Annotated in this window: 54 protein-coding genes and 1 riboswitch (1 of these 55 running past the window's edge); of the genes, 13 read left to right on the forward strand and 41 right to left on the reverse strand. The window is 46.3% G+C overall.

The genetic code is table 11. The features are described from left to right. Positions 1–122: 122 nt before the first annotated feature. The 6 genes from brnQ to ABID29_RS06240 all read right to left on the reverse strand — a co-directional run bounded on the left by brnQ (position 123) and on the right by ABID29_RS06240 (position 6403). Positions 123–1469 carry a branched-chain amino acid transport system II carrier protein gene (brnQ, locus tag ABID29_RS06215; RefSeq protein ID WP_354365172.1) on the reverse strand — a complete coding sequence of 449 codons (1347 nt, stop codon included), beginning with the start codon at positions 1467–1469 and terminating at the stop codon, positions 123–125. Between the two features lie 310 nt (positions 1470–1779). Continuing rightward, positions 1780–2352, reverse strand: coding sequence for a hypothetical protein (locus ABID29_RS06220; protein WP_354365173.1), 573 nt, complete (start codon positions 2350–2352; stop codon positions 1780–1782). Positions 2353–2713: 361 nt separating this feature from the next. Next, the gene (locus ABID29_RS06225) at positions 2714–3400 is read right to left on the reverse strand and encodes a gamma-glutamyl-gamma-aminobutyrate hydrolase family protein (RefSeq protein WP_354365174.1); all 687 of its coding nucleotides are present in this window, start codon (positions 3398–3400) and stop codon (positions 2714–2716) included. 91 nt (positions 3401–3491) lie between these two features. Beyond that, positions 3492–4055, reverse strand: a complete 564-nt coding sequence (locus tag ABID29_RS06230) for a uracil-DNA glycosylase family protein (RefSeq protein ID WP_435533155.1) — start codon at positions 4053–4055, stop codon at positions 3492–3494. A gap of 266 nt (positions 4056–4321) precedes the next feature. Continuing rightward, positions 4322–5725 carry a dipeptidase PepV gene (pepV, locus tag ABID29_RS06235; RefSeq protein WP_354365176.1) on the reverse strand — a complete coding sequence of 468 codons (1404 nt, stop codon included), beginning with the start codon at positions 5723–5725 and terminating at the stop codon, positions 4322–4324. A gap of 75 nt (positions 5726–5800) precedes the next feature. Continuing rightward, entirely contained in the window at positions 5801–6403 is a 603-nt protein-coding gene (locus ABID29_RS06240) for a nitroreductase family protein (RefSeq protein WP_354365178.1), read from the reverse strand. A 141-nt stretch (positions 6404–6544) separates the two neighbouring features. Here ABID29_RS06240 and ABID29_RS06245 point away from each other — a divergent pair, with 141 nt between their 5' ends. The 4 genes from ABID29_RS06245 to ABID29_RS06260 all read left to right on the forward strand — a co-directional run bounded on the left by ABID29_RS06245 (position 6545) and on the right by ABID29_RS06260 (position 11757). After that, on the forward strand, positions 6545–7432 hold the full coding sequence (locus ABID29_RS06245) for a MurR/RpiR family transcriptional regulator (protein ID WP_354365180.1): 888 nt from the start codon (positions 6545–6547) through the stop codon (positions 7430–7432). A gap of 141 nt (positions 7433–7573) precedes the next feature. Beyond that, the gene (locus ABID29_RS06250) at positions 7574–9412 is read left to right on the forward strand and encodes a beta-glucoside-specific PTS transporter subunit IIABC (protein ID WP_354365181.1); all 1839 of its coding nucleotides are present in this window, start codon (positions 7574–7576) and stop codon (positions 9410–9412) included. Between the two features lie 78 nt (positions 9413–9490). Continuing rightward, on the forward strand, positions 9491–10951 hold the full coding sequence (locus ABID29_RS06255; RefSeq protein WP_354365182.1) for a glycoside hydrolase family 1 protein: 1461 nt from the start codon (positions 9491–9493) through the stop codon (positions 10949–10951). A 26-nt stretch (positions 10952–10977) separates the two neighbouring features. Further along, on the forward strand, positions 10978–11757 hold the full coding sequence (locus ABID29_RS06260) for a sulfite exporter TauE/SafE family protein (protein WP_354365184.1): 780 nt from the start codon (positions 10978–10980) through the stop codon (positions 11755–11757). An 89-nt stretch (positions 11758–11846) separates the two neighbouring features. On the opposite strand, the gene ABID29_RS06265 is transcribed toward ABID29_RS06260, so the two are convergent. The 6 genes from ABID29_RS06265 to ABID29_RS06290 form a co-directional block, all read right to left on the reverse strand. Then, positions 11847–12894 (reverse strand): IS630 family transposase gene (locus ABID29_RS06265; protein ID WP_354365185.1). Its coding sequence is split into 2 segments (ribosomal slippage): positions 11847–12455 and positions 12457–12894, totalling 1047 coding nucleotides; the frame shifts between segments, so codons are not numbered across the junction. A gap of 75 nt (positions 12895–12969) precedes the next feature. Then, complete coding sequence (gene nspC / locus ABID29_RS06270) at positions 12970–14121, reverse strand: carboxynorspermidine decarboxylase (RefSeq protein WP_354365187.1); 1152 nt, start codon at positions 14119–14121, stop codon at positions 12970–12972. Continuing rightward, positions 14122–15321 (reverse strand): saccharopine dehydrogenase family protein, encoded by a 1200-nt coding sequence (locus ABID29_RS06275; protein WP_354365189.1) that lies wholly within the window; start codon positions 15319–15321, stop codon positions 14122–14124. Positions 15322–15342: 21 nt separating this feature from the next. Next, positions 15343–16191, reverse strand: coding sequence for an agmatinase (gene speB, locus ABID29_RS06280; protein ID WP_354365190.1), 849 nt, complete (start codon positions 16189–16191; stop codon positions 15343–15345). After that, on the reverse strand, positions 16181–17026 hold the full coding sequence (gene speE, locus ABID29_RS06285) for a polyamine aminopropyltransferase (protein ID WP_354365191.1): 846 nt from the start codon (positions 17024–17026) through the stop codon (positions 16181–16183). The genes speB and speE overlap by 11 nt, the downstream gene beginning before the upstream one ends. Before the next feature lie 12 nt (positions 17027–17038). Continuing rightward, positions 17039–18490, reverse strand: a complete 1452-nt coding sequence (locus tag ABID29_RS06290) for an aminotransferase class I/II-fold pyridoxal phosphate-dependent enzyme (protein WP_354365193.1) — start codon at positions 18488–18490, stop codon at positions 17039–17041. Between the two features lie 580 nt (positions 18491–19070). Between ABID29_RS06290 and ABID29_RS06295 the strand changes: the two genes are divergently transcribed. The 5 genes from ABID29_RS06295 (at position 19071) to ABID29_RS06315 (ending at position 23526) form a co-directional block, all read left to right on the forward strand. Then, entirely contained in the window at positions 19071–19829 is a 759-nt protein-coding gene (locus ABID29_RS06295) for an amino acid ABC transporter ATP-binding protein (RefSeq protein ID WP_354365195.1), read from the forward strand. Positions 19830–20245: 416 nt separating this feature from the next. Then, positions 20246–21250, forward strand: coding sequence for a uroporphyrinogen decarboxylase family protein (locus ABID29_RS06300; RefSeq protein ID WP_354365267.1), 1005 nt, complete (start codon positions 20246–20248; stop codon positions 21248–21250). Between the two features lie 20 nt (positions 21251–21270). Continuing rightward, positions 21271–22131, forward strand: coding sequence for a transporter substrate-binding domain-containing protein (locus ABID29_RS06305; protein ID WP_354365196.1), 861 nt, complete (start codon positions 21271–21273; stop codon positions 22129–22131). 11 nt (positions 22132–22142) lie between these two features. After that, the gene (locus ABID29_RS06310) at positions 22143–22832 is read left to right on the forward strand and encodes an amino acid ABC transporter permease (RefSeq protein ID WP_354365197.1); all 690 of its coding nucleotides are present in this window, start codon (positions 22143–22145) and stop codon (positions 22830–22832) included. A gap of 4 nt (positions 22833–22836) precedes the next feature. Beyond that, positions 22837–23526: an amino acid ABC transporter permease gene (locus ABID29_RS06315; RefSeq protein WP_354365199.1), complete on the forward strand. Its 690-nt coding sequence runs from the start codon at positions 22837–22839 to the stop codon at positions 23524–23526. Between the two features lie 190 nt (positions 23527–23716). Here the strand turns inward: ABID29_RS06315 and tpiA are convergent, their stop codons facing one another. The 3 genes from tpiA to ABID29_RS06330 all read right to left on the reverse strand — a co-directional run bounded on the left by tpiA (position 23717) and on the right by ABID29_RS06330 (position 26765). Next, a complete protein-coding gene (tpiA, locus tag ABID29_RS06320; RefSeq protein ID WP_354365200.1) occupies positions 23717–24481 on the reverse strand; it encodes a triose-phosphate isomerase in 765 nt (254 codons plus the stop codon). Positions 24482–24663: 182 nt separating this feature from the next. Beyond that, positions 24664–25875: an ABC transporter permease gene (locus ABID29_RS06325; RefSeq protein ID WP_354365201.1), complete on the reverse strand. Its 1212-nt coding sequence runs from the start codon at positions 25873–25875 to the stop codon at positions 24664–24666. Continuing rightward, positions 25872–26765, reverse strand: a complete 894-nt coding sequence (locus ABID29_RS06330) for an ABC transporter ATP-binding protein (protein ID WP_354365203.1) — start codon at positions 26763–26765, stop codon at positions 25872–25874. Before ABID29_RS06330 ends, ABID29_RS06325 begins: the two co-directional genes overlap by 4 nt. 124 nt (positions 26766–26889) lie before the next feature. Between ABID29_RS06330 and birA the strand changes: the two genes are divergently transcribed. Further along, positions 26890–27849, forward strand: a complete 960-nt coding sequence (gene birA / locus ABID29_RS06335; protein ID WP_354365205.1) for a bifunctional biotin--[acetyl-CoA-carboxylase] ligase/biotin operon repressor BirA — start codon at positions 26890–26892, stop codon at positions 27847–27849. A 102-nt stretch (positions 27850–27951) separates the two neighbouring features. Here birA and ABID29_RS06340 read toward each other — a convergent pair whose 3' ends face one another. The 10 genes from ABID29_RS06340 to ABID29_RS06385 form a co-directional block, all read right to left on the reverse strand. Beyond that, positions 27952–28152 (reverse strand): DUF3272 family protein, encoded by a 201-nt coding sequence (locus ABID29_RS06340; RefSeq protein WP_354365206.1) that lies wholly within the window; start codon positions 28150–28152, stop codon positions 27952–27954. Positions 28153–28350: 198 nt separating this feature from the next. Continuing rightward, positions 28351–30759, reverse strand: a complete 2409-nt coding sequence (gene pheT, locus ABID29_RS06345; protein ID WP_354365208.1) for a phenylalanine--tRNA ligase subunit beta — start codon at positions 30757–30759, stop codon at positions 28351–28353. A gap of 248 nt (positions 30760–31007) precedes the next feature. Then, positions 31008–31454: an ASCH domain-containing protein gene (locus ABID29_RS06350; protein ID WP_354365210.1), complete on the reverse strand. Its 447-nt coding sequence runs from the start codon at positions 31452–31454 to the stop codon at positions 31008–31010. Next, positions 31451–31975 (reverse strand): GNAT family N-acetyltransferase, encoded by a 525-nt coding sequence (locus tag ABID29_RS06355; protein WP_354365212.1) that lies wholly within the window; start codon positions 31973–31975, stop codon positions 31451–31453. The genes ABID29_RS06350 and ABID29_RS06355 overlap by 4 nt, the downstream gene beginning before the upstream one ends. 12 nt (positions 31976–31987) lie before the next feature. After that, positions 31988–33031, reverse strand: coding sequence for a phenylalanine--tRNA ligase subunit alpha (gene pheS / locus ABID29_RS06360; protein WP_354365213.1), 1044 nt, complete (start codon positions 33029–33031; stop codon positions 31988–31990). A 381-nt stretch (positions 33032–33412) separates the two neighbouring features. After that, positions 33413–34255, reverse strand: coding sequence for a DNA/RNA non-specific endonuclease (locus ABID29_RS06365; protein WP_435533156.1), 843 nt, complete (start codon positions 34253–34255; stop codon positions 33413–33415). A 30-nt stretch (positions 34256–34285) separates the two neighbouring features. After that, on the reverse strand, positions 34286–34483 hold the full coding sequence (locus tag ABID29_RS06370; RefSeq protein ID WP_354365216.1) for a DNA-directed RNA polymerase subunit beta: 198 nt from the start codon (positions 34481–34483) through the stop codon (positions 34286–34288). Further along, positions 34473–35759: a UDP-N-acetylglucosamine 1-carboxyvinyltransferase gene (gene murA / locus ABID29_RS06375; RefSeq protein ID WP_354365218.1), complete on the reverse strand. Its 1287-nt coding sequence runs from the start codon at positions 35757–35759 to the stop codon at positions 34473–34475. The genes ABID29_RS06370 and murA overlap by 11 nt, the downstream gene beginning before the upstream one ends. Before the next feature lie 72 nt (positions 35760–35831). After that, entirely contained in the window at positions 35832–36062 is a 231-nt protein-coding gene (locus ABID29_RS06380) for a DUF1146 family protein (RefSeq protein ID WP_354365219.1), read from the reverse strand. 90 nt (positions 36063–36152) lie between these two features. Further along, the gene (locus tag ABID29_RS06385; protein ID WP_354365220.1) at positions 36153–36662 is read right to left on the reverse strand and encodes a QueT transporter family protein; all 510 of its coding nucleotides are present in this window, start codon (positions 36660–36662) and stop codon (positions 36153–36155) included. Then, a riboswitch (PreQ1 riboswitch) is annotated at positions 36660–36759 on the reverse strand. (Overlaps the previous gene by 3 nt.) Positions 36760–36811: 52 nt before the next feature. On the opposite strand from ABID29_RS06385, the gene ABID29_RS06390 reads away from it, so the two are divergent. Continuing rightward, entirely contained in the window at positions 36812–37249 is a 438-nt protein-coding gene (locus tag ABID29_RS06390) for a GtrA family protein (RefSeq protein WP_435533157.1), read from the forward strand. Between the two features lie 222 nt (positions 37250–37471). Here the strand turns inward: ABID29_RS06390 and ABID29_RS06395 are convergent, their stop codons facing one another. The 14 genes from ABID29_RS06395 to ABID29_RS06460 form a co-directional block, all read right to left on the reverse strand. Then, a complete protein-coding gene (locus ABID29_RS06395; protein WP_354365221.1) occupies positions 37472–38233 on the reverse strand; it encodes an SDR family oxidoreductase in 762 nt (253 codons plus the stop codon). Between the two features lie 24 nt (positions 38234–38257). Beyond that, the gene (locus ABID29_RS06400; protein ID WP_354365222.1) at positions 38258–39634 is read right to left on the reverse strand and encodes an MATE family efflux transporter; all 1377 of its coding nucleotides are present in this window, start codon (positions 39632–39634) and stop codon (positions 38258–38260) included. A gap of 180 nt (positions 39635–39814) precedes the next feature. Beyond that, positions 39815–40741 carry a dihydroorotate oxidase gene (locus ABID29_RS06405; protein WP_354365223.1) on the reverse strand — a complete coding sequence of 309 codons (927 nt, stop codon included), beginning with the start codon at positions 40739–40741 and terminating at the stop codon, positions 39815–39817. Then, a complete protein-coding gene (locus tag ABID29_RS06410) occupies positions 40713–42005 on the reverse strand; it encodes a dihydroorotase (RefSeq protein WP_354365225.1) in 1293 nt (430 codons plus the stop codon). Before ABID29_RS06410 ends, ABID29_RS06405 begins: the two co-directional genes overlap by 29 nt. An 8-nt stretch (positions 42006–42013) precedes the next feature. Continuing rightward, positions 42014–42898 (reverse strand): aspartate carbamoyltransferase catalytic subunit, encoded by an 885-nt coding sequence (locus tag ABID29_RS06415; RefSeq protein WP_354365226.1) that lies wholly within the window; start codon positions 42896–42898, stop codon positions 42014–42016. A gap of 608 nt (positions 42899–43506) precedes the next feature. Beyond that, positions 43507–44013, reverse strand: a complete 507-nt coding sequence (locus tag ABID29_RS06420; protein ID WP_354365227.1) for a GNAT family N-acetyltransferase — start codon at positions 44011–44013, stop codon at positions 43507–43509. A 10-nt stretch (positions 44014–44023) separates the two neighbouring features. Then, positions 44024–44659, reverse strand: a complete 636-nt coding sequence (locus ABID29_RS06425; protein ID WP_435533158.1) for an ABC transporter permease — start codon at positions 44657–44659, stop codon at positions 44024–44026. Beyond that, the gene (locus tag ABID29_RS06430; RefSeq protein ID WP_354365230.1) at positions 44656–45426 is read right to left on the reverse strand and encodes an ABC transporter ATP-binding protein; all 771 of its coding nucleotides are present in this window, start codon (positions 45424–45426) and stop codon (positions 44656–44658) included. Before ABID29_RS06430 ends, ABID29_RS06425 begins: the two co-directional genes overlap by 4 nt. 9 nt (positions 45427–45435) lie before the next feature. After that, positions 45436–46353: a glycine betaine ABC transporter substrate-binding protein gene (locus tag ABID29_RS06435; protein ID WP_354365231.1), complete on the reverse strand. Its 918-nt coding sequence runs from the start codon at positions 46351–46353 to the stop codon at positions 45436–45438. Positions 46354–46366: 13 nt separating this feature from the next. Continuing rightward, entirely contained in the window at positions 46367–46999 is a 633-nt protein-coding gene (locus ABID29_RS06440; RefSeq protein ID WP_354365233.1) for an ABC transporter permease, read from the reverse strand. Then, entirely contained in the window at positions 46980–47975 is a 996-nt protein-coding gene (locus ABID29_RS06445; protein ID WP_354365271.1) for a zinc-binding dehydrogenase, read from the reverse strand. The genes ABID29_RS06440 and ABID29_RS06445 overlap by 20 nt, the downstream gene beginning before the upstream one ends. Then, on the reverse strand, positions 47956–48435 hold the full coding sequence (locus ABID29_RS06450; protein ID WP_354365234.1) for a MarR family winged helix-turn-helix transcriptional regulator: 480 nt from the start codon (positions 48433–48435) through the stop codon (positions 47956–47958). Before ABID29_RS06450 ends, ABID29_RS06445 begins: the two co-directional genes overlap by 20 nt. Before the next feature lie 144 nt (positions 48436–48579). Then, a complete protein-coding gene (dapA, locus tag ABID29_RS06455) occupies positions 48580–49515 on the reverse strand; it encodes a 4-hydroxy-tetrahydrodipicolinate synthase (RefSeq protein ID WP_354365236.1) in 936 nt (311 codons plus the stop codon). A gap of 68 nt (positions 49516–49583) precedes the next feature. Next, positions 49584–50660 (reverse strand): aspartate-semialdehyde dehydrogenase, encoded by a 1077-nt coding sequence (locus ABID29_RS06460; RefSeq protein ID WP_354365273.1) that lies wholly within the window; start codon positions 50658–50660, stop codon positions 49584–49586. 320 nt (positions 50661–50980) lie between these two features. Here ABID29_RS06460 and ABID29_RS06465 point away from each other — a divergent pair, with 320 nt between their 5' ends. Further along, entirely contained in the window at positions 50981–53149 is a 2169-nt protein-coding gene (locus ABID29_RS06465) for a 5'-nucleotidase C-terminal domain-containing protein (protein ID WP_354365237.1), read from the forward strand. Between the two features lie 286 nt (positions 53150–53435). Beyond that, the gene (locus ABID29_RS06470) at positions 53436–54920 is read left to right on the forward strand and encodes a DUF1846 domain-containing protein (RefSeq protein ID WP_354365239.1); all 1485 of its coding nucleotides are present in this window, start codon (positions 53436–53438) and stop codon (positions 54918–54920) included. A 131-nt stretch (positions 54921–55051) separates the two neighbouring features. Here ABID29_RS06470 and ABID29_RS06475 read toward each other — a convergent pair whose 3' ends face one another. Both ABID29_RS06475 and ABID29_RS06480 read right to left on the reverse strand, forming a co-directional pair. Further along, positions 55052–55627 carry an MptD family putative ECF transporter S component gene (locus ABID29_RS06475; RefSeq protein WP_354365240.1) on the reverse strand — a complete coding sequence of 192 codons (576 nt, stop codon included), beginning with the start codon at positions 55625–55627 and terminating at the stop codon, positions 55052–55054. 1141 nt (positions 55628–56768) lie between these two features. Then, on the reverse strand, positions 56769–57671 hold the 3' portion of the coding sequence (locus ABID29_RS06480) for an iron-containing alcohol dehydrogenase (protein WP_354365242.1). The gene runs 249 nt beyond the window's last position; the window shows 903 of its 1152 coding nt (coding positions 250–1152); its start codon lies off the right edge, out of view; its stop codon occupies positions 56769–56771.

Genomic DNA, 57671 nt, shown 5'->3' on the forward strand with positions numbered 1-57671 from the left:
ATTCAAAAACCACACAGTGATTCTTTCATCTTGATTGTTTTCAAGACAGAAATCACTGCGTGGTTTTATTTTGAAACTAGTTTTTGCCCGGCCTCCTTTTAAAGTCTTTTTCAAAAATTAAGTTACACACTGGCCTTTTTAATTTGTTGATGGTGGAACAAAACGCCCAGAGCCAACCCCAACAAGGCAGGAAGAACCCAACCCATTCCAATCGTATAAAATGGTAGTTTAGCTGCTGCTAGACTTGAGAGTTGCTCGATCCAACTGGCTGAATTCCAAGGCGAAGCTGCTAAGCCATCTAGAATAGCTGGCAAAAGCGTAAAACCAACGGTCCAACGGTAAACACCCGAGTTTCCTTTGAGCCATTTTTCCAGCAGCGCTAACATCACCAAGACAATAGCTAAGGGGTAGAGAAACATTAGAACTGGAATTGAATAGGCAATGATATTAGTCAGGCCAACATTAGCAAAAATCGCAGGGAAAATGGTCGTCACAATGAGAAAACTCTGGTAGGAGATGGAGGGAAACATCTCAGCAAAGGTCTCTGAGAAGGCAGTCAATAGGCCAACTGCTGTTTTTAAACATCCAAAGAAGACAATCAAGGCCAGCAAGACATTGCCAATGGTCCCCAAATAATGGGCTGCAATCTGTGCCAAAGCATCACCACCATTAGCAGCCAGTGGAAATTGTCCCAAACTGGTGGCCCCTGCATAGGCCAAAAGGGCATAGATGACAGCCATCAACACCATGCTAATTGAGCCAGATTTAACCATATCAGAAGCTAGTTGTTTCGGTTCTGTGACTCCCAAACGCTTAAGTGCTGAAATAACCACAATCGCAAAGGCCAAAGCTGCTAAAACATCGAGAGTATTGTACCCATCCAAAAATCCTTTAGCCAAGGGGCTGATCCTATAAGCTTCTTGAATGGCCATCTGACTACTGCTCCCCATAGGTGAAAGAACTACCATCGTCAACAGGACTCCCAGAACGATTAGGAAAATAGGATTGAGCCATTTACCGACATAGGCCAGCAACTGACCAGATTGCCTAGAGAGCAAGAAGGCCAGACCAAAGAAAAAGATCGAGTAGATTGCTAAGGCTAGCTGATGATGCTCTTGACTAACAAAAGGAACCAGACCAATCTGAAAAGAAGTGCTCGCTAAGCGTGGAATGGCAAAAAAGGGCCCAATCACAAGGTAAAGCAAAATGGTAAAGAAACGGCCATATCCCTTACTAACCCTCGAAGCAAGCTCGTAAACACTGTTGCTCCTGGTCAAAGCCATGCCGACAATAGCTAAAAACGGAAACCCAATAGCAGAGAGAAGAAAGCCGATCACAGCAGGCCAAACCGCTGCCCCTGCTTCCTGTCCCATAAAGACCGGAAAAATCAAATTCCCCGCCCCAAACATAATCCCAAATAGCATAGAACCTATAAATAGGTAATCTTTTTTGGTTAATTTTGCCGTCATACCGACTGCCTCCTCTATTTAATACGGATAGCTCATAAAAGCAAACTTGAAAACCACGGTCGTACCTTGGAGCAACTGACTGGCTCTTTATCATGTTCTTTTTAATAAATGGTCAATGTGGCTGCCAATAGATTCTCCATTGTGCCGAACCAGTTGATGCCTGTCTTTTCAAGCCTATTGAGCACGAATAGACTCTATTATATCCTAATCATATCTTATAAGCAAGAAATCTAGTTTCGAATTTTTCCAGGGGGGATTAGTCTCAAAATTAAAAAGGCCAGCCGAAGCTGAGACCTTGTTGGACAATTTTTTAGTACAAATGGATAGAACCGTTTTGACTGACAGGGATTCGGTAATAGGCATACCCTTCTGACTCGTGACTAAATTTAAAACCAGCCTCTAGGACTTGGGTCATGAGCCCTGCATCGCTCTGGGCGACCTTGGTCATTAAGGTCCCATTGACAGCATAAAGAATTCGTGTGGTCGGCAATTGGTCCCCTACTGGCCAGACACTAACCGTCTGACTTTCAAACCAGGCCTCACTAGGAGCTTCTTTTACCACCAAGTGCCAGGATTGGATGGTGTTAATTTGCCTAAATGAACCATCCTGATAGAGTTGAACAGGAATAGCCAGCTGTAAGTCGACATCACCAAGGGGCATCTTCTGCCGCAAGGTGTGCAAGCTAACCTGTTTGGAAATACTTTGATCCAGCATGGCCATATCGACCGCTCCGCTATAGTCCGAAGTTGTCCCAGATACTGTCGTTACTAAATTGACGGTTGAGGACTCTGCCTTAACTCCCTCTGGCTGTTGATAAGTAACCAAGATCAAGATACCTGCTGTCAGGCTAAGTACCAGTATCCTTTTTAGAATTGTTTTCATCGGTATCACCTCCTTAGTTCACCACCATTGAAAACAAGAAAAGCTACCTTCTTCTTAAATCTCCATTCCTTATGTCAAATATGTTTGATCTCTTTAAACCCATTATAGCACAAATTAACAATAGTGACAACTTTTTTCAAAAAAAGAAGGGTCTATTATCTGTTTACTTCTATTCAAAGAAAATCAATCTAGCCTAGAAAAGGAAGCTGATGATAGCACCGGGGTTCATCGAAGCGAGTTGACAACGGCTATCTGTGATTTTCAAAGAGTATTAGCGCTAAAAATCCACTTCACGACATCGGATAGTTCGATTACCATGAAAAAAGACCTGACCATAAAGCCAAGCCTGACATTCTATTAATTACATACTGTGGACCAGGTAGTGAAAGAGGCGGCTGTGATGGCCATCTTCCAGCAAAAATTCTGGATGCCACTGCAAACCAATCACTGGTGAGCCAATCGTACCTTCGTAGGCCTCGATAGTCCCATCTCTAGGGTCTCTAGCGGTTAATGTCAAACCAGGAGCCAGCTGTTTAATGCTCTGGCTGTGGATCGAATTGATCTGAAGTCCCGACTGCAAAAGGGTTGAAAACTTGGTATTAGGCACCACATCAATCTGATGGTGGGTACCAAGTAACTTGTCCTGTAAATGTCCCTTCGTTTCTTGATGCAGGCTACCGCCAAGGGCAACATTTAGGAGTTGCATGCCTCGGCAAACCGCAAAAATGGGTTTCTTCTGCTTCAGGGCTTCCTTGATCAAGGCCAATTCAAAGTCATCTCGCTCTGGGGAATAATCTTCACTATCCACTAATTTTTCTTCCCCATAATAGCGCGGATCGACATGCTGGCCACCTGACAGGACCAACTTATCAATCATAGAAATATAGGCAGGGGCCAAGTCAGGTGTCCCCAAAGGCAAAACAATGGGAACTCCACCAGCTGTCTTCACTGCCTCCGACAAAGAACGCGGGACAGCATCATAAGTGATCCCTGACATAGCTGGGATTTCCTTCTCATTTCCTGTAATTCCAACAATAACGGGCTTCATGGCTGTCTCCTCCTCTTTGATGATAGTCCTATCTTATCATAGAGAAAAAGAAGCGTCCAATAGAGATTTTTTATGGTGGCCTTTAAAATTCTTAAAGGCTAGGACACGTGCTTAATATCTTCTTAACGCGCTCTTTTAGAGCTGGCAAAACATCTGTTTCAAACCAAGGATTTTTGGCCATCCAAATCTGATTACGCGGAGATGGATGCACCAAGGGAAAATAAAGTGGTCCAAATGCTTGGTAGGCTTGAACTGTCTGGGTCAGACTGGCCTTTAATGGCAAGTCCAGGTAGGCTTTTTGAGCATAGATTCCCACTAGGCAAATGAGTTCTACCTGGGGCATGAGAGCTAGTAGTTTAGGATGCCATTTGGCCGCAAAATCAGGCCTAGGCGGTAAATCTCCAGACGTTCCCTTACCTGGAAAATAAAAATCCATGGGTAAGATCCCAAAATGCCCCGACCGATAAAAAGTCCCTTCATCGACACCCAGCCAGTTTCTCAAGCGGTCTCCTGAACGATCCTTGAAACAGACACCTGCTTCTTGAGTCTTTTGCCCTGGCGCTTGTCCAATGATTAAAATTTTAGCTGTTTCTGGTGCCTCAAACAAGGGAGTAATCCCAAGGTCTGTATAAGACCTGTTTGCAGGATCAGCCATAATCTCTTTTTTTAACATGTCTTGGTTAATCAAAGTATCCACCTCTTTAGTTAAAGAGGTTGAGAAACACCCTCAACCTCAGGATACATTCATTTCGTCTGCTTAATAGTGGTTCACTGAGGGTTCCGCTACCTGTTTGCACCAACCTAACAACTATCTTCTAAATACTGATATAAAAGTGCTTTACGCAATGATTTTGATGACTCACCGTTTTAGCACAATTTTCCACATTCGGGCCAAGATGAACCACTTTTTAAAACACAGGTCTACTTAATCAACTCATAAATAGCTTCTGCGTAGATGGCTGCTGAGCGGAAAATATCATCCAGTGCCATAAACTCGTTCGCTTGGTGCATGGTGTTGATGGAATTTGGGAACATGGCGCCATAAGCGACCCCACGCTTGAGCAGACGACCAAAAGTTCCGCCTCCGATAACCATTTCATGCCCCTTGAGACCGGTTTGCTTCTCGTAAACAGACAGCAGCGTCTGCACCAGCGGGTCTTCCAGCGGGGTGTAGTGTGGCACGTGACCGTGGTCTGACAAGGTCACTTTCTGAACAGTTGCCAGCTGTTCCAGTTGCGCTTTGATGGTTTCTGGGTCAGTTCCTTTTGGATAGCGGAAGTTGAGGGCGATGGTGTTGTCTGCTTGGTCAGCTTCAAAGCTAAAGACCCCAGCGTTCATGGTCAAATCACCCATGCGCTCATCAGTGTAAGCAACACCCAGGTTGACCGCTAAGAAATCTTGATGGAGTTTATCCGCAATGATAGTGATGTAGTCTTTAGCGGCACCTGCCAAGTCAAACTGGGTCAGGAATTTAGCCAGATAGGTCGCACCGTTAACACCCTCTTCTGGGGTTGAGCCATGGGCTGATTTGCCATGGATAGTGATGGTCAGCTGATCATCACCTGTGACCTCACCACGCACCTCTGGGTGGGCAGAGAGGAAGTCAGCAAGGGCTGCCTGAGCTGTTGCCAAGTCAAGACCTGTCAGCTCTGCGGTGGCTGACTCAGGCACCATGTTCTCCCTTAGACCGCCTTGGAAACTGAGCAAGATCACTGCTCCGCCATTGCTCCCAGCGTAGTGCAGATAGGCTGTGATGTTGCCCTTCTCACCGTTGATAATCGGGAACTCCGCGTCAGGCGAGAAGCCGAAATCAGGCAGGGGTAGCCCCACATGCTCGAAGTAGTAATCCATGTCCGCCCAGCCAGACTCTTCATCAGTGCCGACAATGAAGCGGACTTTTTTGGAGGTTGGCAAGCCAAGTTCCTTGATGATTTTGAGACCGTAATAGCAGGCCATGGTTGGGCCCTTGTCGTCAGACGAGCCACGAGCGTAGAGGCGATCGTCTTTAATCACTGGAGTGTAGGGGTCAGTGTCCCAACCCGAACCAGCAGGCACCACGTCCAAGTGCCCAAAAATCCCCAACACCTCATCCCCCTCGCCAAACTCAAAGTGCCCAGCGTAGTTGTCAATATTTGTCGTGGTGTAGCCGTCACGCTCCGCCATGGCGAGGAAATGCTCCAGGGCACGAACTGGACCAGGTCCAAAAGGGTGCTGGTCATCGGCTTTGTCGTCCTCACGCTCAGACTTGATGCTGAGAATGGCAGTCAAATCCGCCAATAGGTCGTCTTTTCGTTTCTCTACTTCTGCTTGAAAGTTAATGGTCATGTGTTCTCCTTTGTTTTTTGATGATAAGGGGTAGCAACTTTTTACTGATTTTTTTGGAAATGGCAGAGCTGCCTCCTAGCGGTGCTCAATCACCTCGTCCACCGGTAGGCGATAAGTCGGTTCAGGTCTGTCGTCGCTGTAACCAACCGTAATCAAGAGTTCTGGACGGAAACGGCTGTCGATATCTAGCACCTCGTTGACCTTGGTCTTATCAAATCCTAGAATAATATTGCTAGCTATTTTCTGATCCGTCAAAGCCAAAACAAAATTCATGGCCACAAGCCCAGCATTCAAGGCAAGATAATCACTCTTTGTTTGCTCGTCATATTGGCTGAAGCGAGCTGGCAAGGTGCGCATAAAATGCTCCAAAAACTCTTCTGGCAAGTCCTTGATCCCAACCCTTGCAATCTTGCGTGAACGTTTGGCCAAGTCCGTATCTGTAAAGAGAGCTACCACGTACTGAGCGCTCTCTGCTTGCGTAGCATTGGCACCAAACATGTGTTCAGCCAACTGGTCCTTACGCTCCTTGACAATGACAAACTTCCAAGGCTGGATATTATTAGCACTGGGCGCCAAAGTTGCCACTTCAATCGCCGTTCGAATATCTTTAAGATTGACAGGCATGTCGTTAAATGTTTTGTAAGCATGTCGCTTTTTATTCAATTCTAAAAATTTCATAGACACTATCCTCAAAGTTTTCTTTTTCCTATTCTATCATTTTTTGAGAGGAATTTCAGCTTTTTACTAAGAAACACTCCTCTTATCTGCTTAATGGTATAATATAATAGATCGAAAAGTTGGTAGCAAAAAGGAGGCGCTATGTTAATACTAGAAAAACTAACTCAAAAAGAGAGGATGACGGCCACTGAAGCCAGTTTATCCGATTATTTTATCAACGCTGGTCGAGAGTTAAAGCATAAGAGCTCACGAGCGATAGCCAATGAACTTTACATAGCCCCTTCTACCGTTAGCCGCTTTTGCCAACAGATTGGCTATGCAGGCTTCAATGCTTTTAAGGAAGCCTATCTAAAAGAATTAGATTATTTAGAACGCACGTCTCAACAGGTCGATCCCAATCGGCCTTTCACAGCCAAGGATAGGAACAAGGCTTTGGCCAATAAATTAGCCACTCTCTACAAGGACACCGTAGAGGATAGTTTGGACTTATTAGAACACGATAGCCTTCAAAAAGCAACCTGTCTCTTGTTGGAGCCTCAACATATCATCATTGGTGCAGCGGGCGATCCACTTGAGATGGCAGAAACCTTTAAAAATCGGATGTTGAAAATTGGCAAGTCCGTCCAGGTAGAGCGACGAGGTGATAATTTGTTCTTTCAGGCTAAAACAGCTCCAAAAACCACTTGTTTTATCCTCCTATCCTACTCTGGAGAGCTTGAACAACTGCTCAAAACGGCAGATGTCCTTAGACGGCGCAAGCTGCCATTTTTTGCCTTGACGTCCTACGGAGATAATCAACTGACTCGGTTAGCGGATTTGACCCTCCACCTCTCTACTCGAGAGAAGCTAGTAGACAACCTCGGGAATTTCTCCTCTCTCTTATCCCTATCTTTTGTTCTTGATGTGCTCTATGCCAACGTCTTTGCCCACCAGTACGACAGTCATTATAGTAACCGTATGGAACTCTCCCGAGGCTATGAAAAGAAACGTAAGTCCGATAATCCTATTATCAATGCTTTTTTAAAATAGCAGAGCGCCGCAACAGTGTTGCGGTTTTTTGATGCACCTGACAACCATTTACGCAACACTGATAAGAGATGGCTAAAAAGCCTTGTCTCCTAAAAAGAAAGCCATTACAATAACACTATCAACACTAAAGGAGTTTCGGTCATGGCTAAAGATTATAGAGCATTGGCACAAACGATTATCGAAAAAGTGGGTGGCGAGGATAATGTCAATTCCCTCATCCACTGCGCAACCCGTCTGCGTTTCAACCTCAAAGACGACGATAAAGCACAGACAGATCAGCTAAAGGACACAGCTGGTATCCTCAATATTGTCCAAAGTGGAGGACAATATCAGATCGTTATCGGGCCAGAGGTGGCAGATGTCTTCAAGGCCATCAAGTCTAAGGCAAATTTTAGCACAGGCAAGGATAGCGCGCATGTAGATGATGGCAAGCGTGGTATCGCTAAAGTATTAGACACCATCGCCGGAATGTTTGTCCCAATCGTCCCTGTCATGGCTGGCGCTGGAATGATCAAGGTTATTGTCTCCTTGTCAACCATGTTTGGTTGGTTACAACCAGCGGATACGACTTACCAGTTTCTCTCTATTTTCGGTGATACCATTTTCTACTTTATGCCAGTTATTTTAGCTGCATCTGCTGCTAAAAAATTCAAAACTAACCAATACCTAGCCATGGCTGTTGGGGCCAGCTTAATCAGTCCGACGTTTGTGTCTATGGTTGCTGCAGCGCGTGAAGCTGGGACGGGACTTGATTTTCTAAGCTTGCCCGTCACACTGGCCAACTATAGCTCATCTGTTATTCCTATTATTCTAGCTGTCTGGTTCTTATCCTATATTGAGCCAGTCGTCACTAAATACACACCAGCTGTCTTACGGATTTTCTTGGCGCCGATGGTGACCTTGTTGATTGTCATGCCAGCAACCTTCCTCTTGATCGGTCCTTTAGGAACTTGGATGGGGGACGGTCTCAACACTGTTGTATCTGCCATGAACACTACTCTTCCATGGTTAGTTCCGACCGTGATCGGTGCAATGACACCCCTCCTTGTTATGACGGGGATGCACTACGGCGTTATTCCAATTGGCATCAACATGCTGGCGACCAAGGGGATTGACACTGTTGCAGGGCCCGGCATGATGGTGTCCAATATCGCCCAAGGTGGAGCAGCACTAGCTTTAGTTCTTAAAGCTAAGGATAAAGAGCTCAAGGCACTGTCTATCTCTACTGGGATATCTGCCATTTTGGGAATTACCGAGCCTGTGCTTTACGGGATTAACCTCAAGTATAAACGCCCGCTTTACGCAGCTATGATTGGAGGCGGGATTGCTGGTCTTTATCTGGGCATCATGGGTGTTGGACGATTTGCTCAAGTGCCGCCAGGTCTGCTTTCTTTACCAAGTTACTTTAGTGCGGATGCGCCCCATGTCATTATGCATGCTGGTATCGGTTGTGCCATTGCTTTTGCGGTATCCTTCATCGCCTCCTTCGTCTTAGGCTTGCCAAAGGAGAATACTTCATCTTCTACTCCTGCCACAACTGTCTCAGACGATACTGTCGTGGCAACTGTCGATGGGGAATTAATGGCCCTCGAACATGTCAACGATCCGGTTTTTGCTAGCAAGGCTATGGGAGATGGTGTAGCTGTCGTACCAAGATCTGGAACAATTGTTGCACCAGTCAATGGTGACGTGATGACAGTCTTTCCAACAGGGCATGCCTACGGTATTGTCCGTCCTGACGGCGTCGAAGTTTTGATCCATATCGGAATTAATACGGTTGAGCTAGACGGTCAAGGATTCAAAGCTCTAGTCCAACGAGGCCAGGAAGTAAAGGCTGGCCAAGCCCTGGCTCAGGTTGACCTCGATCTCTTGAAAGCAAAAGGCTATGATCCAACGACCATGACCATTATCACAGATAGCAAGGGCAAAACCATTCCACTGAAAACGAGTGGCACAGTCTATTCAGGTGACATTTTATAAGCTAAAATAATTGAGCTAAGACAGTACCGTTGAGACTGTCTTGGCTCTTCCTTAAAGATAAGGTAAGGAGGAAGGACTATGGGATTCAAAACAGATTTTCTTTGGGGCGGTGCAACAGCTGCTAATCAAATCGAAGGAGCCTACCAAGAGGACGGACGTGGGCTAACGACAATGGATACCCTGACCGTCGGCGATCGTAACAAGCCTCGCCAAATCACTTATCAAACAGTAGACGGTCGAGTCTGCAAGGCGGAACGGTTGGCAAAGGTGCCTGAAGGGGCGGTAGGCTACATCGATCCTGATGACTTTTACCCGTCACACACAGCTATTGACTTTTACCACCATTACAAGGAAGACATTGCCCTATTGGCAGAAATGGGGTTTAAGGCCTATCGGATGTCCATCGCTTGGACACGGATTTTTCCAACAGGTACAGAAACAGAACCTAATGAAGCCGGTTTGGCCTTTTATGATGCGGTTTTTGATGAATGCCTGAAGTACGGTATTGAACCTCTTGTGACCCTCTGTCACTTTGATATTCCGCTTTATTTGGCTGATCATTACAATGGTTTTTCGAGTCGTGAGACGGTGGATTTCTTTGTTCACTATGCTGAGACTGTTTTTAAACGCTATCGAAAAAAGGTCAAGTATTGGTTGACCTTTAATGAAATCAATGTCTTACGATCTTGGCTACAATTAGGGATTCATCCCAATGATGAACAGACCAAGTTTCAGGCAGTTCACCACCTCTTTATCGCTTCGGCCAGAGCTGTTCAACTTTGTCACGACTTGATTCCAGACGCAAAAATTGGTAATATGGTCATGTACGCCCCCAGCTATGCCATGACTGCCAAGCCAGAGGACGTTTTGGCAAATATTTACTATAAACGGCAGGTTGAGTTCTATCTAGATGTCATGGTTAAAGGCTACTATCCAGCCTACAAGCTCAAGGAGTTTGAACGTAAAGGTATCCGCATTACCATGGAAGCAGACGACTTGGACTGCCTGGCTAAGGGGACCGTAGACTTCATCAGTTTTAGCTACTACATGTCGACCATGTCTACGACGGATACAACCGTCCCTAAGACACCCGGTAACAATATTCTCAGCTACAAGAACCCTTATCTGGAAGTTTCAGAGTGGGGTTGGACCTTGGATCCATTAGGTTTACGCATAGCCCTCTCTGAGATGTATGACCGCTACCACGTGCCACTTTTTATCGTGGAAAATGGCTTAGGTGCTATGGATGTGATTGAAGAAGATGGCGCCATCAACGATGATTACCGCATCGACTATTTAGCCACCCATATTCGTGCGATGCGGGATGCGGTGGTTTTGGACGGGGTTGACCTTATGGGCTACACCCCCTGGGGGTGTATTGACCTAGTTGCTTGGTCTACTGGTGAAATGAAAAAACGCTATGGCTTCATTTATGTAGATGTTGATGATCGTGGTCAAGGCACCTTTAAGCGGCTCAAGAAAAAATCCTTCTACTGGTACAGGGAAGTCATCGCTACTAATGGTGAAAGCATCTCCTAAGAAATGTTAATTTAGAAAGGAAAGCTATGACCGCACTTCTTTATGGCCTCATTATCCTTTTAGCCACCTGTCTCGGCGCTATCACGGGTGCTGGAGGCGGTGCTATTATCAAACCTGTTTTCGACCTGATTGGCATGGACAATGCCAGTACTATCGGTGTATATTCCACCATTGCTGTCTTTTCCATGTGTTTGTCCTCTCTCTACAAGCACAGCAAGAGCGGCCAAGGCTTCAACAAGATTACCATGCTCCTACTAGCTGGTGGGTCTCTTATAGGCGGTTACTTTGGAGATCGGATATTTAAAGCACTGACCCAGTCTTTCCCCAACAATAGAGTAACTATGATTCAAGCCATATTGCTCTTTTTGGTCTTGCTAGCGGTCCTTCTCTTCACCATCTTTAAAGAGTATCTTCCAAGCTTGGCCATCAAAGCTAAACCTGCTATCTTTGGTTTTGGTTTGGCTGTTGGAACCCTCTCTGTTTTCCTTGGCATCGGTGGCGGTCCCCTGAATGTCATTGTCCTTCTGGGTTTCATGTCAATGACTGTCAAAGAGTCCACCCCCTACTCCATCGGCATGATCTTTTTTGCTCAAATTCCAAAATTGCTAGCCATTTTTGCAACAAGATCTGAAACGATTTTTGACCTATCCTTGTTTCCAATTATTGCGATTACCGCTGTTTTGGGTGGCTACCTCGGCACCCAGATCAATCACTTGCTGAGTGAAAAACAAGTGACCTTCATGTATCGCCTCATGATTCTGGGATTGCTCTCCATCTGCTTCTTTAATATCATCACTAATATTTAACAACGAAAACCCACCTAGCTATCCATCAGCAGCATTGATGATGAAAAGCCGGTGGGTATTTGTTTATAGAAATGTTAACAGACTTATACTCATTTAACATCAAAATCTGAAAAGACCCAATTTCTATGAACAATGGGTTTCAACACAGACCAATGCAGACTTTGAATCACTTCCTGTAGCTTGTCAATGACATCCTCAAGCGTCTTAAAGGCCTTATTCTTAAACCCTCTCTTACGAATCTCAGCCCAGACTTGCTCAATCGGATTCATCTCAGGCGTATAAGGTGGGATGAACTCAAAACCAATATTGGCAGGTTTCTCTAAGGTGCTGGATTTATGCCATACGGCATTATCCATGACTAGTAAAATGTAATCATTAGGATAGGCTTCCGATAATTGCTTGAGAAATGCGTTCATCCAGTCTGTATTACAGCCACCAGCAATGATGAAGAAGGATTCTCCTGTATGCGCATCAACAGCCCCATAGCAGTATCGGTATTCTCGGATATAGTGGCTGTGAACATGAGGGCGTACACCTTTTGGTGCCCAAGCCTTCCCAATTTTACCGATCCGACCGAACCCCGCTTCATCTTGGTACATAAGTCTGACTTTATGGTAACGACGGCTATGCTTAAAGCGCTTTCTTGTCTTCTCTAATGTAGATTTTATTTTTAGACGCCAAGATCGTTTTGGCATCTGCCTTTTTAGGGTGTTCGGATCTTGGTGTCACTTTGCGCCACCCGTGACGCTTCAGCAGCGCATAGAATCCTTCTCGGGTTGTCTGCTTCCCGATTTTATTTTGATAAGCCTCATGCATCTCTGCAATGGTGACAAATTGTCCTGAAGCACTACCAACAAACTGTTCTTTTAAGAAGGCTTTTTCTTCTTCGTAAGTGAGATAAGAACGATGACGTCCCCCTCGTGCATCATGGGTTAGAGCAGAGAGACCTTCTTGTTCATATTTTTTCACCAAACGCCAAATGGTATCATGCGATAAACCGATTAAGTCAGAAATAGTTTTGTAAGTCAACTTTTGTGAGCGCAAATAGACTGCTTGAATCCGTTTGTGATAGGAAGAGAGCTGTTTATCCTTGAGGGCTGATTTGAGTTCTGTGATTTGTTCTTGTGTAAATGTCATATAACTATTATACTTCAGATTTTGATTTTTATTAAGTATTAAATGACCTTCCTTAATTCCGATTGACTGTAGCTCTTAGGAAAGCCGCCTCTTAAACTCCTCATAACCAAAAGATTTGACCAAGCTCACTTGGTTGTGGGCATCTACTGCCATGATGGAAGCCAAGGGCATGCCATTAAAGGTATTGGTCTTGACCATGGAGTAGATGGCCATATCACAGAAAATAAGGCGGCTACCAATTTCCAAAGGCTGGGCAAAGCTGTACTCCCCGATGTGGTCTCCCGCTAAACAGGTCGGGCCTCCCAGGCGATAGGTATAGGGTTGCTCATGAGGTTCTCCAGAGCCGATGATATGCGGACGGTAAGGCATCTCAAGGACATCTGGCATGTGGCAGGTCGCTGATGTGTCAAGGATGGCATTGAAAACACCACGGTTTTCTGTGATGTCCAAGACTTGAGCAACCAGATAGCCAGCATTTAAAGCAATAGCTTCTCCCGGCTCCAGATAGACTTCGACACCATAGGTTTCTTTGATACGTTTGACTTCTGCAATCAAGAGGTCCACATCATACTCTTCACGGCTAATGTGGTGGCCTCCTCCAAAGTTAAGCCATTTCATCTGCGACAAGTACTGTCCAAACTTGGCTTCAACCGCCTTGAGGGTCGTCACCAAATCATCGGAATTTTGCTCACAGAGGGTGTGGAAATGGAGGCCATCAAGCCCTGATAAATCTTGCCCCTCAAACTGGCTATCCAGAATCCCCAATCGAGAACCTGGAGAACACGGGTCATAAATGGCATGGCCTTCTTGGGTGGAGCATTCTGGATTGATTCGAAGGCCTGCAGACTTGCCACTGGCTAGAACCTGATCCTTGTAGCGATGCCACTGGCTAAAAGAATTAAAGACCAAGTGATCGCAGATTGGTAGTAGCTCCTGGATTTCCTCTGGTCGATAGGCTGGGGAAAAGACATGGGTCTCCCCACCAAATTCTTCGTAGCCCAGTCTCGCTTCGTGAATGCCACTAGCTGTTGTCCCATCAAGGTATTTAGCGATTAAGGGGTAAAAGTGAAACATGGAAAAGGCTTTTTGCGCCAAGAGAATCTTGCAGCCTGCTTCTTCTTTGACACGGGCCAAAATTTCCAAGTTTTGACGAAGTAAGTTTTCTTCAACCACAAAGGCTGGGGTCGGGACCTTGTCAACCGACCACTGAATTGTCGCCTCTGTCATCTAGTCCACCAAGACTGGGTTAAAGTCTTCTTGCCATGGCAAGCCCCACTCGTTCAAGGCTTCCATGAATGGATCCGGATTCAACTCTTCCACGTTGAAGACGCCTGGTTTTTGCCACTGGCCATTCAACACCAACATAGCACCAATCATAGCTGGTACACCTGTGGTATAGGAGATGGCTTGTGAACCTACCTCCGCATAACATTCTTGGTGGTCACAGACATTGTAGACATAGTAGGTTACATCCTTGCCGTCTTTCTTGCCTTGGAAGATACAGCCGATGTTGGTTTTCCCAACGGTCCGTGGGCCCAAACTAGCTGGGTCTGGCAGCACCGCTTTTAAGAATTGAAGCGGAATGATTTCCTTGCCTTCATACATAATTGGCTCAATAGAGGTCATGCCCACATTTTCTAGACATTTCAGATGGGTGAGATAAGATTGTCCAAAGGTCATGAAGAAGCGGATGCGCTTGATACCCTTGATGTTTTGAGCCAGAGATTCCAACTCTTCATGGTAAAGGAGGTACATGTCCTTCTCGCCCACTTGGTCAAAGTCATAGACACGCTTGATTTCCATTGGCTTTGTTTCGACCCACTCGCCATTTTCCCAGTAACGGCCATTGGCAGAGACTTCGCGAATATTGATTTCAGGGTTGAAGTTGGTCGCAAATGGGTAGCCATGGTCACCGCCGTTACAATCCAAGATATCGATGTAGTTGATTTCATCGAAGTAGTGCTTTTGGGCATAGGCTGAGAAGACACCCGTCACCCCTGGGTCAAAACCAGATCCCAAGATGGCTGTGATCCCCGCTTCTTCAAAGCGTTTTTTGTAGTCCCATTGCCACTTGTACTCGAACTTAGCCGTGTCCTCTGGCTCATAGTTGGCCGTATCCAGGTAGTGGGTCTTGGTCGCCAAGCAAGCATCCATGATGGTCAAATCTTGGTAAGGAAGGGCCAAGTTGATGACGATGTCTGGCTGGAAATCGTTGATCAAAGCGATCAATTCGTCCACATTGTCCGCATCTACTTGAGCCGTTGAAATCTTGCAGCCCTTCCCGTCTAATTTTTCTTTCAAGGCATCGCATTTGGACTTGGTCCGTGAGGCGATACAGATTTCATCAAACACCTTGTAGTTTTGAACACATTTGTGGACCGTTACGCTGGCAACCCCGCCAGCTCCAATAATAAGGGCTTTACTCATTTTCTTTCCTTTCTAATTTCTCTATTTGTAGAGATAGAGCATGATTTCACGCAAGAGCTTGCAGGCCAGAGCTGTTGATTGGCCAGATTGGTCATAAATCGGGCAGAGCTCGTTCATGTCGGCAGCTACAATGTTGAGCTGGCTGACAGTCTCAATGGCCTTCATCAAGTCCATAAAACGAACGCCTCCAGCTTCTGGTGTGCCGGTTCCCGGAAATTCTGACGGATCTAGAACGTCTAAATCAAGGGTAAAGTAAACAGGCTTGCCCTTGAGCTGCTCAACCACTTCTTCTAGGCCATCAAAGTTGAATTTTTGGAGATGGGTATGCTCCTTGGCCCATTCAAACTCTTCACGCTGGCCAGATCGAATCCCAAATTGGAAGATCCGCCCATCTCCCAACATCTCCCAACACCGTCTGATGACACTGGCATGGGATTCTCGCACACCAAGGTAGTCCTCACGTAGGTCTGTGTGGGCATCAAACTGGATGATGTGCAGGTCTGGGTATTGCTCCAACATGGCCTTGACTGGTCCAGCTGTAATAGAGTGTTCACCGCCAATCATGATAGGCAACTTACCATCATGCGCAATGGCTGCGACTTGCTCTTCTAGCATCTTGAGGGTTTCAACCGTATTGCCAAAAGGCAACTCCAAATCTCCCGCGTCAAAGACTGCAATGTCTTCTAAATCCTTGTCTTGGTAGGGACTGTAGGTCTCAATCCCAAAGCTTTCATTGCGAATAGCGGTGCTAGCAAAGCGGGTCCCTGGACGAAAAGAGGTCGTGCTGTCATAGGGCGCCCCAAAGAGGACCATCTTGCTGTCCTCGTAGCTGGCCTCACAGCCAATAAAGGTTGTTACATTAGGTTTCACTGGTTAACATCTCCTTGATATAGTTTGGTAGGTAAAAGGCTCCAACATGGATGTCGTCGTTGTAGTACTGGGTTGAAATGGCAGAGCGACTGGCCAGTTGGGTACTTTCTTTCGGATCAATGCCCTTAGAAGAAAAGCCGACCAAGAGGTAGCCCGCTGCATAACTCGGCACGCTGGTCAGATAGACCGTATTCCGAGGAAAAACAGCCTGCAGGCGATCCCTGATATGGCGAAAAGCTGTCACATCTTCTTGATAAAAACTATTAGCCTGCTGGCTAATCAGAATGCCATTTTCTGTCAGAGCATTGTAGCAATTGCCATAAAATTCCCTTGTGAATAAACTTTCATTTAGCCCAAATGGATTGGCCGAGTCAACAATAATCAGGTCATAGGCGTTTTCCTTGCGGCGGACAAATTTAAGGGCGTCTTGAATATAGAGGTTGACCCGCTCATCCTGAAAGGCAACTTTGCTTTGGGGCAGATATTCCTGGCAGACTTCTACGGCACGCTGGTCCAATTCCACCACATCGATGGTCTCAATGGTCTCGTATTTCTCAAGTTCGGTCAAGACACCACCATCTAAGCCACCGATGACCAGGACTGTTTTGATGTCAGACTTGGTATTCATGGGCACATGGACCACCATCTCGCTGTAGAAGGATTCGTCCTTCTCTGTTGTGATCAGCTCACCATCAAGAGCCAAAATTCGCCCGTATTCCTTAGAATCCAGCACCGCAATATGCTGGTACTCACTGTGTTCGCTATAAACTTCTCTTTCCACATTGATAGACAACTTGACGTTATCCTGATGGAAGTCTGAAAACCATAAATCCATCTCGTTTCTTCCTTATCCTTCCTGTTTGACCACATTGATTTTATCGACGTTAGCATCCTCTGTTCCCATGAGGAAACAGCCTTTAACCTTGGCATACTGGATATGCTCTACTACTTCTTTGGTGATCAATTCACCCGGCGCCACGATAGGAATCCCTGGTGGGTAGCACATGACCATTTCCCCTGAAATATAGCCCTGACTCTCCTCCAGCGGCAGGCTGATTTTCTCTGCGTAAAAGGCCTTTTGGGGTGAAATCACCACATCGGTCTTTGCGATATCAAAAATCAAGAGGCCTTTTTTCTCTTTCTTAAAACGACGGCGAATCTCAGACAGGGCGCTGACCAAGCGCTCGATATCATGGATCCGATCCCCCACGGAAATATAGGCCAAGATATTGGCTGTATCGCCAAATTCCACCTGGATATTGTACTCATCGCGGAGCAGGTCATAGACTTCAATGCCTGTTAAACCAAGATTTGTTGTCTTGATGCAGAGCTTGGTCGTGTCAAAATCATAGATGCCATCTCGGTCGATAATTTCTGTCGAATAGGCATAGTAATCCCCAATTTCATTGATTTCATCGCGGGCGTACTGGGCCAGTTGATTGACCTTATCAAAAATCGCTTCGCCATTGATCACTAGGTTTCTGCGTGCCAGATCAAGGCTGGACATGAGCAGATAGCTGGCACTGGTCGTCTGGGTCAGGTTGATGATCTGGCGAACATACTCTGGATTGACCTCATTGTTGACCAGTAGGAAAGACGATTGAGTTAGCGACCCACCTGACTTGTGCATGCTGACTGCTGCCATATCGGCGCCCGCATCCATCCCTGAAATGGGCAGGCCTTTTCCAAAATAGAGGTGGGCCCCGTGAGCTTCATCTGCCAGTACCAAGAGTCCCTTTTTGTGGGCCAAGGCTACAATGCGTCTCAAGTCAGAACAAATCCCATAATAGGTTGGATTATTGACCAAGACCGCCTTGGCATCTGGATGCTCTTCGATCGTTTTTTCCAATTCAGCCAAAGGCATCCCTGTCGAAATTTCTAATTCTTGTTGAAGAGGTGAGGTCACATAGACAGGTATCCCCCCGCACATCACTAGGGCGTTGATGACTGACTTATGAACATTGCGGGGAAGAATGATTTTGTCACCTGCTTTGATCGTCGCAAAAATCATGTTTTGGACTGCACCTGTGGTCCCATTGACCATAAAGAAAGCATGCTTGGCCCCAAAAGCTTCTGCCGCCAATTCTTCTGCTTCCTTAATGACCGACACAGGATGACCAAGATTGTCCAGCATCTTCATCGAATTGGCATCCATGGACACCGCCTGCTCCCCTAAGAATGCCGTCAATTCCCGACTAGAGCGTCCCCTTTTGTGACCTGGCACATCAAAAGGAACCACTCGACGTTCTTTCAATTCCTTAAGGGCCTCAACGATGGGCATTCTGTCTTGATTTTTCATTTCTTCTCCTTTCACCACAAAAAAACCAAGCATGGCAAAGCACACTTGGATAGTATCGGTTATCATCTGCTAAAAAGGCGCACCGTTAGCTTGTCGCCCGGTCTTTTTCGCGTCTTATTAGTGTAGAACGTTAGAGTCTATATAGCATGTCTTACTTTTACTACTCTTACCAATCGTTTTCACAAGCGCAATGGTTTGCCATTACGTTATAAAAAATTTGAGTCGATAGCCGTAGCTATCTCTTCAATGGGCGCGAAGCCCCTCTACTAACATCAAATCTGTTCTTTTCACAGTCCCAGCTTGGTTTTAAGCTTCAGCTCACTGGTCCTATTTATCAAAACAGCAATAAGTTTGGCAAAGTAAAACTCGCCTCTCTCGTTCGCAATCTTAACTGCAAGAGTATATTAACATAAATAAGGTACCATTTCAAGCTTTTTTGAAAGATTTTCTCAAATTCTGGAATGTGTGAGACTGAAACGAGGCTGTTCCTTTGTAATTTTTTATAGTCTTGATAAAAAAGATATATTTGGGAGATTCTCTGAATCATGTTAAGATGAGAAAAATAGCATGGAGGCAAATGATGATTGAAGTTAAAGGAATTAAGAAATCTTTTGGAGATAAGGTCGTTTTAGATGGTGTTTCTCTATCTGTTAAGCAAGGGGATGTTGTCGTTATTTTAGGACCATCTGGTTCTGGAAAAACGACTTTTTTGCGCTGCATTAACCACTTGGAAACAGTTGATCAAGGGCAGTTGGTTCTAGCTGGCAAAGACTACAACTTGGCCAAACTGTCTCGTCAAGAGATTTTAGAGATTAGACGCAAGACAGCCTTTGTTTTCCAAAATTACAGTTTATTCACCAACAAAACAGCCCTTGAAAATATCCTAGAAGGCTTAGTTATCGCCCGAAAGCTCCCCTTGACCCAGGCAAGAGAGATTGCCGAGTCGGCACTTGAGAAAGTCGGACTATTAGCCCACAAGGACAAGTACCCTCACCAACTATCTGGCGGCCAGCAACAACGCGTCGGTATCGCCCGTGCCATCGCTGTCAAACCAGAAGTCATCCTCTTTGATGAGCCCACTTCTGCTCTGGATCCAGAGTTGGTTGGCGATGTCTTAGAAGTCATGAAAGCCTTGACCAAAGAAGGTATCACCATGATTGTGGTCACCCATGAAATGAGCTTCGCCAAAGACGTTGCCAACCATGTTGTCTTCTTTGATGGCGGAAAAATTGTAGAGGAAGCTCCTCCAGCTGAGTTCTTCACTAGTCCTAAAGAACTGCGAACACGACAATTCTTAGCTCGTATCTTGCCAGATTTCGCTATTGACTATGTCTTGTAAGCTTTCAAGAAGGAAATAAGCGTCTCAGGTGGACCAACCTCAATACTGTTTAGTTCAGCTTATAAACCTCACAGTAGTCGACAAGTCGCTATGATGAGGGACTTATATCCAACTGATTTTGCAAGAGAAGGTCTCTACTGCTCTTTTCTAATGTCTAGAAGCTAGCCAAAATCTAGCTTATCAGAATTTCAACTACTGCTTGGTCACAGTTTATCTAGCTTAGCTTGAGAAGACCAGAATGATTGCCTGGTCTTTTTGTGATTTTTCAAACAATATATAGACAAATCCTATTCCTCCAATAGGATTTTTAAAATTAAAAAAACCTAAACAAGCCCATAGCCATTATATATTATGCAAGATAATCGTTGCATGATAAGATTGTTTTCAACAACAAACGCACTTGATGCAAGGAGGTAATTATGGTTACAAAACGTGAATTAGTTGAAAAAGCTTTTAATGGCGAAGTTGTCGATCGAGTACCTGTCGGCTTTTGGTTCCATTTCACAGAAAAACACGAATGGCTCAATGGTCTCGAATCCGAGGAAATCTACCAGAAAAACTTAAGAGGTCATCAGAATTTCCTGAAGACAGTCCAACCTGATTTCATCAAGTTGATGAGCGATGGCTTCTTCAGATATCCAAACCCGACTATCCATACAAACTTAAAATCTGCAGAGGAATTAAACGATATCAAACCATTGCCAGACAATCATCCTTGGTTTGAAAAACAAGTTCAACTCTTGAAAGAAATTAAGGCCTCCTTTGAAGAAGATATTGTTGCAGTCTACAATATTTTTTCACCAGCAACCCATTTAAAATGGCAACTAGCTGATGAAGTTTCCTCAGGAGATGACCGATTAGCAGATTTGCTACTTGAAAACCCGGAGCTTGTCCAAAACGCTTTGAATGTCATTGCAGAAGACCTAGCTAAATTAGTCAAACGCCTACTAGCAGAAGTTCTGATCGACGGCATCTACCTCAGCGTCCAAAAAATACAAGATGAACGCATTGCGACGGATGCCTATCCGAAATACATTCAGCCTGCAGATCTCATCGTTCTTGAAGCTGCTGAAGGAGAAAAAGGATTAAATATTCTCCATATCTGCGGCTATGAAGGAGCGACCAATGACGTCACTGTCTTCAAAGATTACCCAGTCAAAGTCTTCAACTGGGCTGTAAAACCGGAAGGAATTTCTCTAAAAGAAGGGCGAAAACTTTTCGGTGGCAAAACCGTTTTAGGCGGGTTTGAAAATGAAAAAGACAGCCTTATCGCACATGGTACCCGTCAAGAGATTGAAGACGAAGTCCAAGCCATTCTAGCCGAAACAGGCAGACAAGGCATTATTCTTGGCGCAGACTGTACTATTCCAAGCAATATTGACACCGAACGTATCCAATGGGTTCGCAATGCAGCCAAATAAATCAAAAAGGAGAATTTCACATGAGCAAGAAAAAATGGTATACCGCGACTGGTATTGTCGCAGCAGCAATCTTAGCAACGATTATTGGCCGTCAGTTGACACAATCTAATCCAAAAGAGAGTTCCGAGGTTATTACCCTTCGAGTAGCTCATACTCAATCTTACGCTCCTTATGACTTCACCAATGAAAAAGGAGAGTCTGATGGTTATGAAGTTCAAGTTTTAAAAGCTATTGATGAAAAATTAGAGCAATACCAATTTGAATACACAGGTACCAGTGATGAAGATCTTCTTGTTGGAATTGAATCTGGAAAATATGACCTTGGAACAAAAGGAGCCTGGTACACAGAAGAGCGTGCGAAAAAGTTCTTAATCCCTGATACGGCCATCGGTGCAAGTATTATCGGCTTTACCATCCGTAAAGATGACGCCAACAAGTTTAAATCCATTGATGATTTTGCAGGAGCCGGGGCTAAGTTGGTTCCCATTTCCCCTCAAAATGCCCAGTATAATGTTATCCAAGACTACAACACTAAAAAACCTGACACACCAATAGAATTGACTGCTGCCGAATCTTTCACCGTGGCTGATGCTTATGCTTGGGTCCTTGAAGGGCGCTACGATGGTTATTTCGACATTAAGTTGTCTTATGAGAATGCAGTCTTAGCTGAGGACGGTGCTTACCACCAATATGCTGACCAATTGAGTTATTTCCCTTATAGAGGGATTGAAACTTATCCTCTGATCCATAAAAACGAGCAAAACGAAGCCTTTGTCAAAGCCTACGAGAAGGCTATCAAGGAGCTAGAGGAGGATGGTACTTTAGCAGAACTTTCTGAAAAATATTTTGGGGAAAATGTATTCGATTATGTCACTAAATAGGAGGAATTCAGATGGTTAACTTTTCCTTATCTAGGGTTGGGGAATTTCTTCCCCAACTTCTTCCTTTCATTCCGGTAACGCTTCTTCTAATCGGTTTAACCTTTGTGATCGGTTCCCTACTTGGAGGCGCATTGACATGGATTCAATTATCTAATGAAGTTGGTGTGAGAAAGATAGCCGAAGGGTACATTTTTATCTTACGCTGTACTCCACCAATCGTGTTGCTCTTTCTTGTTTTCTACGGTATTCCTGAATTTTTAAAATGGTGGATAGGCTTAGACATTAACAACTGGCCAAGAAGTGTTTTTGTCGTAATTACCTTAATCCTACTCTTTGCCGCTATGATCTCAGAGGTATTTAAATCAGCCTATCTAGCCCTTCCCAAAGGCCAAGAGGAAGCTGGCTTGAGCATCGGGTTAACACCCTTTCAAACCTTTTCCAGAATCCTATTGCCACAAATCATCAAATTAGCCTTACCTAATATGACCACAGCCTTGTTAAATTTGATGAAAGACGCAGCCCTAGCTTATACGATTGGAATGGTGGATATTATGGGAGCAGCCAATCTCATTGTTGGGCGCAACCTAGGGAACTATTCTTTGGAAACCTATACGGCAGTTGCCATCATCTACTGGGGGCTTTCCTTACTATTCTCCCTCGTCTCTCAGTGGCTAGAACAGACAATACCACCAAAAGCTTAGGAGGATGGACATGGAGTATATTATTCAGACATTTATCAAAACCTTAGCAGGTGTTCCTGTTACACTAGCCATCATGCTGGTGTCTTTATTGCTAAGTCTTGTTCCCGCCCTTTTCTTGGCCTTGGGACAAATTTATCATGTGAGAGGTGTCAAACTATTTTCTCTCGTTTATCTGGCTTTTATTCGCTCAACACCACCGATTGTCATGATTCTTTTCTTCTACAGTTTATTTCCTAGTCTTCTCAATTATTTTTTTCAAAAATTACAGATTACGGTCAATGTTTTTGAATTCAATCCTATTTTCTACGCTTTTATTATTTTTAGCTTAATGACAACTGGAACCTTGTCAGAAATTATCCGTTCTGCCCTTCTAGCAATCAATAACGGGCAACTCGAAGCAGCTCAGAGCATTGGCCTTACAACGCGACAAGCTTACACTAGAATTATCTTTCCTCAAGCTTTTAAAGTCGCCTTGCCAAATCTCTGTAATCTTGTCATTAATCTTGTCAAGGGGACTTCGCTCGTATTTGTTATGACCATCAAGGACATTACAGCAATCGCAAGGGTAGAGGCGGCCTATGGCTACCAGTATTTTGAATCCTATTTTGTTATCTTCTTGGTTTACATTTTATTATGCGGTAGCATCCAATTGCTCTTTAACCGTCTTGAGGAATCTATGGCACTGCCAGCTTGAGGAAAATAAAAATCCCTTATCTCAATTTATTCAAAATATAGCATGGAAAGAGGAAGTTATTTCAGCTCAAACATTTGCTTTATTGGTATCAAAATAAAAAACTTTTGGTTTTTCCTCTTTACCACATCACCTTAAAATTACACATAAAACGGGGACCCAAGTTTTGGGACCCCGTTTTATGTGTAATTTTTTAGTTTACAAAATCAAGCAATGCCAAGAAGCTGTCTGCTTCCAGTGATGCTCCACCGACAAGGGCACCATCCACATCTGGACAAGCCATGTAGTCTGCAATGTTTTCTGGTTTAACAGAACCACCGTATTGCACACGCACCTTATCCGCCACATCTTGACCAAAATCGCTAGCCACTACATCACGCACAGCCTTACACATTTTTTGTGCGTCGTCTTGAGTAGCAGATTTGCCAGTACCGATTGCCCAGATTGGCTCATAAGCAATGACAGATGAAGCAACCTGTTCTGCTGTCAATCCTTTAAGAGCAGCTGATACTTGAGCACCTACGAATTCGACTGCTTTACCAGCTTCGTAAGTTTCCAAAGACTCCCCACAGCAGATGATCGGCGTCATCCCATTGCGGAAAATCGCATGGGCTTTTTTGTTGATGTCTTCGTCTGTTTCTTTAAAGTAGTCGCGGCGCTCAGAATGGCCGATGATCACATATTCTACACCGAGAGCTGCAATTGTTGCGGGACTATTTTCACCAGTATAGGCACCAAAATCTTCAAAGTAGCAGTTTTGCGCTGCAACTTTCAACTCAGACTTGGTCATTTTAATGCCTTTTTTCATTCCTTCTAGGAAAATAGCAGGAGAACCAATGACTGTTTCTACAACGTCATTTGATGGAATGGCATTTGCAACAGCTCCAATAAAATCACGCGCTTCTTTAGCGGTTTTGTTCATTTTCCAGTTTCCGGCAATAATGGGTTTACGTGACATTTCACATACCTCTTTTTCTTTTTATAGTTACCTTATCATTTTACCATAAGATTATCTAGAAATAAAGCCATTTGCGAATGGCTTTCTCATGTTTCAGAAAATTTTCTTCTATTCATTTATGTTCAAACACTCATCAACAACCACTAAAAAATGAGGGGGATAATTTCCCACCTCATTTTCTTCTAACGGCTTGAAATGCCTTTTTTGAAACTCTTCCAAAGACCAATGTCATCGGTTTGCAGAATCAGGCCTGCGTAAGATTTCCCAATATAGTAAACCAGTCCAAAGGACACAGCGATCAAGATGGCTAAAGATCCCCAGGCCTCAGCTGTCGAAGCAAAGCCATTGATGACCCGAATCGGCATAAAGAAGGTCGATAGGAAGGGAACAAAGGATCCTACTTTCATGATCAGGTTATCAGTGCCGGATTGCCCCAGGAACATGGCTCCAAAGAAGGCCACCATAATCACCATCATGACTGGCGACACTGCCTTTTGGACATCTTCCATCCGAGCGACCAAGGACCCACACAGGGCCGCAAAGACCACGTAAATGAAGAGTCCAAAGATAACAAAGAACAAGGTATTGAGCGAGAGATTCCCCGCTACACTCTGAATCATGCCCAAGAAGCCAGATGATGCCAAATAGTCTTTCGCCAACTGGAAGGCAATGAAGCCACCAACCACATAAATGCCGATATGGGTCGCAATTACAGCCAAGATGCCTAGGATCTTGCCGTAGAAATAAAGCGGTGCAGGAACACTGGAGAAGATGACCTCCATAATCTTAGTCCCTTTCTCACTAGCCACTTCTTGTGCCGTCTGACTAGAGTAAGTAATCAGGATCATATACATGAAAAAGACTAAGCCAAAATAAGTCACATACTGACCGAGTTTTTCAAACGCCTTGTCCTCAACGATTTCTTCTGTGAAGTTGAAGGTGGTCGCCAGCGTAGCTACCTGATCAGGGCTGAGGCCAGCCCTTTCCTGATTGAGCTTGTTTTGCGCATTGGTCAAGGCCTGGGTCAGAAAGAGTTTGTCATTCTGATGCATAGTCTCATTGCCATGATAAGTTGCTTGGAGTTGACCGTCCACTTCTTCTATTGTCAAGTAGCCTGCTATCTCTTCATCCTCCAGAGCTGCTTGAGCTGCCGCGCGGTCTTTATACTGGTCCGTATAGCCACCAAGAGCCATCATATCTGCTGTTAGTTGCTTATCAGCGCTAACCAGGGCGGTCTGACTGGACAAGTTACCTTCAGCAGATGATGCGCCTAACATCCCACCCAAAAGACTAAGTCCGATAAAGAGAAAGGGAGCCAAGACCATAAAGAGAAAGGCAAGAGATTTGACCTGTCTCAAATAGGTTTCTTTCATTACAATTAGAACTTTTTTCATGCATCCACTCCTGACTTGATTTTGAAGATTTCATCGATGGTTGGAGCCTGTTGGTCGAAGGTCGTAATGTAGCGTCCTTGGGTCAGGCGGTCAAAAATAGCTGAACCTGCTGTCTCATCATCCAAAATCAGGCGCCATAATCCCTGATTGGTTCTAGAGACATGGGTCACATGCGGCAGACTTTCCAGAGCTTCCTGAGTCCAATCACTAGCCACAAACAATCTGGTCTTACCAAAGCTATTGCGAACCTCTTGGATAGGGCCATCTACAACCACATGCCCATCACGGATCATCACCACCTCATCGCAAAGTTCCTCCACATTAGTCATCACATGGTCGGAGAAAATAATAGCTGCGCCACGAGCTTTCTCAGCCAAGATAACTTCTTTCAGGAGGGCGGTATTGACAGGGTCAAGCCCACTAAATGGCTCGTCTAAAATGATTAAATCCGGCTCATGAATCAGGGTCGCGATCAGTTGAACTTTCTGCTGGTTCCCTTTGGACAAGGCCTTAATCTTGTCGGTCAACTTGCCCTTGACCTGCAGGCGTTCCATCCAAAGCGGTAACCGCTCGGCAATGTCCTTTTTGCTGAGGCCTTTAAGAGTCGCTAAGTAAGTAACCTGATCCTTGACGGTTAGCTTGGGCATAAGGCTTCGCTCCTCAGGCAAATAACCGATGCGCTCAAAGGTTGCAAGCGTGATTCCTTGTCCTTCAAAAGCGATATCACCCTGACTCTCTACAAATTTCAAGATAGAATGGAAAACGGTCGTCTTACCAGCACCATTTTTCCCAATCAGGCCAACGATATGGCCTTTGGGCACCCGCATATCAATGCCATGCAAGACCTGATGATTGCCATAGCTCTTCTTGACTTTCTCTAATGTCAGCATAAACTCCTCCTATAAAAATTGTATTAATGTATACATATATTACCATTGTAGCACTTCAAAGAAGAAATTTCAAGATTTTTTGAAACCATTTTCCTAATGAACTAGATTTTGCTATAATAGGATCATGAAAACCTACGAAAAAGTTTATCAACTCCTATCGACTACGACTGATTACCTCAGCGGAGAACAAATTGCTGAGCAACTCAACCTTTCGCGGACCAGTATCTGGAAGGCCATTCAACAACTGGAAAAGCAAGGCCTAACGATTGAATCAACCAAACACCTAGGTTACCGCCTGCGTGAGGGGGATCTGCTCCTTCCTGATTATTTAAGAAAGCAATTAGCCCTTGAGATAGTCTATACTCCGGACAGTCAGTCGACCCAAATAGATGCTAAAAAAGGGATTGAAGCAGGCCATGCCGGCAACTGCCTCTACCTAGCACCCAGTCAAGGTGGAGCAAGAGGGCGCTTTGGACGAGCGTTTTTTGCCCCTGAACAAGGCGGTATCTATATGTCTCTCCACTTGAAACCGATGCTTTCTCATGCAGAACTGCCTTCCTATACCCTCCTAGTTGCAGCGAGTATTGTCAAAGCAATTCAAGATTTGACTGGCATTAAAACGCAGATCAAATGGGTCAATGACATCTATCTAGGACAAAAGAAAATCGCTGGAATCCTGACAGAGGCTATCACATCTGTCGAAACAGGTGTCATCACTGATGTCATTATTGGTGTCGGCTTAAATTTTCTAATCAAAGCGTTCCCAGAAGAATTGTCTGATAAGGCGACCAGCCTCTTTGAAGAAAGACCCAACATCAGCCGTAACGACCTCATCCTTGCTATCTGGAAGACTTTCCTAACGACGCCTGAGGATACCCTCATCCAACTCTACAAGGAACATTCTTTGGTTCTCGGCAAGACCGTCACCTTCCAGCAAAATGGCCAATCCTTCACCGGTCTTGCCAATGCGCTCAACGATCAAGGGCAGCTGCAAATCATCTCGCTAGATGGGCAGGAACTCTGGCTCAATAGCGGTGAAATTAGCCTGACTTCTTGGACAAATGAAAACAAACCAGGCCACTAAAGTTCTGATTTGTTCTTACTTATTCTTCAAAATCAACCTTCTCTGGACTGCTTAAGCAGTTTGAGGGAAGGTTTTTCTTATGAGCGCCCATTATTTAAAGGTCTACTTTTTCAACTTCGCTTCAATAGCTCTGATTAGCTTGCTCAACTGGTAGCTGACCCGCAGATTACGGAGCAAAATAGCGCCCCAAAAAATTACAAACCCCATTCGCCCCGCCATGAGTGACTCATTAAAAAGGTAGGTTGCAATACCCGTTGACAGGGCCAAAAAGATAAACTGATAAAAAGGAAGATAGATTTTCATAATTCTATTATACACCAAAATCTCAAATAATGGGGCTTTTACACGCTTAGATAGTCTCGATACCTCCGAAAATAGAGACTGTAAGCGGCTACTATCAAAAAGTTCAAAACATAGCAGAGCAAATGGATGGTATTTTATGCTCTTTGAGTATAAAGGACGACACAAAAAAATCCCAGCCCAAAAGCCAGGATTTCTCCCTTACCGCACCTCTGCGCCGAGTTTGTCGGTCAGGGAGGTGGTGATTTTTTCCATGAATTTGACCACTTCCTCGTCCGTCAGGCTGGCTTCTGGGTTCTGGAAGGTCAGGTTGTAGGCCATGGACTTGGTGCCTGCTGGCAGCTTGTCGCCGGCGTAGATGTCGAAGAGCTTGACCGCGGTCAGGCGTTTGACGCCGCTCACCTCGATAGCCGCCAACACCTCTTGGTGGCTGGTTGTTTTTGGCAATAGCAGAGCGATGTCCCGGCTAACAGCAGGGAACTTGCTGATGTCTGCAAAGATCTTGTTCTCAGGCAGGGCCGCCTCGATGGCCGTCAGATTGAGCTCGGCTACATAGGTCTCTGGGATGTCATAACTCTTGGCTGTCTGCGGATGAATTTGCCCGACAAAGCCGATACTGGCCCCGTCTGCCAAGACAATCTCAGCCGTACGACCTGGGTGAAGGCTGGCCACATCAGACTTGGCCACATAGGTCACCTCAAGACCCAACTGATCAAAGATGGTTTCCAAGATCCCCTTGGCATAGAAGAAATCCACTGGCACAGCTGGTGTCTGGAAGTCCTTGTCTGCCACCAGACCCGTCAGGACCAGGGCAAAGCTGTTGATTTCTGTCGGAAGGTCTGCCTTTGAATTGCCAGTCTGAGCAAAGACCTTGCCAATCTCGTAAAGGGCTAGGTTCTTGTTCTTGCGGTTGATGTTGTAAGAGATGATGTCCAGCATGCCAGAGACCATGTTCTGACGAAGAACCGAGCGGTCAACCGTCATCGGCCACATGAGCTCGGTCTGGGCAGTCGGTGCCAGAGTGAACTCGGTCGCCTTTTCAGGTGTGGTCAGGGCGTAAGAGATGACCTCTGTCAAACCAGCTCCTTCTGCCAGGGTGCGGACACGGCGGCGAAGTTTTTGGGTGCTTGTCAACTCGCCAGCTGTTCCACCTGCTTCTGGCAGGGTCGTTGGCAGCTTGTCATAGCCGTAGATACGGGCAATCTCTTCCACCAAGTCAGCCTGGATACTGATGTCCCAACGGCGTTTTGGCACGCTAACAGTGAAGCTGTCTGCCGAACCTGTCAGACCGAAACCAAGCTGGGCAAAGATTTGCTCAATATCTGCATAGGTCAGTTCTGTCCCCAGACGGCTATTGACATGGGAAAGAGAAGTTGAAACCTCAACTGGGTTCACATCCAAGTCACCAGCTGTCACACGGCCTGCGGTCGGTTGACCACCTGCCAATTCTTGCAGGAGGGCAGCCGCCATGTCCAATGCTTCGGTAACAGTAGCATGGTTGACACCTTTTTCAAAACGAGAGGAGCTTTCTGAGCGCAGATTGAGGCGGCCAGAGGTCTTGCGGATGGACTTGCCGTTGAAGACAGCAGCTTCCAAGACCACATTTTTAGAATTGTTGTCAATTTCAGTTGATTGGCCACCCATGACGCCACCCAGGGCAACGGCCTGGTCAGCCACCGAAATCACGATATCATCTGCGACCAGCTCACGCTCCTCACCGTCCAAGGTCACCAGTTTTTCACCGTCACGGGCTTGACGGGCTGTGATGTGGTTGCCCTCAAACTTATCCAAGTCAAAGGCATGCATAGGCTGACCGAAGTAGAGCAGGATGTAGTTGGTCACATCGACCACGTTGTTAATCGGGCGGATGCCTGCGTTCATGAGCAGGTTTTGCAGCCATTGCGGACTTGGGGCAACAGTGACATTTTCCACCACACGGGCTTGGTAGGTCAGAACCTGGTCACTCTCGATGGCCACCGAAATCTTGTCGGCTGTCTGCACCTGGCTTTCGCTCAGCGATTTTTCAGGGAAATGAATGGACTTGCCGTAAATCGCCGCTACTTCGTGGGCGACACCACGCATGGAGAGAGCGTCGGCACGGTTGGGCGTGATGGAGAGCTCGATGATGGCATCGTCCATGCCCAAATACGGAAAGACAGAGCTGCCAACCTCGGCATCTTCTGGTAAAATCTGGATACCGTCGGCGAACTCTTTGGGCACCACGCTGTCAGAAACACCCAGCTCGCCCAGAGAGCAAATCATACCGAGAGACTCCAGTCCACGGATTTTGCCTTTTTTAATCTTGTAGTTGTCGGCGATGCGAGCCCCTGGCAGAGCCACCATGACCTTGATGCCTGCACGGACATTAGGCGCTCCGCAGACAATTTGTCGAGGCTCACCGTCACCAGTGTCCACCTGACAGAGGTGGAGGTGGGTATCAGGCACATCCTCGCAAGAGAGGACATGACCGACCACGATATTGGACAGACCATCAGCAGGCGTGGTCACGCCCTCTACTTCGATACCTGTCGTTGACATTTTTTCGGCTAATTCAGCGACTGGGACATCAATGTCGACCAGCTCTTTTAGCCACTTGTAAGATACTAACATGGGTTCTTCTTTCTGTTTAGTTTTTTCTTTTTTTGATACTTCTCTTAAGTGGCACGGACGCAAGCAACTGCCTACGGCATTTCATTGCTAACTTCGGAGCCTGAGGTCTCCGAAGTTCCGTCGTGATATCGGTGATAACTCACCGATATCACTCTTGCCACGGCGAAAAATATCAGTTGGCGAGCTAACGCTCGCTTTTTTTTGCTGAGCGATAAGCGTATTTTCTGCAACAGACTCGCTTCGCTCGTCTAATTTGTTATCGGATACACGACTTCAAACTCTTCGCAGACGATTTTTGACTGGTCAGTGAAGATAAGGCCTGCTTCTTCGTAATAAGGTTTGAAAAAGTCGATATGGGCTTGACGCCACCAAGCTAGGCTGCGGTCGCCTTCGCCTTCTTTGTAGGCATGGTCTGCGGTGACTTGACCAAATTCGGTCACATAAACTTTAGTTACCCTGATGACACAGATGGCATTTCCTTGACTGTCTAATATCACATCATAACTACCTGCTTCTGGAATAGGTTCATTGTCCAAAGCGTAGAGGTCATAGCCTGAAGCTGTGGCAGTCTTCTTGCCTTCTAAAACCAGTTGAGCGAGTTCATCTGGCAAAACGCCAAATTCCCAAGCCTCATAATCATCACCAGCTTTTGGGTTGATGGCCTTGTATTCTTGCCATAATTGTTCTGGGGTCATCGCATGTCCTTTCTCATCAGCCAATCGGTATCAATTTTGTCTCCAACTGCAAAGCTGTGCTCGGAAAATTTCTCAAAGCCATACTTGGCATAAAAAGTTTGGGCCTTATCGTTGTGTTCCCAGACCCCGAGCCAGACCCAATCAACTTGGCTTGCTTCTGCTGCTTCTAAAGCATAATCAAAGGCTACTTTTCCCAGTCCCTGGCCTTGGAAATCTTGGAGAATATAGATTCGCTGAATTTCCATGGCCTGATCCAGAACCTGCTCGGTCTGAGAAGTGTTCCAATTCAATTTAAGATAACCTGCAATTTGGTCATTGACCAGGATAAAATCAACTTCTGTATCTGGATCCTTCAATTCAGACTCTAAAACTGGTACAGCGTAGGCCTCTTCGAAGAAGGTTTGCAACTGCTCTGGACTATTGTCATGACCAAAGGTTTCCGTGAAGGTCTGCTCTGCTATTTTCTTCAAACGGCCTACTTCGTCCAAACGAACAGGCCGAATGCCAACTGTCTTGACCATCAAATGTTCTCCCTATTTAAACTGCTCCGAAAAGCGGGCGTCGCCCTGGTAGAAGCCACGGATATCGTTGATGCCGTAGCGGAGCATGGCAATCCGCTCCTGACCAAGACCAAAGGCAAAGCCAGAGTAAATTTCTGGGTCAATACCAGACATTTCTAGCACGCGAGGGTGAACCATGCCGGCCCCTAAAATCTCAATCCAACCGGTCTTCTTGCAGACGTTACAGCCGTCGCCACCACACTTGAAGCAAGACACGTCCACTTCAACCGATGGCTCGGTGAATGGGAAGTAAGACGGGCGCAGGCGAATCTTGCGGTCCTCGCCAAACATCTTCTTGATGATCATCTCAAGCGTGCCTTTGAGGTCACCCATGGAAATGTTCTCGCCGACCACCAAGCCCTCAATCTGGTGGAACTGGTGGCTATGGGTGGCATCGTCGGTGTCCCGACGGAAAACCCGTCCTGGCGAAATCATCTTGAGTGGGCCCTTGCTGAAATCATGCTCGTCCATGGTCCGAGCCTGAACAGGGCTGGTGTGGGTGCGGAGCAAAATCTCTTCTGTGATGTAGAAGGTGTCCTGCATGTCACGAGCTGGGTGGTCCTTAGGCAGGTTCATCCGCTCAAAGTTGTAGAAATCCTTCTCCACCTCAAAACCGTCCACCACCTGGAAGCCCATACCCAGGAAGATGTCCTCGATTTCTTCGCTGGTCTGCGTCAAGACATGACGGTTTCCCTGCTTGATTGGACGACCTGGCAGAGTGACATCAAGGCTTTCAGCAGCTAACTTGGCTTCGATGGCTGCTTCCTCCAAAAGTTGTGCTGCTTCGTCAAAGGCAGCTGTCAGCACATCACGCACCTCATTGACCATCTTGCCGACAATCGGCTTCTGGTCATTTGACAAGTCTTTCAGACCTTTCAGCAATTCGGTCAGGGAACCTTTTTTCCCCAGCACCTGCACTTTCAGGTCTTGGAGGTCCTTGGCATTCTCATGATGAATGTCCTTGAGTTTGGCAACGGTCGTCGCCTGTAAATCTTTGAGTTGTGTTTGTAAATCCATGAGATTCCTTTCTTGTTAGTGTGGTCTATTCGTCAGAAAAAAGAAAACGCATGCCAATACTCCCAATAAGCGGAGCGTTGACACGCGGTACCATCCGTTTTTATCTGCTCGGCGCAGACCTTAATTAATAACCTTATGCTGAGTGAATTCGGTATAGTTTCACTGGTTGAGCTTTCAGTCACGGCTCAACTCCCTGGACAGCTTCCCTAAACTTACTAGTCTCAAAAGTTGTTATTCAATTGTATTTTATTTTAGCAAAAAACTCTCTAAGACGCAAGCCTGAAATACATCAATTTGAGCTATCTACTATCTTCAAAGCTATTCCACCAAGCAATGCAATAAGTCCCTATCACTTCCAAGGATTTTACCGATAAGCAATGTCTAAGGGTATTGAGTCACTTCTCCCGTCTCATAGTCTAGACTAAGACCGTTTTGAACATTGGGGACAAAAACATTAAATTCTAAACTACCATCCGAAGACTTGGCCTCTAATTGCCGTCCAACAGCGACTAAGTCATCCGCATCTGCATAGATCAAGGTTACCCGCATGCGCACTCGTTTGTTTTTATCCAGAGCTTTTCGGACCAAGGTCTCATAGTAATTTTGACCTGTTGAATAATTTTCGTAAGCTTGATTAGACCAAGAGGTCTGAACGGCGACATTCTTAGGGTTAGCAGTTGATGCATCAAAATCTTTAAGGCCCCCAGCCAAGGCATAGCCGATCAAATGTCCTCGGTCAACTGCGTGATCATACTCCCCTTTCAGGTCATGTACCTGGTCCCACCCCGCAGGTGTCCAACCATTTTTCCCATCAGGATTTTGTTCTCGTTTTTGATATTGTCGAGTAGCTTTTGAAAGTAAGGCATTGGCAACCGTCGGCACTTCTTGGCTGTCGATCACCTTAGTCTTATTGTCCACATAGGGCAAGGAAGCAACATCCGCGTCCAAATCCGTTTTATTGTGGTTGAGAATAAAGGCTCCCGAACCGTTCCACTGAATTGGTTTAGGCAACTGGGCGCGAACCTCTTCAACCAAGACAGAGCTAGCAAGAGTTTCATCTGGCGTCTCCTGCCATGCTGACGTTTGGTGGACGGGGATAGGCACATCATAGTGAGGTTGCTGGTCAACCAGTATTCCTGTTTCCTTGACCCCATAACCTGACAAGGCTAAAACCAGGGCCAATAAGGCTCCCCAAATCGTCTTTTGTTTTTTTGTCTGTTTCATTCTCTTCTCCAATAAAAAAGTAGGACAAGCCTACTTTCCAGTAAATTTACCAATCAATTCCTGCCACTTGGTAGGCGACAGGATGGACCACATAGAATCTCCATTTCCAATCACACCATAACCAATCATTAGCCCTAGAGCAAATAGCAAGCATGCGATTAGGATAATCAATAGGATAATGAGCAACTGCTGGATAACATATTTACTACTTTGGCGCCTAGGCTTCATCTATCTCCTCCTGCGATACCCTCTTGATATCTGCTCCAAGTTGCGCTAATTTTTCATGGAAACGGTAATAGCCACGATCTAGGTGAGTTAAGTTCCCCACTCGTGTCTCTCCTTCTGCCACCAATCCAGTTAAGATCAAGGCTGCTGACGCCCTAAGATCTGTCGACAGAACTGGTGCTCCCTGAAGAGGGCTTCCCCCATGAATCAGGGCTGTATCCCTCAAAATCTCTGAGTGCAAGCCCATCCGACGCATTTCTTCAAGATGTTGAAAACGGTTCTCAAAGACTGTCTCAATCATAGTCGATTCTCCCTGAACAACAGCCATCAAGGCAGTCATCTGGGCCTGCATATCCGTTGGGAAACCTGGATGAGGCTGTGTCTTGACCATAACAGGCTTCAGCTTCGACACATCTGATTGTACTCGAATCCCGTCTTTTTCCTCTGTCACCCTGACACCCATCTCTAACAATTTAGCCAAGAGGGGACGATTATGTTCCCAGACCGCATCTTTAATCAGAACATCTCCACTGGTCATAGCAGCTGCCACCATAAAGGTTCCTGCCTCAATACGGTCTTGAACCACATGATGCTCAGCCCCATGCATACGCTCCACACCTGTGATGGTTAGGGTATCCGTCCCTGCCCCCCTAACCTTGGCTCCCATTTTATTGAGTAGGTTGGCTAGGTCTACAATTTCAGGCTCACGCGCAGCGTTTTCAATCGTCGTCACGCCATCTGCCAGTGTCGCTGCCATCATCAAGTTTTGGGTAGCGCCAACACTTGGAAAGTCCATATAGATATAGGCGCCTTTGAGCCCATCTGTTGTCGCTTCAATGTAGCCATGTGTCTGGTGAATCTTTGCCCCCATAGCTTCTAAGCCTTTGAGATGAAGATCTATGGGTCGAGAACCGATGGTACAGCCACAAGGCATAGATACTTTAGCATAATGGTTACGGGCTAATAAAGGCCCTAAAACAACAATGGAAGCCCGCATTTTGCTGACATAGCGATAAGGCGCTTCACCGTGCAGAGGCTTGGTAGCATCTACTGTAATCTGATTGTTTGCTTCATCAAAGACAACCTCGGTATTAAGGCCACGTACCACATTGTTCATGGTGAACACATCTGATAAATTGGGGACGTTGGTTAGTGTGGTCTGCCCTTCACTAGCTAAAATGGTCGCTGCCAAAATAGGTAAAACTGCATTTTTAGCTCCCTCAATCGTCACTTCACCTGATAACCGAGCTGCTCCACCCTTGATTACAATTTCTTCCATCTCTTCTTCCTTTATTTCTCAATACTAGGACTCTTCTAATCCTTTTTGCATAAATTCAAAATAGGCTTTTGGCTAAAGAAAAGCTTGCGCCAAACTACGTCCTAGACTCAATAAGTCTAGGAGCAAGTGACTGGCTAAAAAACCCAATGCCATACTTAATAGAACGACTAAAAGTCTCAATCGTCCTAAATTTTCTGCATGAATCTTGGTGAATTTAGACCAATCAACTACTGTTGTCAGTAAATGATAGGCTAAGGCCACACAAAGCATATGGCTGGTTAACATTAAGGTTGTTGTATACATGATTCGATTATACCAAAAAGAGGAGTAAATGGCTTGTTTTTACTTTCAAGCAGAGAACAAAAAATCTGGCCCACCTCCAGATTTCTAAACTTATTTCCGCAAGTCAATACGCTTACTTAATTTGTCCATAATGATAGCTCCCACAATCAGAGAGGCAAATTCTCCAAGACCAGTCGTCATCCAAGTAAAGAAGAAGGGTGCTTGGTAAAGAAAATTCAGCTCTAAGGCGATAGTAAACATGCTCAGGGAAAAGAAAATAGCAAAGTAAAAGAAGGCTTTGTTGATTAGACCATTGAACAGATAGTCCTTCATGTAGCGCTCAAACAGAAAAACACCAAGGGTCAGAAAGACCAGAGTTGACGCTCCACCAACGACCATATCGATCAAACCATAGCCGATCAGATTAGCGATCATACAGCCAATTGTGACGCCAATGATGTATTTCTTATTGTAAAAGGCCGTAAAGTTCATCATTTCTGAAATCCGAAACTGATAGGCGCCAAACGAAATCGCATTCAGAGGAGGGGTCAGGGTTAGGACGATGTAAATGGCAGCAACCATTGCAATTTGAGCGAGGTCAAGTGGTGTTAATTTCTTCATAAAAATCTCCTTTGGCGGCTATACCGCTTGTAATATGCTTGACAAAAGGTAGGAAGTGTCAAGGGTTGTTTGAAAACAACGATTTTAGTATAGCATAATGTTTCAAAAAATGATAGACTATGGTTATGAAAAACCAATAAAAAAACGAACTGCTTGCTTATCTTATTTTTGGTGGCTTGACAACTGTTGTTTATTTTTCAACACGGATCCTGATCCTGCAGGTAAGCAAGGAGTCACTCTTGGCAGCTTTTCTTGCTAATGTCACTGCTGTTTTATTCGCCTTCGTGACCAATGACCGTTTTGTCTTCAGGCAAAGAAGGACTGGCTGGCCCCAGCGTCTAGTCAAATTTGCTTTGGCCCGTGTCTCTACCCTTCTTCTGGATCTTTTTCTAACCCTTATTTTCACTAAAATGTATCCTGAATTCATTGGTCAGTATGTCAACCAGGACCCTCAAAGAATTGACGCCGTGGTCTCTCTTATCGGTCAGATTCTCTTCGTCGTTCTCAACTATCTACTGAGCAAACTCTTTATCTTTAAGGATAAACACTCTCCTCAGATATCTCCAGATTCAAACCAAAACGAGTGAGTCTCCTTTCAGATAGCCTCCCTGTTCCACTCCGTTTTGTGAGTCTAGATCGCCATGGTCCTCTAGGACACCATCTTGTCAATGCTAAAAGCCTAAAATCAGCTTTCTCAAAAGGTTGATCTTAGGCTTTTTATTATTTGAAGCTTATCGCAAAGCAGTCATCACTCACTTGCGCCACTCAATTGTTTCCAGAGAGCGGTTAAAACAATCCACTGGAGTGTTTTAATCCCATAGGTTGCGGTTGATGGGTTGTGGGCCAAAGGTTTGAGAGACTGGCATTATTTCAATACGGTTGATGTTGACATGGGCGGGCTGTTGCAGGACCCATAGAACGCTCTGAGCAATGTCTTCTGGCTGAATACTACCTGCTCCGTCATAAAGTTTGCTGACGCGTTCCTGATCTCCCTTGAAACGAACATTAGAAAATTCTGTCCCTCCACAAAGGCCTGGTTCAATATTGGTCACGCGTAAGCGGGTGCCCGCCAAATCGGCCCGCAAGTTTAAGCTGAACTGTTTGACGAAAGCCTTGCTAGCACCGTAGACGTTAGCACCTGGATAGGGAACTGTTCCAGCAGTGGATCCAATATTGACAATGTGGCCATGGTTACGTGCCACCATTTCTGGCAGAACCTTTTGGGTCAAATAGGTCAGGCCAATAATATTGGTCTCAATCATGGTTAACCAGTCTTGAAAATCTGCCTGATGGGCTGGTTCCAACCCTAGGGCCAAGCCTGCATTATTAACCAGACCAGCTAGTTCTTGCCAACCTTCTGGCAAACTTGCTAGAGCATCATCTATTGAGGCTGGCTTTGAAACGTCCATCTGCAGGGGGTAAAAATGATCTCCCAGCTCTTTTTGAAGCTCTTGTAACTTCTCCAAGCGTCTGGCGGCTCCGATTACTCGGTAGCCCTTGTCTACCAACAAGCGGCAAATCGCCTGACCAAAACCAGCTGAAGCTCCTGTTACTAAAATGATTTCTGTCATGACAGTCTCCTTTATACTTTCTTCTTAAATGAAGGCATCAGGTACCTGCTCTACCTTGATGACTTCAAGATTAGCCTGTACTTTTTTCAATCTCAGCGCTAGCAAGGCGCCGCTGGCGACGATTCCCATAATTAAACCAATCCAGTAGCTATAGGGCCCCAAAGTGGTCCAGTGCTCCAAAATCAGGGCCAGGGGAAGCGAAACGCCCCAATAGGCTGCCACACCCAGGATAAAGGGGAGGCGGGTATCCTTGTAACCCCGTAAGATGCCTTGAATCGGTGCTGTATAGGCGTCAGCTAGCTGAAAACAAAGGCTATAGGTGAGAAAAACACCGGTTAGCTGGATAAAGTCTGCATCGCTACCATAGAGGCCTGCTATTTTTTGCCTAAAAAGGTAGAGGAAGGTCAGCGTGAAGCCTGCAAATGCCAAGGCCAAGATGCGGCCAATTCGCGCATAGTGACGGGCTCCATCCAAATGACCTGCTCCGATTTCATAGGATACAGTGATTGGTAGGGCTGTTGAAACGCTCACTGGGAAGGCGTACATCAAGGTTGCAAAGTTCATGGCGGACTGATGGGCTGCAATCATCTGGGTGCTGTAATTGGCCATCAGTAGGCCAACGACTGCAAAAATAGCCACTTCAGCAAAGATGCTCCCTCCGATCGGTAGTCCCAATTGAAAGCCCGACCAGAGCAAGCGACCATTGAAGGCAGAGAATTTCCCTAAACGATAAGCACGAATGCTTGGGTGGGTAATCATGACTCCAAGAACAACCAGCATTAACAGCCAATAGGCTAGGGCTGTCCCAAGCCCCGCTCCCGCTCCTCCCATCTCTGGCAGGCCAAATTTCCCATAGATGAGCAGGTAATTGAGCCCAGTGTTAAAAGGAACTAAGAGCAGCATCAGATACATAGATAATTTGGTCAGACCCAGGGCGTCGAAGAATCCCCGACACACGCTAAAGAGAAAAAGTGGAACAATTCCTACCGAAAGGTAGGCCAGATAAGCTTTAGCCACATCAAAGACTGCCGGTTCCAAATCAAGAGCAGCTAAGACCGGCCGAGCTAGCAAAAGGAGCAACCCTAAGAAGGCCAAGGACAATAGCAAACTCATATAAATGAATTGGTGAAATTCCTGGCGAATCTTACTCCTATCTCCGCGCCCTAAATGCTGCCCAATGATCGGAACCAGGGCAGAGATAATCCCTGTTAAGAAGGAAAACAGTGGATTCCAGAAACTGGTGGCCATTGACACCCCAGCCAAATGCACCGTGCTATACTGGCCCGTCATCATGGTATCAATAAAGGAAGCTGAATAATTAGCCAGCTGGTAAATTAAGATTGGCAAAAAAATCTTTACGAACAAAAAGACCTTCTGTTTGATGCTGGTCGTTGAATACATGCGTACTCCTTTGAGGGATCTATTACCATCTATTATAGCAAAATTTTAAGGAAATGCAGCACCTGGCTTCATGACCTATTTCCCAAAAACGTCTCAGATCACCTTTATAGCTTCCCCATCAAATAGACTGGCCCTATCCCGCCAGTCTAGTATCCCTATCTCTAAATCCCTCTCACAACATTATAAATACTGCAACTTCCCACGGAAATCGTCTAGGCTCTTGTAACCTTTTTCAGTCATAATCTCCAATAATTCTGCCTGGAGGCGGTCAAAGATGGCAGGTCCCTCTTCCTGCAGGGCGGTACCGATTTGAACCAGACTGGCTCCGCAAAGGATATGTTCAAAGACATCACGACCGCTGGTGACACCGCCTGTCCCGATAATGGCAATGGAGGGCTTGAGCCGTTGGTAGAAAGCATGGACGTTGGCCAGAGCGGTCGGCTTGATGTAGGTGCCGCCTAGACCACCAAAGCCATTCTTCGGCTTGATGGCCACCGTCTCGTCTTCAATATAGAGGGCATTGCCAATGCTGTTGACCGTATTGACAAAGGTCAGCGGAAACTGATTGAGCACCTCAGCCATCTGGTCAAAATGGGTCAGGTCGAAATAAGGTGGCAACTTGACCCCCAGCGGTTGATCAAAGTAGGCAAAAACCTCGGTCAACAGTTTTTTGACACCTTCGATGTCATAGCCCAGCTGGGGCTTGCCGACGATGTTTGGACAGGAGAGATTGAGCTCCACAAGCCCGTCATAGTCAGAAGACTGAACCTTGTTCAAAAGGGTATGGGTCTCCTCACGAGACAGACCTGTGACAGATAGGAAGGGCGAGCTCTTCCCTACCTCCACTGACTTGAGGTAGTCCAGGTAGAAATCGATGCCCAAATTTGGCAGACCCATGGAATTGATTGAACCTAATGGCACAGGCTTATAGCGTGGCGTCGGATTTCCTTCGCGTGGCTGGAGGGTGGCCGATTTGGTCACAAAGGTCCCAGCAGACGATGCCCGCAAACCATCCAACTCCGACTGGTCATAACAGTGTACCCCCGAGGCATTCATGACGCAGGTGTCAAACTGAAAGTTACCGATACTTGTTTTTAATGTGCTCATTCGAATCCTCCTCGTAAACAAGTTTGCCTTGACAGATGGTCGCCACTACTCTCCCATAAACCTCTTGACCACCATAAGGGGTGTTTCGTCCCTTGCTCAAAAACTGGTCTGGGTCAATGGTATAAGCTGTCTCTGTCTCTAAAATAACCAAATCCGCAGATTGGCCAACTGCCAAACGACCATATGGCAACTCAAAAGCATCTGCCACTCGACTGGTCATCAGGGCCAGCAAGTCTTCCAGAGTAAACAGACCTGATTTGACCAAATAGGTATAGAGCAGGCCAAAGGCCGTCTCACTGCCCACAATCCCAAAGGCAGCCTGGGTCATGGAACACTCTTTCTCTTCTCTGGCATGAGGGGCGTGGTCGGTGGCAATCAGGTCAATGGTACCATCCAAGAGCCCCGCGATCAAGGCCTGCCTATCCTCAGTTGCTCGAAGAGGGGGGTTCATTTTCCAAAGACCAGTATCGTGGGTGATATCATTCTCATCGCTGACCAAATGATGAGGGCAGACCTCACAGGTCACCTTGATGCCGTTGGCCTTGGCTTCGCGCACCAGACGAACCGATTCCTTGGTTGACACATGGCAGACATGGTAATGGCAGCCGGTCGCTTCTGCCAGTAGAATGTCTCTGGCAATCTGCACGCTCTCGCAGATAGAAGGAATACCTGGCAATCCCAGTTCACGACTGCGTTTGCCATCGTGCATGCAGCCCCCACGAATAAGCGAATTATCCTCACAATGGGCAACGATCGGCTTGTCCAGCTGACTGGCCAGACGCATGGCCTCATACATGGTATTGGCATCCTGAACCCCACGGCCATCGTCGCTAAAGGCAAAGACACGGTCGGCCAAATTGGTCAAATCTGCCAATTCAGCTCCCAGTTCCTCCTTAGTGATGGCCCCGTAGGGCAGAGCCCTGATGACACTGTGCTGGGCAATCAAGTCCAATTGCTCCTGCAAGTGGTCTAAGCTATCTGGTACAGGGTTAAGGTTGGGCATGGGCATGACCGTCGTAAAACCACCTCTAGCCGCCGCACGGCTGGCCTGAGCAATGGTTTCCTTGTGTGGGAAACCTGGTTCTCGCCAATGGACATGAACATCGATAAAGCCAGGCGAGACATGGTGACCAGCCGCATCCAGCACCTCATGCCCCTCAGGGTCAATCTGCTCAGCTATTTCCCTAATCAGCCCATCCTCCAGCAAGAGGTCACGATAAGCCCAGTGTCCCTCCAGAAAAATCTTGGCGTTTTTAACTAACATCCATCCTCCTATAAGCTGTTCTTAGCCACTACCAGCTCCAAAATGGCTTGGCGCATGTACATGCCGTTGGTCATCTGCTGGAAAATCACTGACCTGTCTGCCTCAACCAAGTGGCTGGCAATCTCCGCCCCACGATTGACAGGAGCAGGATGCATGACAATAGCTGTCTCCTTGAGACGATCGTAGCGTTCCTGGGTCAAACCATAGTCCTGATGGTAACTGGACACATCCGACATCTTTGTCCCTACATGGCGTTCGTGTTGCAAACGCAACAGCATACAAACATCTAGATCTTCAATAATCTCATCAAAATCAACCATTTGACCCAAACTAGGTTCCGCAAAGGTGTCTGGCCCGACAAAGATTACCTCAGCTCCCAGACGAGTCAGGGTGTGGTAATTACTCTTTGCCACCCGTGAATGTTTGATATCACCCACAATAGCAATCTTGAGGCCTGCAATGGTCCCAAACTGCTCGTAGATGGTCATCAAGTCCAGCAGACACTGGCTAGGATGCTCGCCACTGCCATCGCCACCATTAATGACCGGTGCGGTCAAGCCCTGCAACTCCTCGTCGTAGTAATTTTCCTTGGGGTGACGAATGACCAGGAGGTCACAGCCAATTGCTGCCATGGTTTGGCAGGTGTCGTAGAGACTTTCGCCCTTGTTGACCGAAGAAGTGTCTGCATCAAAGTTAATGACTGTCAGCCCCAACTTGTGCTGGGCTACCTCAAAACTGTGCTTTGTTCGGGTTGAGTTTTCAAAAAAGAGGTTAGAGACCAGGAGGTCTGGGCGTTTGACGGGAGCTGCTCCAAATTTCAAAGCTAAAGCACGGTCAATCAACTCATAAATCTCACGATCGGACAAGTCCGACATCTTCATCAGGTTAAACATGTTCTTCTCCTTTATCTTCAAACAAAATCTAGTATCACAAGATGCTTTTACGCCTACTTTATCCATTATCTTAGATTGAACAATCTCAGGTTTTTCTCATAGACTATTCCAATTTCATAGGCTTGATAAGCTCTTTGTATTTTGGGTCACCACAAAACTTAAGACAGCTACCTCCTTTTTTATTTTAGAGAACGCGTCTTGACCAGTTCTTCGAGCTCCTGCTGGAGAGGCCTTAAACCATCTCAGCTAGATCAGACTGGGCTTTATCATTCTCAAAACATCGTCTAGTCGGTAAAAAAATAGTGCCCTGTCAATGACAAGGCACCTGTAAATCCTTTTGCAAAAAAGACCAGTCTCCTAAATGCTAGGACTGTTCTGTCTATACAAGTCTACAAGACCTACCGAAGTAGATCAGCAAGCATTGCCTCACAGGACAAATCATGCGTCGCTTGTAGTTGATTTTGTTACCTTGCTCGCCTCTCTGGACGAATTTAAAGATGTTCTAAGGTGATATTAGCATATTTGCAGTTAAATGACAAGAAAAACCCAAACCTTAACGGCCTCTCTCAAGCTTTTTCCGAACATTGCCTTGGAAATTCCTCCCTCTTTCAAACCAGACGTTCAAAACTAAGATTTTCTTTGCCTCCTTGATTATACCAGTTGGGAATTTCTCCTTGGCAGACAAAGCCCATCCGCTCATAAAAAGGAATGCCCATCTGGTTGTTTTGAGCAACGGTGACTTGTTGGCGGTTAATCCCGTAGGTCGCTTTCTGGTGGTCGGTCAGAAAGTCAACGAGAGCACGTCCCAAGCCCTTTCCTTTGTGGTCTGGGTGAACATAGAGGACATAGATATGCCCAAAATTACCCTCACTGACACCGCCACCGATAGCCCCTAAGACGTGACCGTCTAGCTCAGCGACCATGTAGCCGTGCCAGTGCTGATCACTGGTTGAGCATTCTTTGGTCACTCGGTCGAGGTTGTAAAAGTCAGCGATCACCTGCTCGATATACTCTGGAGGATTCAAGTCCTTATAGGTCACACGCCAAGCGGCCGAACAGATAGCACAAATGGTAGCTGCGTCAGCCGGTGTTGCAAAACGGGTGGTGATGGTCATCTTAATTCTCCTATTCTGATAGAGACGACTGTTTCGGCGTCGCCAAGTCTTCTAAAAAATCAATCAAGAGGGAAAAGAGCCCACTCAAACTGACCGTTAGCCCGATGCCCCAGATGAGCTTGGTCAGAGATGCGGTGCGCAAGCCATCAAACAAGAGCGTCCCAAGCCCTCCAGCATTGATGGTCGCCCCAATGGTCGCCATAGCGATGATGGAGGTCGCTGCTAGCTTAATGCCTGCAAAGAGAGCAGGTACGGCTAAGGGCAGCTGAACAGTCACTAACAACTGCCCCTCGGTCATGCCCATGCCGCGTCCAGCCTCCAAAAGAGCTGGGTCAATCTCGGTCAAGCCTGATAAGAAACTCCGCACCAAGATATACTGAGCATAGAGGGTCAAAACGATAACCGTGGTCGTCTGCCCCAGACCTGTCAGAGGAATCAGCAGAGCAAAGAGGGCAAAGGAGGGCACCGCATACAAGACAGACAAAAGATAGACGGACACTTGCTGCAAGTGTGGAAAGCGCCAGAGAATCAAGGTCAACCCAATGCCAAAAACCAAGGCAAATCCCAGAGCCAGCAAGGTCAATTGGAGGTGTTCCAAGACCAAGCGAAAAAGCGTCTCACGATGACTGAGTGCATACTCCATCAGGTCAATCCTCCTACTAGCCTGTCCTGCCGCTGAACCGTTTCTAACAAGGATTTGACAAAATCCGTCTGAGGGGAAGCAATAATCTCCTGCGGACGGTCAAACTGCACCAGCCGCCCCTGGTCCATGACCATGACACGGTCGCCCAGATAGAGGGCTTCATGGATATCATGGGTGATGAGGACAAAGGTCTTGTCAGCCAAGGACTGGTGGAGAGTCTTGAGCTGGTCTTGCAGGTGATGGCGGGTGATGGCATCCACCGCCCCAAAGGGCTCATCAAATAACACCATCTGCGGATCGGCAGCTAGTGCTCTGGCTACTCCGACCCGCTGCTGCTGCTGTCCACCAGAGAGTTCCTTGGGGTAGCGATGGGCAAAGTCTCTGGCAGGGAGTTGCACCATGGTCAGCAGCTCCTCTACACGCTGATCAATCCGCTCGTTTTCCCAGCCCAAGAGTTTAGGGACAGTGGCGATATTGTCTCGGACAGTCAGGTGGGGAAAGAGCCCAATCTGCTGAACCACATAGCCAATTTGCCGACGGAGGGCAACAGGATCGGTCTCTGACAAGGGCTGACCATCTAACAAAATCTGTCCTGTGTCTGGCTCTAAGAGGCGGTTCATGAGCTTGAGCGTCGTCGTTTTTCCAGACCCTGATGTCCCTAAAATGGTAATAAATTCTCCCTTAGAGAGGGTAAAGGTCAAATCGGACAAGACTGGGGTATCGCCGTAGGTCTTTCCCACCCCCTCAAAAGTCACTAATGCTTGCGTCATCTGGTCTCCTTAGTTTGCGATGCTCTTGTAAAAGTCTTTGGCAACAGCCGTATAATCCTTACCGTCAACATCGACTTGAGCGTTGAGTTCGGTAACTTTTTCAGTCGTTAATTGGCTAGAAATCTTGTTCAAGGCTTGAGCAAGGTTTGGCTCTTTCTCAATCAAGTCGCTCTGGGCAACAGGAGCGATGTTGTAAGGTGGCCAGAAGGCCTTGTCATCTTCCAACAGGGTAAACTCATCTGTCTGAATGAGCTGACCTTCTGTAGTGTAGGCTGGCGTCACATCTGCTTCGTCGTTTTTCAGCACGCTGTATTTCAGGCTGTTGTCGTAGACCTTAGACGATTTCCAGTTAAACTCACCGTAAGCCGTCTTCAAGCCTGCCAAACCGTCCTCACGCTGGTCAAATTCCCCTTGGGACGCAAAGCGGAGGTCGCTCGCATGTTGTTGCAGGTCAGAGATGGTCTTGATGCCCAACTGCTTCGCCACGGCTGTCCGGGTAACCAAGCCCTGACTGTCTGTCGCTTGGGCGTAGTCTAACCACGTCAGCTTAAAGTCTTTGGCGTAGGCTGTTTTAACCGTCTGATAGACCTGTTCAGGGTCGGTTTCCAATGGCAACTTCAAAATAGCCAACAGCCCTGTCCCTGTGTACTCTGGGTAGAGGTCGATTTCCTTATTGGTCAAGGACGTATGCACCAAAGAGCTGGCGATGTTAAACTTGCGTTCAACGGTGTAGCCCTCATCTTCCAAGGCTAGGGCATAAAGCTCGGCAACGATAAGGTTTTCGGTGAAATCTTTTGAACCGATCCGCACGACTGGCTTGTCACCAGCTGCAGGTGCGCTCTGCTTTTGCCCAAAGAGAGCAAATAATCCTAAGCCAGCTAGGACAAGGAGGGCTAACAGACCTCCGAGGCGTTTTTTGTTTGTCATGTTTAACTCCTTTTTAGTGGGTTTGTTTGATGTGATGGATGAGCCCATCGAGGCTCAACATGGCAATAAGCGAGAGCAGGGCAACCGAGCCACCGCCCAAGAGCAAGAGATCGTAGCGATAGAGCCCCAACCCTGTGAAAATCAGAGTGCCCAGCCCTCCTGCTCCGATGTAGGTCGCTAGGCTAGCGGAGGCGATGATTTCCACTAGAGCCAGCTTGAGCCCTGTTAAGAGATGGGGAAGGGCTAGCGGAAAAGCGACCTTGAGCAAGACCTGCCTGTCTGTCATCCCCAGTCCCTTGCCCACTTCTTTCAGGCTCTCTGGGACTTGCACCAAGCCGACCAAGGTTTGTAGGATAATGGGCGGTAAGCCCAGCAGGACAAGGGCGATAAGGGCTGGCATTTGCCCGACGCCGATGAGGGGGATAAGGAAGAACAGCACACCCAGCGAAGGAATGACCCGCAGACCACCAGACAATCCTGTGATGACTTGCCTAAGTTTGGAGCGCTGGTAAGCCAGGTAACCCAAGTAGGTTCCCAAGACCAGGGCGATTCCCAGGGCCAGAAGACTGATCCAGATATGCTCCCAAAGATAGGTCAGGTACTGGTGGCTGTTGTGCGCTAAATAATCAACCAGTCTGGTCCACATGCGTAGCCTCCTTTACTTCTTCTGACAAGAGCACGACAACCTTACCAAAACTACCTTGGCTCTCTAAGTAACGATGGGCGTCTGCCACTTCTTCTAAGCCATGAAAAATCCGTTCAGGGCTTGTCTTGACCTCATGTTTGCCTACAAAGTCAAGAAGTTCCTGCACCTTTTGTGGGGACACATTTCCCGAATAGAAGGTTGTCAGATAAACATTGTTAGCTAGTTGCTCAATAGGGTCAAAATTGTCCAAGTACCACTGACCTCCCAACTGACCGCAGGAACAGAGAATGCCGCCTTCCTCCAAATAGCACAAACTGTCCTTAATGGTTTTTGGGCCAATAAGCTCCAGTATCTTGGTAAATGACTTGGATGATTGGAGTTGATTATCCTCATCGATAAAAACCTCATCATACCCCTCCGCTAGAAGCAACGGTTCTTTTGCCCTGTCTCGGCTAGTACCAACCAGATAAATGTCTGGATGTTGAGCCTTAAGTAATCGCGCAAAAGCCTGACCGACACCGCTTGTCGCGCCCCTGACCAAAACCTTATCTGTAGCACTGATATTCAAATTTTTGAGTGCGCCAAAGGCAGTATAATAAGTCTCTGGCAGGGCAACCAAGGCTGCCAAATCGAGGTCACTGACTACAGGATAGAGCTGCGAATCAGGCAACAAGGCATAATCAGCATAAGAGCCATCAAAGGCACGCCCCATCTCCCCCATAAAGGAAATAACCAGTTGCCCAGCGACCAAATCAGGAGAAGTCGTCTGCTCAACTTGACCGACGCATTCGATGCCCAAAATCCGAGGAAATTGTACACTTGGTGACCAGCCCTTACGGGTAAAAATTTCTGATCGGTTGATTCCAAACCCCAGCACTTTTACCAAGGTCCAGCCGTCTTTTAGTTCAGGCAGGGGAACTTGTGAGACTTGTAAGACGTCTGCTTCGCCAGGCTTTTCAACCCTGATAGCCTTCATCAGATTCATCGATTTTCCTCCTTTGCAGATTAGCTTTTAAATTAGCCAAAATTCGCTCTTGATAGCCTTCAAAGGCAGCCATTTCTTCCTTACTAAATCCCTCATAAAAAATGGTGGACAAGCGCTCGCTCACCCGCTTTCCGATGACTTCTTGTCCCCAGCCTTTTTCTGTCAAGTGCCAGATTTTTTTCCGCTTGTCATTGGGACAGGGCTGCTGCACAATCAAGCCCTGCTCCTCCAAGCGTTTAAGCATAGAGGTCAGGGTATTGTTGGCAAGCCCTGTGTGAATGGCAATATCTGTCGCCGTTCTTCGACCGTCATTTTGCCAAAAACTATACAAAATCTTCCCCTGCTCGCCGCTATACAAGGCATCAGACTCTTGTGAAATCAGCTGATGAAAGAGCCGACCATTTAGTAAACTAAGGTGGGTAGCTTGGTAGCCACCCTTTGCTTTGTCCATAGCAGAGCCCCTTTCTTTGATTTATTTCTATATCGAACAATAATCATTGTAGCATCTCCTTTTTTCTTTGTCAATTATTTCGATATAGAAATAGTTGACAAAGAAAAAAGAGCAGGATTGTCTGCTCTCTGGTATCATCATACTTTAATACTTCGGTCGAATCACACCTGTCACGGTTGCTTTTGTCGCTTCATAATCGCCATCAACGACGACCTTGATAATGCGCTTGGCGTCTTCTTCTGGCGCTGCGACTAATGGTAGACGAAGAGGTCCAACGTTGAATCCCATGTAGTTGAGGACAGCCTTGACAGGGGCAGGGCTCGGGTAGCTAAAGAGGGCGTTGACCTTAGGGATAAACTGGCGCTGAATAGCCGCCGCAGCCTTGATGTCGCTTCGCTCAATAGCTTCAAACATGGCGTGCATCTCGTCACCATTAGTGTGAGAGGCTACCGAAATCACCCCATCTGCTCCCAAATTCATGGCGTGGAAGGCATCACCATCTTCACCCGTATAGATGAGGAAGTCCTTTGGACGGTTCTCAATCAGGTAGGCGATATTGGCGAGGGTTGTACACTCCTTGACCCCAATGATATTGGGATGTTCTGCCAGACGAAGCATGGTCTCAGGCGTTAACTCCACCACCACGCGACCTGGGATGTTGTAGATGATAATCGGCAAGTCAGAGGCGTCAGCAATGGCCTTGAAGTGCTGATAGAGCCCTTCTTGCGACGGCTTGTTATAGTAAGGAACAATGGCAAGACCCGCCGCAAAACCACCGAATTTAGCCACTTCCTTGGCAAATTCGACCGAGTCACGCGTGTCGTTGGTACCGATACCTGCAATCAAGGGCACTCGGTCTTGGACAATCTCCTGCACCATCTTGAAAATCTGCAATTCTTCCTCGTGGGTCAGGGTCGGGCTTTCCGCCGTTGTCCCTGCCAAGAGAATGGCGTCAGTGTGATGAGCTAACAAATGCTCAATCAAGGCTGGATAGGCCGCAAAGTTAATCGAACCATCTTCGTTAAACGGTGTTACCAAGGCCGTGATAATTTTGGCCTGTCGTAGTTGCTCGATGGACATAAGAATTCCTTTCTAACGATGCTACTGAATTCAAGATGACTGACGATTCAGCCAATCATCTCATCACTCTACTTCAACTCAAATACGAGCTCGTCCGTTTTTCTCACCAAACCACGCTCGTGGAGGCTTTCAGCGATTTGGACTGAGTTCCAAGCAGCTCCTTTAAGAAGGTTGTCAGAAACCACCCACATATGAATACCATTCTCAATATCTAAGTCACGACGCACACGACCGACAAAGGTATCACGGCTGCCAACAGCGTTGATGGCCTGTGGGTAAACTTGGTTAGCGATGTCGTCTTCAAGGACAGCTCCTGGGAAGTTGGCAATGGCTGTCTTAACCGCTTCAATGTCTGCGACTTCCTTGGTCTCGATGTAAACCGACTCTGAGTGACCAGACAGAACAGGCACCCGCACGCAGGTCGCAGAGACCTTAATGCTGTCATCGCCCATGATTTTCTTGGTTTCCTTGGTCATCTTCATCTCTTCATAAGTGTAGGCGTTATCCGTGAAGAGGTCGATTTGCGGCAAGGCGTTAAAAGCAATCGGGTAGTGCTTCTTGTCGCCACCTGATGGGAGGATATTTGCCGTCACGTCTTTGGGCTCGACACCATCAACCACCACCTGACGGAGTTGCTCGATGGTCTCGGCAATAGCTTGCGCTCCTGCACCTGATACGGCTTGATAGGTGGAAACAATCACCCGCTCCAGACCCCAGTTCTGACGGATTGGCTCAAGCGCTACCATCATCTGAATAGTAGAGCAGTTAGGACAAGCAATAATCCCCTTGTGCTCATCCATAGCATGAGCATTGACCTCTGGCACGACCAAAGGTACATCAGGATTCATACGGAAGTAAGAGGTGTTGTCCACCACGACTGCTCCTGCCTTTACCGCGTATGGTGCAAACTTGGCAGAAGTCGATCCGCCCGCTGAAAAGAGGGCAATATCCACCCCTTCAAAACTATCTTCAGTAGTCAATTCAACTGTCACTTCTTGCCCCTTGTAGGTCAAGGTCTTGCCAGCTGAACGTGCTGACGACAGCAATTTAATCTGGTCGATTGGAAGACTTGACTCTTCCAACATCTTAATCATCTGTGTTCCAACGGCGCCTGTCGCACCAACAACGGCAACTGTATAGCCCATGTGTTTTACCTCATTTAATTTCTTAATCATTTAATTGTACTATATTATACTATGATTTGACTAAAAAAGAAAGCAAGCAAAGCCATTATTTTGAGAATTTTCTCAAAAAGATCATCAACTGATTTGAAAATTTCTTGCTATTTTATTTATATTTTCTTGGATATTTCAAAAACATACAGAAAACAATCGCTTTCTTTCATGTCGGTAATATTTTTGTTCGTCAAAATTAAAAATAATCGATTTTTTAAAAATAAATTAAAACAAACGTCCGTTTTTGGTGTATAATAGTTTTGAAAGAAAAATAAAATTAAGGAGATTTTATGAAACGCAAAACAGTTTTCTTAACGTCGTCCATGTTGCTCTTGTCTTCTCTCATTATTGATGAGAGTAATAAAGTCTTAGCTGAAGGGCAAAATGCTCCAACGCCTTTGGTTACTGAAACAGCCACCACGGACCCTGACAGTACTACTGTCAGCACAACAGAACCTGTATCTGTTGAACCCGCAGAAGCTGAAGAAAAGGCTCCTTTAGAGGAAGCAAAACCTGTTACTGCTACACCAGAAACACCAAGTGCGGTTATCCTCCATACCAATGATATTCACGGACGGATGCTGGAAGAGCGCGGTGTCATCGGTCTTGCTAAATTAGCAACGGTTGTTGAAAACGAACGTGCCAATACTGACCAAACGACACTTGTCTTGGATGCTGGTGATGCCTTCCAAGGCCTACCAATTTCCAATGCCAGCAAAGGAGCAGAAGTTGCTAAAGCCATGAACGCAATCGGTTATGATGCCATGGTTGTTGGTAACCATGAGTTTGATTTCTCCCTTGAAGAAGCTATAGCCTACAAAGAGAAATTAACCTTCCCACTCCTTTCGGTCAATACCTATGTCAATGGCGCACGCCTCTTTGAGCCTTCAACCATTATTGACAAGACACCTGATGTAGCGGGTGATGAATTTGTGGTTATCGGTGTTACTACCCCTGAAACATCCACCAAAACTCATCCTAAAAACGTGGAAGGCGTTACCTTTGCAGATCCTATTTCAGAAGTGAAAAAGGCGGTTGAGCAAATCGAAGCCAACGCCTTAGCCGAAGGTAAGACCTATAATCATTATATTATCCTGGCCCACCTCGGTATTGATGAAAGCACACCTGCTGAATGGCGCGGTGACGTACTTGCCAAAGCCCTCTCTGAATATGAAATCCTATCTGGTAAAAAGGTGATTGTGATCGACGGGCATTCTCATACGGTTCACACTGCCACCTACGGTAATAACGTCACCTATAGCCAGACTGGTAGCTACCTCAACAACATCGGCAAAATCACCTTGTCTGCTGACGGTCAAGTGACACCGTCGCTTATTAAACCAGATGACACAAAAGATTTAGTCCCTAATGAACAAGTGGCCAAAATCGTCGCTGACGCTAAAGCAGCCTTTGACTTAGAGAATGCAACGGTTGTTGTTCCAAATAATACCGTTGAATTTAACGGCGATCGTGAAAATGTCCGTGTTCGTGAGACCAACTCTGGAAATGCCATCACAGATGCGCTCTATGACTACGGCCGCAACGGTGGTTTCAAAAATCCAACCGATCTAGCTGTCACCAACGGGGGCGGCATCCGTGCTACCATCGCAGCCGATAAGCCAATTACTAAAGGCGACATCATTGCTGTCCTACCTTTCGGTAATATTATTTCTCAAATCGAAGTGAAGGGTAGTCAGATTCTAGACATGTTTGAAAAATCATTGAGCTCTACTCTTCAAACTAAGGAAGACGGCAGTCACATCACTGACGATAAGGGGCAACCGCTCTTTACCGCTGCTGGCTTCTACCTACAAGTCTCTGGCGCTCGCGTTTACTATAACCCTCTAGCTGAAGCTAAATCACGCGTTCTCAAGGTCGAAATTCTTAACCCAGATACAGGCACCTATACTCCTCTTGACAAAGAAAAGACCTATTATCTCGCAACCAATGACTTTGTAGCTGCCGGTGGAGATGGCTATACCATGCTAGGTGGGGCTCGTGAAGAAGGTCCTTCTATGGATGAAGTCTTTGCTGATTATTTGGCTAAGACCACTGACCTATCTAAATATGCCTCTATCAATAGCAACGAACGGGTTATTCCATTGACGCCTGAGGCTGATAGCGATGGCGATGGTATCATCAATAAGGATGAGTTAAGTCAGGGAACAAATCCATTCATGCCAAACCCTACTCCAAAACCAAGACCTAAGCCAAAACCAAATCAAACGCTTCCAACTTACCGCCCGGGCTACTATAAGCCAGTTGACCAAGAGGTTGATCAAAAAGACGAACCAAATCCTACTACGACTGTAGCGACTGGGACAATTCCTCCTAAGTCATCTGCTAAAGCATCAACAGCAACCCTTCCTAAGACGGGTGATTCAGGGGCAATCCTATCCCTTATTGGCATCGGCCTATTCTCTGGCTTGGCCTTGCCTAAGCGACGTAAAAAAGACTAAGCTCCTCTAGGACTACAACTTATCCATTTTTGGGGAGATTCTGATAACGATTTATTTAAAGCGGACTTTAAAGGGTCCGCTTTAAACTGGTTCAAATTTGGATGATAATAGCTAATTGAAATCTATTGGAAGCAGCCACCATCAAGCGATTTTGCTTTTATTTTCTAGTGGACAAAATCTCTGTCTCGTTTAGATTTCAAAAAAATTTCAGTTTATTCGTTTTTTAGTTGAAAAGAAGAGCAAAAAGGAGTAGAATATTTTCTTTAAAGAAGAAAGGAAGGTTCAAATGAAAAAAGGATTTGATAGCGAGACCTATCTGGAGGAACAGAGCCGATTTATCATGGAGCGTGTCAATGCACATGATAAGCTCTATCTGGAATTTGGCGGAAAATTGATCGGGGATTTTCACGCCATGCGGGTACTGCCTGGTTTCGATCCAGACGGCAAGGTCAAATTGCTCCATCGTTTGCGGGAACAAGCTGAAATTATCATCTGTATCTACGCTGGTGATCTTGAAAGCAACAAGGTGCGCGGTGACCTTGGCATTACTTATGATCGCGATCTTCTACGGATGATTGATGATCTACGTTATTGGGATTTGAGCATCAATAGCGTCCTCATCACACGCTATACTGGTCAACCTGCTGCTACTCAATTCAAGGCAAAATTAGAGCGCCACGGTCTCAAGGTCTACACCCATGGCTACACTGAGGGCTATCCGTTCGATGTGGATACCATTGTCAGCGATGCTGGCTATGGGCAAAATGCCTTTATCGAAACCAGCAAACCCTTAGTCATTGTGACAGCTCCTGGTGCCAACAGTGGTAAGTTGGCGACCTGTCTTAGTCAGCTTTACCATGAAACCAAGCGTGGCAGAAAAGCAGGTTACGCCAAATTTGAAACCTTCCCTGTCTGGAATCTGCCTCTCAAACATCCTGTCAATGTGGCCTACGAGTCTGCAACAGCTGACTTAGAAGATGTCAACTTGATCGACCCTTATCACCTGGAAAAGTATGGTGTCACAACGATTAACTACAATCGAGACATCGAAGCCTTCCCATTATTAAGACGGATTCTAACTAAGATTAACGGCTCTGATATCCCTTACTATTCACCGACTGACATGGGGGTCAACCGTGTCGGCTCTGCTATTTTTGACGATGAAGTCGTCCAAGAAGCCGCTAAGCAAGAAATCATCCGCCGCTACTATACTCTGCAAGTTGATTACAAAAAGGGGACAGTCAGTCTCGAGGCCGCCCAGCGGGGCAAACTGATCATGGATGAGATGGGACTGAGCCCTGAGGATCGTCCAGTAGTAGCTGCTGCCAATCAACGGAGCCAGGCGATTAAGGAACCTGTCGTCGCCATTCAGTTGGCGGACGGTCGCATCATTACAGGAAAGCGAAGCCAGAGCATGACCTCTGCTGCTGCCTGCCTGCTCAACTGCCTCAAGGCCTTAGCGAACATCAGCGAAGATCTCCATCTCATGCCTCCGGTCATCTTGGATGCCATCAACAAGCTCAATCATAACCAATTCAAACACGAAGATAAGATTATTGACAGTAAGGAAGCTTTGATTGCCCTTAGCATGTCAGCAGTCACCAATCCTTCTGCTGAGGCAGCGCTCCAACAATTAGAACACCTTCGTCATCTCCAAGCCCATAGCAGCGCTATCCTGCCTTCGGCTGATGAAGCGGTGTTCAGGGACCTAGCTATCATGGTAACCAGTGAACCTAAATTTGCGACAGAAAGCCTCTTTTATGGCAATTAAGCACTCAAAACAGTAATGCTGAGATTTCCCCATGCGATGAGGGCTGATTACCGGGTAAAGTCTAACAGTAACCAAAAAGCTAGTCATTCCAGACTAGCTTTTTGTGATATCGCAAACTAAGATTAGTCCCATTATGCGACTTTGGCAACTCGTTTTCTGACGAAATACTGACCTAGAAGGCCTCCGATAAGGGCTCCAACGGTTACTGTTCCGATCAAGAAAAGCAGAGTCTCAACCGAAAAATCAAGCATGACCCTATTGACATAAGCCATGTCCTTTCCCCTTTTCAATAACTGTTGAATATAGGCGTCACGGGCAAACCACATGAGCAAAATGGGTCCTAAATTCCCTAGGGAGAAAAGAATATAGGAGACAAGATTGTGCCATTTAGATCGATAATGCCCCATCTTAGCCACACCATCTGCTAGAAGGCCACAGATAAGGTTAGGCAAGAATGAAAAGAGATAATGGCCTGACAGGAAGAAAAAGGAAGCCATAACAAGGCCCAAAAAGGTAATGCCTCCCCACTTAGGGACCTTATGCAACAAGGTCATGTAAGTAACACCAGCCGTCACTCCCGAAAAGGCAGGGGCTAAAATCATATTCCCACTGCGAACAGCAATTAACTCCACTGCTGTCCCTACGCCTACACATAAAAAATAAAGAACCCCAAATAGGCCAATTTGTTTTAATTCCTTGGATGTCACTGTTTCATCTCCAATCAAAAATAGTATTAGGTACTGAGCCTGCTCGCCTATTATATCATATTCTCAACAGGAAGGGGGACTTTAGGATTCTATTTTTATGCTTTAGAAGGGAAGTGGGAAAGAATGCCAACAAACGAAAAAGCGCTCGTCTTCGCTATCTTATTTCAAGTCCCAGACCTGAAACTATCCACTGGACAGTTTCACTCCCACCCCCTCACAGTTGATTAGGTCAGTTTTGGAGCCCATAAAGCGAACAAAACTGCCAATCAGCAGTGGTTGCTTGGAACTAAGAACCTGTATTCACAATAGGGATGCTAAACTAATTAGGCTAGTTTTTGTCCAAATGAGAACAATTTTTTGCAGGGATAATGCCTGTATTTCCAGGACATCTGATAGTGAGTAAGCTAAAATTAGCCCATTCTAGTAGTGTTTCTGTTGTGAATACAGGTTCTAAAGTTCCTTTTGACGCTGACGGCGTCGGCTTCATTTCCAACTTCCAAAGGTCCCCCGGACCTTTGGAACTATGCAGGAGCAAGACTAAAACTGGCAAAGCTAGTATTGTCTCTCTCCAATTTCTAGGAGACAACCTTGGACAGCCTAACCCCAGGCTATCCAAGCTCCCAACCACTGCGTCAAGCTGTTTTTTCTAGCATAGTTTCAATAGGGCTGACTTTTTGCCCAGCCTCAAGAAATGTAAAAATGCTGGAGAAATCGATATTTCCTTACTAGATCAACGAGGCTCAAAGAAAATCAATCTAGACTAGCACAGGTGTTTAACCCCAAACTCAATAGGAGTCTGGCTAACATCTGCACTAGTTTAGGGAGAAAAGGGTGTCGATTTTCGCTTCAAATCTTTCTAGAAAACTTAACGCCTTCTCTTTTGTATTTCAAAACGTATGAGACGGCTCCTTAGAGAAATTCCTGTAGACACGGTGAAAAGTTAGAGCCTAGTAGATGGCTTAAGGCTTCTTTACCCCCTTCTCCATCTTCCTAAAACAATGACTGGAAATAAACAAGACAAGGAAGCATCTGGCAAGCATTCCTTGTCTGTTTTTGGTATTTAGCTTTTAAGAGATAAAGTCTCTTCAATGACTGGCTGGGTCTTGCCTATCTCCAGTTAAAAATGCTTGAAACAAGGGACTTAGAAGAGCTCTTTGTAGTAGGAGATGGTTTCTTCCAAGGTTGGAGTAAATGGATTGCCTGGAGCACAGGCGTCGATCAAAGCGTTCTTAGACAGGTATTCAAAGTCGAAGTCTTCTTCTTTGATACCGAGTTCAGTCAGCTTTTTCGGAATGCCCACTGTCGCAGAGAGGTTTTCAATTTCAGCGATGGCATAGCTGGCACATTCTTCATCTGTCTTACCGTCAATAGCAAAGCCGAATGCTTTGGCCACATTGCGGAAGGCTGCTGGAACCCGTTTGGCGTTTTCTCGCTCAATAATCGGCAAAAGCATGGCACAGCAAACACCGTGGGGCAGGTGGTAAACAGCGCCCAACTGATGGGCCATAGAGTGGACATAGCCTAGGCCTGCATTATTAAAGGCCATACCGCCTAGGAAGATGGCATTGACCATAGCTTCACGGGCTTCGATATCCTGGCCATTTTCCACCGCACGAGGGAGGTACTCTTTGATGAGCTCGATGGCTCCGATAGAGAGTTTCTTAGTCACGTCATAGGCACCTGGTGTCACTAGAGCTTCGATGGCATGGGTCAGGGCATCCATACCAGTCGCCGCTGTTAAGTCTGCTGGCTTGGACAGCATGAGCTCAGGGTCGTTGACCGACATGATGGCCAGGCTGTTTTTGTCGACCATAACCATCTTGACCTTGCGGTCTTCGTCCGTAATCACGTAGTTAATCGTGATTTCAGCAGATGTGCCTGCAGTGGTGTTGATGGCTACGACTGGTAAGCCCTTATTGGCAGACTTGTGCAGGCCTTCTAATTCTTGCGGTGTGACGTCATTGGTGGCCATGACAGAGATACAGCTGGCAGCATCCTGAGGAGAACCACCACCGACAGAGACGATGAAATCACAGTCATTTTC

The organism is Streptococcus rupicaprae (assembly GCF_040545225.1).
GTDB lineage: Bacteria > Bacillota > Bacilli > Lactobacillales > Streptococcaceae > Streptococcus > Streptococcus rupicaprae.

Bases quoted from the DNA above. Each gene is read 5' to 3' on its own strand.
- brnQ (WP_354365172.1), bottom strand. From the start codon at position 1,469: ATGACGGCAAAATTAACCAAAAAAGATTACCTATTTATAGGTTCTATG.
- ABID29_RS06220 (WP_354365173.1), bottom strand. From the start codon at position 2,352: ATGAAAACAATTCTAAAAAGGATACTGGTACTTAGCCTGACAGCAGGT.
- ABID29_RS06225 (WP_354365174.1), bottom strand. From the start codon at position 3,400: ATGAAGCCCGTTATTGTTGGAATTACAGGAAATGAGAAGGAAATCCCA.
- ABID29_RS06230 (WP_435533155.1), bottom strand. From the start codon at position 4,055: ATGGCTGATCCTGCAAACAGGTCTTATACAGACCTTGGGATTACTCCC.
- pepV (WP_354365176.1), bottom strand. From the start codon at position 5,725: ATGACCATTAACTTTCAAGCAGAAGTAGAGAAACGAAAAGACGACCTA.
- ABID29_RS06240 (WP_354365178.1), bottom strand. From the start codon at position 6,403: ATGAAATTTTTAGAATTGAATAAAAAGCGACATGCTTACAAAACATTT.
- ABID29_RS06245 (WP_354365180.1), top strand. From the start codon at position 6,545: ATGTTAATACTAGAAAAACTAACTCAAAAAGAGAGGATGACGGCCACT.
- ABID29_RS06250 (WP_354365181.1), top strand. From the start codon at position 7,574: ATGGCTAAAGATTATAGAGCATTGGCACAAACGATTATCGAAAAAGTG.
- ABID29_RS06255 (WP_354365182.1), top strand. From the start codon at position 9,491: ATGGGATTCAAAACAGATTTTCTTTGGGGCGGTGCAACAGCTGCTAAT.
- ABID29_RS06260 (WP_354365184.1), top strand. From the start codon at position 10,978: ATGACCGCACTTCTTTATGGCCTCATTATCCTTTTAGCCACCTGTCTC.
- nspC (WP_354365187.1), bottom strand. From the start codon at position 14,121: ATGACAGAGGCGACAATTCAGTGGTCGGTTGACAAGGTCCCGACCCCA.
- ABID29_RS06275 (WP_354365189.1), bottom strand. From the start codon at position 15,321: ATGAGTAAAGCCCTTATTATTGGAGCTGGCGGGGTTGCCAGCGTAACG.
- speE (WP_354365191.1), bottom strand. From the start codon at position 17,026: ATGGATTTATGGTTTTCAGACTTCCATCAGGATAACGTCAAGTTGTCT.
- ABID29_RS06290 (WP_354365193.1), bottom strand. From the start codon at position 18,490: ATGAAAAATCAAGACAGAATGCCCATCGTTGAGGCCCTTAAGGAATTG.
- ABID29_RS06295 (WP_354365195.1), top strand. From the start codon at position 19,071: ATGATTGAAGTTAAAGGAATTAAGAAATCTTTTGGAGATAAGGTCGTT.
- ABID29_RS06305 (WP_354365196.1), top strand. From the start codon at position 21,271: ATGAGCAAGAAAAAATGGTATACCGCGACTGGTATTGTCGCAGCAGCA.
- ABID29_RS06310 (WP_354365197.1), top strand. From the start codon at position 22,143: ATGGTTAACTTTTCCTTATCTAGGGTTGGGGAATTTCTTCCCCAACTT.
- ABID29_RS06315 (WP_354365199.1), top strand. From the start codon at position 22,837: ATGGACATGGAGTATATTATTCAGACATTTATCAAAACCTTAGCAGGT.
- tpiA (WP_354365200.1), bottom strand. From the start codon at position 24,481: ATGTCACGTAAACCCATTATTGCCGGAAACTGGAAAATGAACAAAACC.
- ABID29_RS06325 (WP_354365201.1), bottom strand. From the start codon at position 25,875: ATGAAAAAAGTTCTAATTGTAATGAAAGAAACCTATTTGAGACAGGTC.
- ABID29_RS06330 (WP_354365203.1), bottom strand. From the start codon at position 26,765: ATGCTGACATTAGAGAAAGTCAAGAAGAGCTATGGCAATCATCAGGTC.
- birA (WP_354365205.1), top strand. From the start codon at position 26,890: ATGAAAACCTACGAAAAAGTTTATCAACTCCTATCGACTACGACTGAT.
- ABID29_RS06340 (WP_354365206.1), bottom strand. From the start codon at position 28,152: ATGAAAATCTATCTTCCTTTTTATCAGTTTATCTTTTTGGCCCTGTCA.
- pheT (WP_354365208.1), bottom strand. From the start codon at position 30,759: ATGTTAGTATCTTACAAGTGGCTAAAAGAGCTGGTCGACATTGATGTC.
- ABID29_RS06350 (WP_354365210.1), bottom strand. From the start codon at position 31,454: ATGACCCCAGAACAATTATGGCAAGAATACAAGGCCATCAACCCAAAA.
- ABID29_RS06355 (WP_354365212.1), bottom strand. From the start codon at position 31,975: ATGGTCAAGACAGTTGGCATTCGGCCTGTTCGTTTGGACGAAGTAGGC.
- pheS (WP_354365213.1), bottom strand. From the start codon at position 33,031: ATGGATTTACAAACACAACTCAAAGATTTACAGGCGACGACCGTTGCC.
- ABID29_RS06365 (WP_435533156.1), bottom strand. From the start codon at position 34,255: ATGAAACAGACAAAAAAACAAAAGACGATTTGGGGAGCCTTATTGGCC.
- ABID29_RS06370 (WP_354365216.1), bottom strand. From the start codon at position 34,483: ATGAAGCCTAGGCGCCAAAGTAGTAAATATGTTATCCAGCAGTTGCTC.
- murA (WP_354365218.1), bottom strand. From the start codon at position 35,759: ATGGAAGAAATTGTAATCAAGGGTGGAGCAGCTCGGTTATCAGGTGAA.
- ABID29_RS06380 (WP_354365219.1), bottom strand. From the start codon at position 36,062: ATGTATACAACAACCTTAATGTTAACCAGCCATATGCTTTGTGTGGCC.
- ABID29_RS06385 (WP_354365220.1), bottom strand. From the start codon at position 36,662: ATGAAGAAATTAACACCACTTGACCTCGCTCAAATTGCAATGGTTGCT.
- ABID29_RS06395 (WP_354365221.1), bottom strand. From the start codon at position 38,233: ATGACAGAAATCATTTTAGTAACAGGAGCTTCAGCTGGTTTTGGTCAG.
- ABID29_RS06400 (WP_354365222.1), bottom strand. From the start codon at position 39,634: ATGTATTCAACGACCAGCATCAAACAGAAGGTCTTTTTGTTCGTAAAG.
- ABID29_RS06405 (WP_354365223.1), bottom strand. From the start codon at position 40,741: ATGAGCACATTAAAAACAAGTATCGGTAACTTTCAGTTTGACACCTGC.
- ABID29_RS06410 (WP_354365225.1), bottom strand. From the start codon at position 42,005: ATGTTAGTTAAAAACGCCAAGATTTTTCTGGAGGGACACTGGGCTTAT.
- ABID29_RS06415 (WP_354365226.1), bottom strand. From the start codon at position 42,898: ATGTTTAACCTGATGAAGATGTCGGACTTGTCCGATCGTGAGATTTAT.
- ABID29_RS06420 (WP_354365227.1), bottom strand. From the start codon at position 44,013: ATGACCATCACCACCCGTTTTGCAACACCGGCTGACGCAGCTACCATT.
- ABID29_RS06430 (WP_354365230.1), bottom strand. From the start codon at position 45,426: ATGACGCAAGCATTAGTGACTTTTGAGGGGGTGGGAAAGACCTACGGC.
- ABID29_RS06435 (WP_354365231.1), bottom strand. From the start codon at position 46,353: ATGACAAACAAAAAACGCCTCGGAGGTCTGTTAGCCCTCCTTGTCCTA.
- ABID29_RS06440 (WP_354365233.1), bottom strand. From the start codon at position 46,999: ATGTGGACCAGACTGGTTGATTATTTAGCGCACAACAGCCACCAGTAC.
- ABID29_RS06445 (WP_354365271.1), bottom strand. From the start codon at position 47,975: ATGAAGGCTATCAGGGTTGAAAAGCCTGGCGAAGCAGACGTCTTACAA.
- ABID29_RS06450 (WP_354365234.1), bottom strand. From the start codon at position 48,435: ATGGACAAAGCAAAGGGTGGCTACCAAGCTACCCACCTTAGTTTACTA.
- dapA (WP_354365236.1), bottom strand. From the start codon at position 49,515: ATGTCCATCGAGCAACTACGACAGGCCAAAATTATCACGGCCTTGGTA.
- ABID29_RS06460 (WP_354365273.1), bottom strand. From the start codon at position 50,660: ATGGGCTATACAGTTGCCGTTGTTGGTGCGACAGGCGCCGTTGGAACA.
- ABID29_RS06465 (WP_354365237.1), top strand. From the start codon at position 50,981: ATGAAACGCAAAACAGTTTTCTTAACGTCGTCCATGTTGCTCTTGTCT.
- ABID29_RS06470 (WP_354365239.1), top strand. From the start codon at position 53,436: ATGAAAAAAGGATTTGATAGCGAGACCTATCTGGAGGAACAGAGCCGA.